At 44.6% G+C, this 57671-nt stretch carries 53 protein-coding genes (1 of these 53 cut by a window edge); 6 read left to right on the top strand and 47 right to left on the bottom strand.

Going from position 1 to position 57671, the window contains the following annotated elements; genetic code table 11:
* Positions 1-131: 131 nt before the first annotated feature.
* The 3 genes from DWW86_RS04320 to DWW86_RS04310 form a co-directional block, all read right to left on the bottom strand.
* Positions 132-1616: an AAA family ATPase gene (locus DWW86_RS04320; protein ID WP_117942390.1), complete on the bottom strand. Its 1485-nt coding sequence runs from the start codon at positions 1614-1616 to the stop codon at positions 132-134.
* A 20-nt stretch (positions 1617-1636) separates the two neighbouring features.
* The gene (gene ade, locus DWW86_RS04315) at positions 1637-3340 is read right to left on the bottom strand and encodes an adenine deaminase (RefSeq protein WP_117942389.1); all 1704 of its coding nucleotides are present in this window, start codon (positions 3338-3340) and stop codon (positions 1637-1639) included.
* Positions 3341-3410: 70 nt separating this feature from the next.
* A complete protein-coding gene (locus tag DWW86_RS04310; protein WP_117942388.1) occupies positions 3411-5600 on the bottom strand; it encodes a DNA topoisomerase III in 2190 nt (729 codons plus the stop codon).
* Between the two features lie 167 nt (positions 5601-5767).
* Between DWW86_RS04310 and DWW86_RS04305 the strand changes: the two genes are divergently transcribed.
* A complete protein-coding gene (locus DWW86_RS04305; protein ID WP_117942387.1) occupies positions 5768-6691 on the top strand; it encodes a diacylglycerol/lipid kinase family protein in 924 nt (307 codons plus the stop codon).
* Positions 6692-6747: 56 nt separating this feature from the next.
* Here DWW86_RS04305 and DWW86_RS04300 read toward each other — a convergent pair whose 3' ends face one another.
* Positions 6748-7761, bottom strand: coding sequence for a glycosyltransferase family 2 protein (locus DWW86_RS04300; RefSeq protein WP_117942386.1), 1014 nt, complete (start codon positions 7759-7761; stop codon positions 6748-6750).
* Positions 7758-8816, bottom strand: coding sequence for an A/G-specific adenine glycosylase (gene mutY, locus DWW86_RS04295; protein WP_072523127.1), 1059 nt, complete (start codon positions 8814-8816; stop codon positions 7758-7760). The genes DWW86_RS04300 and mutY overlap by 4 nt, the downstream gene beginning before the upstream one ends.
* Positions 8817-8999: 183 nt before the next feature.
* Between mutY and DWW86_RS04290 the strand changes: the two genes are divergently transcribed.
* On the top strand, positions 9000-9620 hold the full coding sequence (locus DWW86_RS04290) for an HAD family hydrolase (protein ID WP_072523126.1): 621 nt from the start codon (positions 9000-9002) through the stop codon (positions 9618-9620).
* A gap of 127 nt (positions 9621-9747) precedes the next feature.
* On the opposite strand, the gene DWW86_RS04285 is transcribed toward DWW86_RS04290, so the two are convergent.
* The 10 genes from DWW86_RS04285 to gap form a co-directional block, all read right to left on the bottom strand.
* Positions 9748-10047: a DUF3784 domain-containing protein gene (locus tag DWW86_RS04285; RefSeq protein ID WP_072523125.1), complete on the bottom strand. Its 300-nt coding sequence runs from the start codon at positions 10045-10047 to the stop codon at positions 9748-9750.
* A 21-nt stretch (positions 10048-10068) separates the two neighbouring features.
* A complete protein-coding gene (locus tag DWW86_RS04280) occupies positions 10069-11880 on the bottom strand; it encodes a L,D-transpeptidase family protein (protein ID WP_181985304.1) in 1812 nt (603 codons plus the stop codon).
* A gap of 206 nt (positions 11881-12086) precedes the next feature.
* Positions 12087-12494, bottom strand: coding sequence for a hypothetical protein (locus DWW86_RS04275; RefSeq protein ID WP_117942385.1), 408 nt, complete (start codon positions 12492-12494; stop codon positions 12087-12089).
* A 322-nt stretch (positions 12495-12816) separates the two neighbouring features.
* The gene (locus DWW86_RS04270) at positions 12817-13257 is read right to left on the bottom strand and encodes a hypothetical protein (protein ID WP_117942384.1); all 441 of its coding nucleotides are present in this window, start codon (positions 13255-13257) and stop codon (positions 12817-12819) included.
* 233 nt (positions 13258-13490) lie between these two features.
* Positions 13491-15032 (bottom strand): 2,3-bisphosphoglycerate-independent phosphoglycerate mutase, encoded by a 1542-nt coding sequence (gpmI, locus tag DWW86_RS04265; RefSeq protein WP_072523122.1) that lies wholly within the window; start codon positions 15030-15032, stop codon positions 13491-13493.
* Positions 15033-15118: 86 nt separating this feature from the next.
* Positions 15119-16267 carry a DUF2974 domain-containing protein gene (locus DWW86_RS04260; RefSeq protein ID WP_117942383.1) on the bottom strand — a complete coding sequence of 383 codons (1149 nt, stop codon included), beginning with the start codon at positions 16265-16267 and terminating at the stop codon, positions 15119-15121.
* Between the two features lie 43 nt (positions 16268-16310).
* On the bottom strand, positions 16311-17606 hold the full coding sequence (locus DWW86_RS04255; RefSeq protein ID WP_117942382.1) for a homoserine dehydrogenase: 1296 nt from the start codon (positions 17604-17606) through the stop codon (positions 16311-16313).
* 228 nt (positions 17607-17834) lie between these two features.
* The gene (gene tpiA, locus DWW86_RS04250) at positions 17835-18584 is read right to left on the bottom strand and encodes a triose-phosphate isomerase (RefSeq protein WP_022387864.1); all 750 of its coding nucleotides are present in this window, start codon (positions 18582-18584) and stop codon (positions 17835-17837) included.
* Between the two features lie 252 nt (positions 18585-18836).
* The gene (locus tag DWW86_RS04245; RefSeq protein ID WP_117942381.1) at positions 18837-20030 is read right to left on the bottom strand and encodes a phosphoglycerate kinase; all 1194 of its coding nucleotides are present in this window, start codon (positions 20028-20030) and stop codon (positions 18837-18839) included.
* Between the two features lie 142 nt (positions 20031-20172).
* A complete protein-coding gene (gene gap, locus DWW86_RS04240) occupies positions 20173-21192 on the bottom strand; it encodes a type I glyceraldehyde-3-phosphate dehydrogenase (RefSeq protein WP_015541145.1) in 1020 nt (339 codons plus the stop codon).
* A gap of 211 nt (positions 21193-21403) precedes the next feature.
* Between gap and DWW86_RS04235 the strand changes: the two genes are divergently transcribed.
* Both DWW86_RS04235 and DWW86_RS04230 read left to right on the top strand, forming a co-directional pair.
* Positions 21404-22222, top strand: coding sequence for a histidinol-phosphatase HisJ family protein (locus DWW86_RS04235; protein ID WP_181985303.1), 819 nt, complete (start codon positions 21404-21406; stop codon positions 22220-22222).
* A 46-nt stretch (positions 22223-22268) separates the two neighbouring features.
* Positions 22269-24521 carry an alpha-amylase family glycosyl hydrolase gene (locus tag DWW86_RS04230; protein WP_117942380.1) on the top strand — a complete coding sequence of 751 codons (2253 nt, stop codon included), beginning with the start codon at positions 22269-22271 and terminating at the stop codon, positions 24519-24521.
* Positions 24522-24626: 105 nt separating this feature from the next.
* On the opposite strand, the gene DWW86_RS04225 is transcribed toward DWW86_RS04230, so the two are convergent.
* From DWW86_RS04225 to DWW86_RS04210, 4 genes are all read right to left on the bottom strand, one after another.
* Positions 24627-27071: a cation-translocating P-type ATPase gene (locus DWW86_RS04225; RefSeq protein ID WP_117942379.1), complete on the bottom strand. Its 2445-nt coding sequence runs from the start codon at positions 27069-27071 to the stop codon at positions 24627-24629.
* Between the two features lie 28 nt (positions 27072-27099).
* Positions 27100-27540 (bottom strand): Fe-S cluster assembly scaffold protein NifU, encoded by a 441-nt coding sequence (gene nifU / locus DWW86_RS04220; protein ID WP_015541142.1) that lies wholly within the window; start codon positions 27538-27540, stop codon positions 27100-27102.
* A 62-nt stretch (positions 27541-27602) separates the two neighbouring features.
* Positions 27603-28787, bottom strand: a complete 1185-nt coding sequence (gene nifS, locus DWW86_RS04215) for a cysteine desulfurase NifS (RefSeq protein ID WP_117942378.1) — start codon at positions 28785-28787, stop codon at positions 27603-27605.
* A 29-nt stretch (positions 28788-28816) separates the two neighbouring features.
* Positions 28817-29251: an RrF2 family transcriptional regulator gene (locus tag DWW86_RS04210; protein ID WP_072523116.1), complete on the bottom strand. Its 435-nt coding sequence runs from the start codon at positions 29249-29251 to the stop codon at positions 28817-28819.
* A gap of 126 nt (positions 29252-29377) precedes the next feature.
* On the opposite strand from DWW86_RS04210, the gene DWW86_RS04205 reads away from it, so the two are divergent.
* Together DWW86_RS04205 and DWW86_RS04200 are read left to right on the top strand one after the other, a co-directional pair.
* Complete coding sequence (locus DWW86_RS04205; RefSeq protein WP_117942377.1) at positions 29378-30691, top strand: polysaccharide biosynthesis protein; 1314 nt, start codon at positions 29378-29380, stop codon at positions 30689-30691.
* Between the two features lie 107 nt (positions 30692-30798).
* A complete protein-coding gene (locus DWW86_RS04200; RefSeq protein ID WP_117942376.1) occupies positions 30799-31830 on the top strand; it encodes a 3-deoxy-7-phosphoheptulonate synthase in 1032 nt (343 codons plus the stop codon).
* 46 nt (positions 31831-31876) lie between these two features.
* Here DWW86_RS04200 and xerD read toward each other — a convergent pair whose 3' ends face one another.
* From xerD to DWW86_RS04055, 28 genes are all read right to left on the bottom strand, one after another.
* The gene (gene xerD, locus DWW86_RS04195) at positions 31877-32761 is read right to left on the bottom strand and encodes a site-specific tyrosine recombinase XerD (protein WP_072523113.1); all 885 of its coding nucleotides are present in this window, start codon (positions 32759-32761) and stop codon (positions 31877-31879) included.
* Between the two features lie 184 nt (positions 32762-32945).
* Positions 32946-33539, bottom strand: coding sequence for a stage II sporulation protein M (locus DWW86_RS04190; protein ID WP_117942375.1), 594 nt, complete (start codon positions 33537-33539; stop codon positions 32946-32948).
* A 185-nt stretch (positions 33540-33724) separates the two neighbouring features.
* Positions 33725-35284 carry a ribonuclease Y gene (gene rny, locus DWW86_RS04185; RefSeq protein WP_330392882.1) on the bottom strand — a complete coding sequence of 520 codons (1560 nt, stop codon included), beginning with the start codon at positions 35282-35284 and terminating at the stop codon, positions 33725-33727.
* Between the two features lie 72 nt (positions 35285-35356).
* Complete coding sequence (locus DWW86_RS04180) at positions 35357-35839, bottom strand: regulatory protein RecX (protein ID WP_072523111.1); 483 nt, start codon at positions 35837-35839, stop codon at positions 35357-35359.
* Positions 35840-35843: 4 nt separating this feature from the next.
* Positions 35844-36887, bottom strand: coding sequence for a recombinase RecA (gene recA / locus DWW86_RS04175; RefSeq protein WP_072523110.1), 1044 nt, complete (start codon positions 36885-36887; stop codon positions 35844-35846).
* Positions 36888-37073: 186 nt separating this feature from the next.
* Entirely contained in the window at positions 37074-38522 is a 1449-nt protein-coding gene (gene glgA / locus DWW86_RS04170) for a glycogen synthase GlgA (RefSeq protein WP_072523109.1), read from the bottom strand.
* 95 nt (positions 38523-38617) lie between these two features.
* Entirely contained in the window at positions 38618-39424 is an 807-nt protein-coding gene (spo0A, locus tag DWW86_RS04165; protein ID WP_072523108.1) for a sporulation transcription factor Spo0A, read from the bottom strand.
* Between the two features lie 210 nt (positions 39425-39634).
* Complete coding sequence (gene spoIVB / locus DWW86_RS04155; protein ID WP_286187635.1) at positions 39635-40846, bottom strand: SpoIVB peptidase; 1212 nt, start codon at positions 40844-40846, stop codon at positions 39635-39637.
* Between the two features lie 221 nt (positions 40847-41067).
* Entirely contained in the window at positions 41068-42759 is a 1692-nt protein-coding gene (gene recN, locus DWW86_RS04150; RefSeq protein ID WP_117942372.1) for a DNA repair protein RecN, read from the bottom strand.
* On the bottom strand, positions 42753-43208 hold the full coding sequence (gene argR / locus DWW86_RS04145) for an arginine repressor (protein ID WP_117942371.1): 456 nt from the start codon (positions 43206-43208) through the stop codon (positions 42753-42755). The genes recN and argR overlap by 7 nt, the downstream gene beginning before the upstream one ends.
* Positions 43209-43226: 18 nt before the next feature.
* A complete protein-coding gene (locus DWW86_RS04140) occupies positions 43227-44090 on the bottom strand; it encodes an NAD(+)/NADH kinase (protein ID WP_117942370.1) in 864 nt (287 codons plus the stop codon).
* A 14-nt stretch (positions 44091-44104) separates the two neighbouring features.
* Entirely contained in the window at positions 44105-44914 is an 810-nt protein-coding gene (locus tag DWW86_RS04135; RefSeq protein WP_072523102.1) for a TlyA family RNA methyltransferase, read from the bottom strand.
* Positions 44911-46773, bottom strand: a complete 1863-nt coding sequence (gene dxs, locus DWW86_RS04130; protein ID WP_117942369.1) for a 1-deoxy-D-xylulose-5-phosphate synthase — start codon at positions 46771-46773, stop codon at positions 44911-44913. Before dxs ends, DWW86_RS04135 begins: the two co-directional genes overlap by 4 nt.
* Positions 46774-46789: 16 nt before the next feature.
* Entirely contained in the window at positions 46790-47677 is an 888-nt protein-coding gene (locus tag DWW86_RS04125; protein ID WP_117942368.1) for a polyprenyl synthetase family protein, read from the bottom strand.
* Complete coding sequence (xseB, locus tag DWW86_RS04120; protein WP_015541126.1) at positions 47667-47888, bottom strand: exodeoxyribonuclease VII small subunit; 222 nt, start codon at positions 47886-47888, stop codon at positions 47667-47669. Before xseB ends, DWW86_RS04125 begins: the two co-directional genes overlap by 11 nt.
* On the bottom strand, positions 47866-49095 hold the full coding sequence (xseA, locus tag DWW86_RS04115) for an exodeoxyribonuclease VII large subunit (protein WP_117942367.1): 1230 nt from the start codon (positions 49093-49095) through the stop codon (positions 47866-47868). Before xseA ends, xseB begins: the two co-directional genes overlap by 23 nt.
* A gap of 1 nt (position 49096) precedes the next feature.
* Positions 49097-49612, bottom strand: coding sequence for a transcription antitermination factor NusB (nusB, locus tag DWW86_RS04110; RefSeq protein WP_072523098.1), 516 nt, complete (start codon positions 49610-49612; stop codon positions 49097-49099).
* Between the two features lie 90 nt (positions 49613-49702).
* Positions 49703-50089, bottom strand: coding sequence for an Asp23/Gls24 family envelope stress response protein (locus DWW86_RS04105; protein ID WP_072523097.1), 387 nt, complete (start codon positions 50087-50089; stop codon positions 49703-49705).
* A gap of 76 nt (positions 50090-50165) precedes the next feature.
* Entirely contained in the window at positions 50166-51755 is a 1590-nt protein-coding gene (locus DWW86_RS04100) for a peptide chain release factor 3 (protein ID WP_117942366.1), read from the bottom strand.
* Positions 51756-51849: 94 nt separating this feature from the next.
* A complete protein-coding gene (locus DWW86_RS04095; protein ID WP_330392907.1) occupies positions 51850-52602 on the bottom strand; it encodes a SpoIIIAH-like family protein in 753 nt (250 codons plus the stop codon).
* Between the two features lie 19 nt (positions 52603-52621).
* Positions 52622-53002, bottom strand: a complete 381-nt coding sequence (locus tag DWW86_RS04090) for a SpoIIIAG-related protein (RefSeq protein ID WP_227196503.1) — start codon at positions 53000-53002, stop codon at positions 52622-52624.
* Complete coding sequence (locus DWW86_RS04085; RefSeq protein ID WP_072523093.1) at positions 52917-53492, bottom strand: stage III sporulation protein AF; 576 nt, start codon at positions 53490-53492, stop codon at positions 52917-52919. Before DWW86_RS04085 ends, DWW86_RS04090 begins: the two co-directional genes overlap by 86 nt.
* Positions 53493-53495: 3 nt before the next feature.
* A complete protein-coding gene (locus tag DWW86_RS04080) occupies positions 53496-54710 on the bottom strand; it encodes a stage III sporulation protein AE (RefSeq protein WP_117942365.1) in 1215 nt (404 codons plus the stop codon).
* Entirely contained in the window at positions 54707-55093 is a 387-nt protein-coding gene (locus DWW86_RS04075) for a SpoIIIAC/SpoIIIAD family protein (protein ID WP_117942364.1), read from the bottom strand. Before DWW86_RS04075 ends, DWW86_RS04080 begins: the two co-directional genes overlap by 4 nt.
* Before the next feature lie 13 nt (positions 55094-55106).
* Entirely contained in the window at positions 55107-55301 is a 195-nt protein-coding gene (gene spoIIIAC / locus DWW86_RS04070; protein WP_072523090.1) for a stage III sporulation protein AC, read from the bottom strand.
* A 28-nt stretch (positions 55302-55329) separates the two neighbouring features.
* Positions 55330-55848, bottom strand: a complete 519-nt coding sequence (locus tag DWW86_RS04065; RefSeq protein WP_117942363.1) for a stage III sporulation protein AB — start codon at positions 55846-55848, stop codon at positions 55330-55332.
* Positions 55842-56846, bottom strand: a complete 1005-nt coding sequence (gene spoIIIAA / locus DWW86_RS04060) for a stage III sporulation protein AA (RefSeq protein ID WP_353652669.1) — start codon at positions 56844-56846, stop codon at positions 55842-55844. The genes DWW86_RS04065 and spoIIIAA overlap by 7 nt, the downstream gene beginning before the upstream one ends.
* Positions 56847-56897: 51 nt before the next feature.
* Positions 56898-57671, bottom strand: the 3' portion of a protein-coding gene (locus DWW86_RS04055) for an Ig-like domain-containing protein (protein WP_181985301.1). The gene runs 8163 nt beyond the window's last position; only the last 774 of its 8937 coding nucleotides appear in the window; the start codon falls outside the window, past its right edge — the gene reads right to left on this strand; it ends in the stop codon at positions 56898-56900.

The raw sequence follows: 57671 nt of genomic DNA, 5'->3' as shown, positions 1-57671 counted from the left end.
TCTATGAAACTTTCTGTAGTATAACAAAAGAATTCCCGAAATGCAAGTCTATTTTGTAAAACAATCCTACATTCCGGGCATTTAGTTACTGTTCACAGATAGTATCCTGTGAACAGTAACAGCGTTTATTCTTATTCAAACAGTTTCTTTACCATCTCTGCATCAAATGTTACAGAAGATACATGATTGACTTCAATCTGATACAGTGCATTTGCTGCAATGTGCTCAGCCGCCTGTTCAAGATCACGGATACCGGTCGTATCGGCAAACTGCTCAATGACTGCATCCAGACCGTCCGGTGCCACCACACACTCTTCCGCTTCCAGGCTCATTCGTTTCAGGACTTTCGGAAGAGCAAATTTCGAAAAGATCACTTTCTTTTCTTCTGCTGTGTAATCCGGAAGTTCAATAACCGCAAAACGGGACATTAACGGCGCACTGATCTGTGCCTTGTCATTTGCTGTGGCGATCGGATATACACCGACGGTCGGAACCATACATTCCATATAGTTGTCTGTAAATCCGAGATTGTCAAGAAGCGTCAGAAGGACATCGGCCGGGTTGCCGTTTCCTTTGCCATTCGTCGCCTTGTCAAGCTCATTGATGATAAATACCAGATTTGATTCACCCGCCATAGAAAAAGCTTCCATGATGATACCCGGCTTTGCATTTGCATAAACACGGGAACTTCCTGTCAGCTGCTCTGGATCGTTGATAGAACTCATGTCAAGTGTTGTCCATGGAAGTTTCAGAATACGTGCCACAGCATAGGCGATCTGGGACTTACCGGTACCTGCCGGTCCTACGAGAAGCAGACCATATGCCGGAAGGGTGTGTGTACGGTTGATCTGGATGATCGTCTCAATGATTCTCTGTTTTACTTTTTCCATTCCATAGAGTTCTTCGTCGAGAATGCGGCGTGCCTCTACCGGATCAATGGATTCGAAATAATTGTTTTTCCACTGAATGTTCATCATAATGGACAGAGCTCTCTGTGCATGTCTCCGCTCTTCCTGCGAAACTTCATGAGAGCGTGCCACTGCAAGGTTTCTTCTTGCCCAGAGGCGGATGTTGTCCGGCATGGTTCTTCCGGCACAGGTCATAAAGTCCGTAATACTCTGTATACTGGTGAGTTTCATATCGTCACCATCTTCATCTTCCTCATCGTTTTCCGGAAGTTCCGTCGGTGCATTACTTGCAAGAAGTCGTTCGATCATAAACTGCAGGAATCCATCCTCTGCTGAAAGCTTCGTTCCGCCTCCAAATGCTGTCTCACGAATCTTATAAACCGCATAACCCCCTTCATTATTCTGTCCCGATAATCGTACACTGATATGATTTTCGCCAAGCCATTTTACGAGGCTCACAAAACGTGCATCAATCTTTAAGATATCTGCCGGAAACACGCCATCATCCTCTTTAAACTCGAAGGATGATTTCTGGTTTGGATTGGAAAATACACCACAGGAATGATGTTTCCACTGACGGTTTCTGTTCTCAATAACCAAAATCGGTTTTTCTGCTGAAGGTACTTTTTCATTGGACTGGAACGTCGTATAAGTACATTCCGGATCTTTCTTCTCCGTTTTTGTATTGCTGAAATCAAATACTGGCATAATAAACTGTTACTCCTCTTTTAGTATTTATAAAATTCACCTGCACATACATCATAGATGCCTCGCGGTGTAATACGAATCTCCGGAATGACCGGAAGCGCCATAAATGACAGTGTGATAAATGGTGCGATTCCATCCGGTACACCCATTTCATGGGCTTTTTCAATCATTCTTTTCAGTTTGATGTGACTATACCGGAAACCGGCATCACTCATCAATCCCATCACCGGTAATTCCAGTGTATCAAAAATCTCATGATCTGCCACCAGTGTATAACCGCCCTGTGTACGGATCAGTTCCTGTACCGCAAGTGCCATATCCTGATCATTGTCACCGATCACGATAATGTTGTGAGAATCATGTGAAACACTGGACGCAATTGCTCCGCCTCGGATTCCGAATCCACTTACAATACCCACTCCCGTTTTGCCGGTTGCTTTGTGACGCTCGATCACCGCAATTTTCTGATAATCCTCATCTGCCCGGAACACACCCGGTCCGTCAAATAGCTGTGCCTTTTTACGGACAGTTGTAATCTCACCTTCCTGAATTCCGATTACATGGAAACTTCCGTCTGGTGATTCCAGTGTCAGATCATCTACTGCAAAGTTCCCGACATGAACTGTATTTTTTAATTCGACCGGACATTCTCTTACCGTAATCTCGCTGTCCTGATCAATTCTCTGTCCATTATAATAGACATCATGAATTGTCATATTTTCAAGATCATCCAGCACCAGAAGATCCGCCTGATATCCTGTTGCAACTGCGCCAAGTCTTCTGAGACCATAACATTTCGCGGAATTGATCGTCGCCATGCAAATCGCATCAATCGGGTTCATCCCAAGCTTTATTGCCTTGCGTACATTATGATCGATATGTCCTTCTTTTTCAATATCTTCGATATGTTTATCATCGGTACAGAAGCAGAAGCCTTCTCCGTTCATCTGATGCCTGACAATTCCGGATACGATTGCTTTGAGATTTCTTGCCGCACTGCCCTCACGGATATGTACTGTCATTCCGCAGCGCCGCTCCCGCATTGCATAGTCAAAATCCGAACACTCATGATCTGTCGTGATTCCTGCCATCACATAAGCCTGCAGATCTGCTTCTGCCAGAAACGGTGCATGTCCGTCTCTCACTCTTTCTCTGAACAGATCCAGTTTGCTGTGCATGGCTTCATCAGCAGTTACCACCGATATATAGTCCATTACTTCGCCCAGTCCAAGTATCCTTCTGTTGTTAAGATACGGTACCATATCCTGTGCAGTAATGGTACATCCATTGTCGTCAATTGCAGTTGCCGGTACACACGACGGCATCATCACAAATACATTTGCCTCTACATCTTCTGTCTGATTCAGGATATAATCAATGCCCTTTAAACCGGACACATTTGCAGATTCATGCGGATCCACAATAAACGTCGTTGTCCCATGGCGGGCAGCCACTGTTACAAGCTCTGCCGGTGTCACAAGAGTTGATTCCAGATGCAGATGACTGTCGATCAGTCCCGGACAGACGTACCTGCCTTCCAGATCAATTTCTCTTTTTCCTTCGTAACTTCCGATTCCTGAAATCAGACCATCTTCTATCGCAATATCCCCTTTCAGGATCTCTCTGGTAAAAACATTCACAATACGGGCATTTTTCAGTACAAGTTCTGCTTTTTCCAGTCCACGGGTAACTTCTGAACATTTTTGATACTTCTGTAACTTCATAAGCCCACTCTCCTTTTATTCTGCTTTACCTTGTTTTTAAATTCTGCCAGTGCTTTATGCACCTGATTTCTCAATCCAGCTTAATGCCTGCCAGCGCCTGTGCAAATGCATTATTTACTGGCTCTGCCGCCTCTTTTTGCTGCTTTTTCAAATATTTCTGCACGTCTCTTTTATTTACGCCTGCGCCTTCTTTTGCACGTCTTGCCTGGAAGGAAGAAAGCTTTTCTTTATAGCCACATGCACATACGAAAGTTTCTTCTTTTCCTTTGACCAGCATCTCCATACGTTTGTGGCACTTCGGACAGCGCGCATTGGTCGTACGGGAAATAGTCTCTCTGTATCCACATTCTCTGTCCTGGCATACCAGCATCTTACTGTTTTTACCATTTACTGCAAGAAGACGTTTTCCACAGTTCGGACAGATTTTATTTGTCAGATTGTCGTGACGGAATGTACCTGTTCCTGTCTTTATCTCACCAACAATTTCTTCCGTATATTCCCGGATTCCGTCAAGAAATACTTTTTGCTTCAGCTTTCCCTTTGAAATATCGGAAAGTTTCTTTTCCCAGTCTGCTGTCAGCTCCGGTTTCTTCAAGTCTTCCGGTACCAGTTCCAGAAGCTGTTTTGCCTTCGATGTCAGATAAATCTCATTTCCACGTTTTTCCATAAGGAATGTGTGAAATAGTTTCTCAATGATATCGGCTCTTGTAGCAACAGTGCCAAGTCCGCCGGTCTCTCCCAGCGTCTTTGCCGCCTGTGAGTCTTTCGTCGACATATATTTTACCGGATTTTCCATCGCAGCAAGAAGTGTTGCCTCGGTAAAATGTGCCGGTGGTTTTGTCTTGCCGTTAGTGAGCCTTACACTGTCTATATGGATTTTTTCTCCTTGACGGAACACAGGAAGTTTCTGATCTTTCAGTGCATTGTCCTCCATATCTTCTTCCTGCATGCCCTCCTCATAGACAGCTTTCCATCCGGCTCTTATAACTGTTTTTCCGTTTGCTGCAAAAGTCTGTCCTGCTGCCTTTGCTTCAAGAGAAGTCTGCTCATATTCAAATGCAGGATAAAGCACACTCAAGAACCGACGCACGACCATATCATATATTTTGCGTTCTTCATTCGTCATATGATCGAGCTGTACAAACTGTTCCGTCGGAATGATTGCATGATGGTCACTGACCTTTTTATCATCCACAAAGCTTCCGTTTGTCTGAATCGGTTTGCTGATCAGTACTCCGGCAAGCTTTCTGTACGGGCCTGTTCCACAGGCTTTCAGACGTTCTTTAATCGTCGGTACAACATCCTTTCCGATATAACGTGAATCCGTTCGCGGATATGTAAGTACCTTATGATTTTCATAAAGCCGCTGCATAATATTCAGAGTTTCTTTTGCGGAAAATCCGTATTTCTGATTTGCCTCTCTCTGAAGCGTCGTCAGATCATACAGACCTGATGCATATGTTTTCTTCGGTTTCTTTGCTACAGAGGTGATTTCCAGTACACCGTCTGAAATATTTTTGCGTATGTCTTCTGCACGGTCTTTCTGGAATGTACGGTAACTGCCACTTCTGGTGTCTTTCCATGTCCACTGTATGCCACCCGCCTGCAGAGTAACACCATAATATTCTTCCGGCTGGAATTTACGGATCTCCTCTTCTCTTCTTGCAATGATCGCCAGTGTCGGTGTCTGCACTCTTCCGCAGGAAAGCTGGGCATTGTGCCTGCATGTCAGCGCTCTCGTGCCATTGATACCAACCAGCCAGTCAGCTTCTGCTCTGGCTACCGCTGCGCGATAAAGATTATCATATTCTCTGCCGTCTTTCAGATTATGGAACCCATCACGGATTGCCTTATCTGTCACAGAGGAGATCCAGAGACGACGGATCGGTTTGCGGCATCCGGATTTATCCAGAATCCAGCGCGCCACAAGCTCACCTTCTCTGCCAGCATCTGTAGCAATAATGATATCCCCGATATCCTTTCGAAACAGTTGAGCTTTAACTGCCTGATATTGTTTGGAGGTCTGACGGATGACCACAAGTTTCATCTTCTCCGGCATCATCGGCAGAGTCTCCATATCCCATTTCACATATTTCTTATCATATTCCTCAGGATCTGCAAGCGTCACAAGATGTCCAAGTGCCCATGTCACCACGTATTCTTTTCCCTCCAGGATTCCGTTTCCCTTCTGGTTACAGTGGAGAACTCTCGCAATATCCCGTGCTACAGATGGTTTCTCCGCAATTACCAATGACTTCATAGATGTTCCTCTTTCTCAAGTTGATATTTTCTGAATTTTCTTTGATGTGAGTATAACATATCCCAACAAAAAAAGGAAGATAAGCACTCAATGATAATAAATGCCTGAAATATTTGTAAATTTCTGTCGGTCATGCTATGATAAACAGGAACATAAGGGAGGAAATTATGTATTATTTTATCGTAAATCCTAATTCCCGCTCCGGAAAAGGTGCCCTGATCTGGAAAGGACTCGAAGGCATCTTAAATGAGCGAAATGTTGAATATAAAACATTTTTTACAGAATACAGAGGACATGCCGTTCTTCTGTCTGAGTCCATTACTTCCGATGCTGCCCCGGAAAACCCGGTAACCCTCATTGCAGTCGGAGGAGACGGCACGATTCAGGAAGTATTAAGCGGCGTACACGATCTGTCATATATTACTTTCGGCTATATCCCTACCGGATCCGGAAATGATTTCTGCCGCGGAATGAAACTTCCAACAGAACCCACCGAGGCACTTAATCTGATTCTTTCCGACTGCCGGCCTCATCCGATGGATGTTCCGATACTCACCTGCAGTACGGGAAGCAGCCACTTTGCGATAAGCTGCGGAATCGGCTTCGATGCCGGAGTATGCCATGAAGTCAGCGTCACACCGCTGAAAAAAATTCTTAACCGTATCGGGCTCGGAAAGCTGGTCTACCTTTTTGTCGCACTGAAACAGCTTCTTTTTCTAACTCCTTCTCCTATGACACTCGTCATGGATGATAACAATGTACAGCAGTTTTCCAAAGTATATTTCACCGCAGTCATGAATCAGAAGTACGAAGGCGGCGGTTTTAAGTTCTGCCCGAATGCCAGTCCGTCTGACGGATATCTCGATGTCATCGTAGTCGATGGCTTAAGCAAGCCCAAAGTCCTGTGTTGTCTTCCGACAGCATTTTTCGGAAAACACACGATTTTTCATGGTATCCACATTTTCCGCTGTAAAAAAATAGATATCCACAGTGACCTCGCACTGCCAGTGCACAAAGACGGAGAATCCGCCGGAATCCTGAAAGATTTTTCCGTATCCATCGGCTCCAGGCAGGTGCGCATGATCTCATAATTTCCTATTACATAAAAAACTTCTGCCGGTCACTCAGCAGAAGTTTTATTTTGATTTTAGTTAAATCCGTAGAATTTCTGACATATTTTATACGCAGCCACAAACATCTTACGTCCGCCTCTTCCCGGCAGATTTGCCGCACGTCCGAGGATGCTGTAACGCAATTTGTGATAAAGCCACAGATCCTGCTCACGGATATAATCCAGCAATCCTCTTTTCTTATCAAGGGCTTCCTGTGTACCTGCACGAACCAGCATAATAGAAGAAACTGTCGTGATGATGTCCAGATAACTCAACATATATTTCTTCACATATTTATTGTCAAACTGACAATTATGGAAGATATCTGTCATCAGTTTGTTTACTCTGATCTGTTGGTCGATTCTTTTTATCATTACCTTTTCGTTTACAGACTGGTCATCTCTTCCGATAAAGTAACGATAAAAATTCACATCCAGATAATACATTTTCTTCACAAACGGAAGCGGCTCAAATGCAAAGATATTATCCACATAGAATGTATGCTTCGGAAGCTCCATTCCACATTCATGCAGGAGTTTGGTACGGTAAATAATCGAATGCATCAAAAGGTATTTTCCCTTCGACATATGCACGCTGTCCCATCCGAAAATCTCATTTACCGGCAGGCAATGACGGTACTGCATAACTTTCTTGCGGGCTGCACCCTGCTTCTCATAAACAAAATTGCTGATCAGCATATCTACTGTCTCCGGTCCACGCACGAGTTCTCCCAGTGTATGCAGAATCTTTGCATAAGCTTCTTCATTTACCCAGTCATCGCTGTCTACAACCTTGAAATAAAGGCCTGTGGCATTACGGATGCCGGCATTGACAGCTTCTCCATGTCCGCCGTTTTCCTGATGGACAGCCTTAATAATCGTCGGATATTTCTCTGCATATGTATCTGCGATCTCTGCAGTACGGTCGGAAGATCCGTCATTTACTACAAGAATCTCCACATCTTCTCCACCCTTTAAAAGAGACTCGATACATTTTTCCATATATGCTTCTGAATTATAACAGGGAATTGCAATACTCAGTAATTTCATTTTCCTGGTTTCTCCTTCATGTATTTTATATATGCCCGGAAAGCAGACGGTATCGCATACTGCTTTTCAGACTGTTTCTTTTCTATAAAAATAAATGGTGCTTCCTTTCGTTCCTCCAGTGAAGATACATGGATACGATAACCAATCATTCTCCATTCAATGTGAGAAAAAATATGCTTCGCCTCAGGCAGTACTTCGATATGAAGCGGCTCCAGATTCATCTCTTTTACCTTCTGAAGTGCTTCATCCATACTCAGATGACCTTCGACATTCGGCAGTTCATAAAGCCCTGCAAGAAGCCCCTCCTGTGGTCGTTTGCGAATTGCAGTGCACTCTCCGTCCTGAATCACAAGAACCGTTTTGTTTTCGATGGTTCGCTTTTTCTTTGGTGCTTTTACCGGAAGTTCATCAACCGTGCCATGATGATACGCCTTACACAATGCTGCAACCGGACATTCCATACACCGCGCCGGTCCGTTGGGTACACACACCACTGCTCCAAGTTCCATCAGTGCCTGATTAAAATCTCCGGGAGCATCTTTCGGCATAATCCCCAGCAGTTTCTCTTCGACCTGACTGCGAACAGATTGTTTCATGATATCCTGACGGTCTTCGGTGATCCTCGAAAAAACACGAAGGACATTTCCATCGACTGCCGGAACCGGAATATCATAAGCAATCGATGCGATCGCGCCTGCGGTGTAACTGCCGATTCCCTTTAAGGCGAGCAGCTCATCATAAGATGCCGGCAAAACGCCTCCGTATTCTGCGACAACGACCTGCGCTGCGCTCTGCATATTCCTTACTCGATTATAATATCCAAGTCCCTCCCACAGCTTCATAAGCTTCTCTTCGGGACACTCTGCAAGAGCCTTCACATCCGGGAGTTCTCCGATAAAACGGAGAAAATACGGCTTTACAGCTTCTACTCTGGTCTGCTGAAGCATAATCTCCGACACCCAAGTATAATAAGCATTCTTCTGATCTCTCCACGGAAGGATCCGTTTATTTTGTCTGTACCAGCTTATAAGCGGCTGTACAATCTCATTTAGCATAAAATCCTCCGGATCTGATGGAATATTGTTACTGTAAACAATGCCAGATTATTTTTCAATACTGCTTAAGTATAACATAAATCCTGCCAAAAGACAGTTGATTTTTTTTATTATAACAGATAGAATATCAGACATGGTAACATAAATAACACTTCAGATGAATTTATCGAAAGGATTTGTACTATGGACAGTATCATTTTTGACGTAGACGGTACTTTGTGGGACTCTACAGATGTCGTTGCAAAAGCCTGGACTGATTATCTCCGGCAAAAAGAACAGATAGACCTTACCATCACAGCCGGTCAGCTCAAAACACTTTTCGGAAAGCCCCTGGCAGAAATTGCAGCTCTGGTCTTTCCCCAATATCCGGAGAATGAACAGCTTCGCCTGATCGATGGCTGCTGCGAGGCAGAACATGCACTTCTTCATATTACCGGTGCACCTCTCTATGAGGATCTGGAAAAAGCCCTGCAGATTCTGTCCGCACAATATCCTCTTTATATCGTCAGCAACAGTCAGTGTGGTTATATCGAACTTTTCCTTGCAAAAACCGGATTCGCCAAATATTTCCATGGACATCTCTGTAATGGAGATACCGGTCTTGATAAAGGTTCCAACATCCGCCAGATTACTGATCAGAATGGTTTGAAGGATCCGGTCTATGTCGGTGATACAATGGGAGACTTCGAGGCATGCCGCAAAGCCGGAGTTCCGTTTGTCCTTGCGGAATATGGTTTCGGTGAGGTTCCGGAGCCGGATATGCGGATCAGTAAACCAATGGATCTCATTACACTGTTTTGTTAATGAAAAGACGTCATAAACTATTTACTCTTATACTTAAGGCGAAAAGAGCATGGAAGATTCGATTTTGATTTCTTCCATGCTCTTCTTTTGTGTAAGTATAAATTTATTTTCAGATTTTCTGTAATTATTATTTCTTAACACATTTGGTTTTCAGATAGAATACCAGCCATGCAAGAATTGCAAGCAGTACAACGATATAAGCAACCTCCGCTGCAAGACTTGTCGTATAGCTGTCTATAAGGGTTGCAACGCCGATCAGAAGCAGTGCAACGCCTGATCCCCATGTCATTTTTTTCTCATCATATTTTTCTTTGCGAAGCTTTGCATTGCCGCCTTTCAACAGGATGTCTCCATGTCCTGTCAGAAGCATGACTCCGGCAATTAATGCTATCACGGCCAAAATAAGGCCAAAAGATTTATCCATCATAATTATTCTTTCTCCTGTGTTTTAGTAGAAGCATACGATCGGCACATCATACTGTATCAGATCATACAGAACACCCGCATTTTCCGGTGGCATGTTGATACAGCCGTGTGAACCGTCTGTCAGGTAAATATCGCCGCCGAACTCATCTCTCCATGAAGCATCATGGAATCCGATTCCGCCATCAAACGGCATCCAGTATTCAACCTTTGATTCGTACTCGTAAGTACCATCCGCTTTCATTGTTCCTCTGAGTACATCCGGGCTCTTCTTATAATAGAGCGTAAAGATACCGGCATGTGTCTGGCGATCTGCGTAACTCATATTACCGGAAACGAAATCAGATTCAAAAATATCTGCACCGTTCTGATAATAGTACATATGCTGTTCACTTAAATCAACTTCGATATAAGTGTTACCGAGATCATTTACTCCGTAGGCATTTGCTGTCTGTGAGAAGACCGGCTCTCTCGTCGTCTGCGTACCGGACTGAATCTCCTTACTCAGCTGCGCTGTCTCCGCGCTCTGGTCAATCTTCCATCCGTATACGGAACTGGATACATAAACAGTTCTGCCGCTTGTCGTCTGAAATTCTCTCTCCGTACCGACTGTATCATAAGTTGCTGCAAGCTGTGCCACGTAATCAGCCACATGCTGCTGGAAAGAATTGTCATCCCATACAAGCTGACCCTTCTCGTCAAACTGCAGCCAGTCTTTGATGGTATTGCCATCGAGCGTTTCTGTACGGTCGCCAAAAGTATAGGTGATACTTGCTCTCGTGTAGTTATTGCATGCTTCCAGAGCAGACTGCAGTGCCTGATCATTCTGTGTAACATCCGCACTTACGTATGCTTCCGGTGTATCTGCAAAATTAACGCTTGTCTGACCGGCCGCAACAGCTGCATCCAATACCTGATATGCCTGTTTGATATTAAGCTTGCTACCTTCCGTCTCCGGAACGATCACAAACTGTCCATCCTTAAATGCCACATATGCATTCTCCGGTGCGGTCTGATTCTCTGCCTGTGCACAGTTCAGTGATTTGAGCTGTTCCTGAAGCCTGGTCTTGTTGTATCCTGTATTCTCGGAAACAGTATAGCTCTTCTGCTCATACATGCCTTTGATCCATTCATACGGCTTCTGCTGTTTCAGAAGATTCAGCACTTCTCCGGTAGAAAGATACTGATAATCAATCTGATCTCCTGCAATTGTCTGCGGATCCAGTCCTCTCGAAGAAACCTCAATGGAATAATTCTGGAATTTCTGTTTGAACAGATTCTCTACTTCATATGCCGTCATACGTGAACAGTTCACACCATTGATCCATGTTCCCTCAAAAAACCGATCCGAGAAGTAGTAGCTTGCTCCTGCATAGGCACAGCCACCAACCACAAGCACCATCAGAAGCAGAAGCCCAAAGATACGCCCACCTTTGTGTTTCTTTTTGCTTCCTTTCTTTTTCTGTACCGGCTGTTCATCCATATCATCTACTGGAACATACACGACCGGACCGGGACGTGCCGATTTATGTCTTGCAGGATGAGGTCTCTCCTCATACACTTCTTCAGCCTCATCATACGGTTCTGTATCTTCTATGGATTCTTCGTCATCCTCAGTAAATTCTTCACCATTATCAGGATTCTCCTCATCCGGCTCTGTATCTTCATATTCTTCTCTTGAATCATCATACTCGCCCAGATCATCCAACCCTTCATCGTCGTCCGGTGGGTCTGTCAGTCTGTCCATAACCGCATCAATATGTTCTTCCATATCTGTGCGCTCACCCGGTGCCCCTTCACCGTCAGATAATCTATCCTTAATTTCTTTGTTACTCATTTATTATACTCTCCTGAATATCAATACCTGCGTCCAACCATCCAAATCCTAACATTTTAAGATGATTTTCCTGTAACGTTTCCATTATAACATACTTCTGTATTTTTGCATCTTAAATTATCTCTTTTTTTATGAAATGTCAAATTTCTGTCACCGACATTCAAAGCGCGGGATACATTTCTGCAGCCCGCGCTTCAAATACTCAATTATTTTGTAACTTTTATGACAGTTCTGTATACCGCCCTTCCTGCTTTTACTGTAATCACAGCACTTCCTGTTCTTATTCCTTTTACTCTGCCCCTTGCATCTACGGTTACAAGTACTTTTACTTTTACTGCTCTTCTGTTTGTGCTTCTCTGAGCTGTAAGTCTGATGTCTCCGTTTTCCTGTCCCTGTGCAAATACGGTTGCTTTTTTAGTTACAATATATTTACTCCATTTATGTTTACCTGTTGCTGGAATATCTGAAGGAGCTTTCCGCTCCTGGCAGGCAGTACAAATCTGATGACGTTTTTCTGCTTTTCCACAGTTTCCTTTGACATCAATAACAGTTTCCCAGAGATGACTACATTTTTCGTCTTTGTTATATGATGTAGGGAAATAGCAGCTTTCCATACTGTTTCATCGTATTCCATATGAAGTCTGATGCTCTCATCCGGATTAAGTTCCAGAGTAAATTTATCTTCATTTACATCAATTTTATAACTATAATGCTGTACTTCGCCGGAAATATCAATATAAGCAAGTTCTACTACTGCTGTTCCTAATCTATTTGCCCGAATATTCCAGCCATCTTCCATCGGCTCAACTACCAGGACCGGTGTTTCGTCCTCTTCTTCCCATGAATTTTCAATGGATACGTCTGTTACTTCAAAAGGAACATTATCACCTTTCCAATGATCCTTATTTTCTACATAACAGATGTAGTCATGTCTACCTATCCAGTGATTTTAAGAACGCTGTTATTCTCAGCAGTTTCTGACCAGATTTTATATTCTTCCGGATTCTGAATATCTTCTCCTGAAGAAAATACACTTATATCATCTTGCATTTCCAGAATCAGATTTTCGGAATCATCCGCAGCTTCTTCTATCTGAAGTTCCTCTTCCAATTCAGAATCGGAATCCTCTGTATCCTCAATCTGGATTTCATCCTGCACTTCCTCATCAAAAGAAATCTCTTCACTTTCTTCCGTATCTACTGCCTCATCCTGTACGGTTCCTGCCTCTTCTGCTGCAAAAATTTCTTCTTCATTTTCTGATGTTTCCTGCTGTACCTGCACATCCATCTCATCCGCAAGTACCGTAAAGGAATTGCCACTTAGGGTTACTGTTGCCGTCAGCAGCCATGCCATCATTTGTCGTCCTTTTGGTTTCATTCGCCTTCCTCCTTCTTTTTCTGACTACTTTTATTTTTCTCAGAATATATAGTACAAGTATAAAGAAGGCACGAAAAAACAGCGATTCTTTTCCATATCGTAGAATATTTTTTGTGACTTTTCACCAGTTTTCCGCTTTAAAATTAAGTAAAAAAATCCCCGGACAATTCTGGCAATCACCATAACCATCCGGGGATTTCATTATTTACTTATATTCAGATTAGTTTCAGTCTTTATTTTTCAATCAGAAGACTTTCTCCTGTCATGTCTGCCGGCTGTTCCATTCCCATAAGCTGGATCAGTGTAGGAATGATGTCTGCAAGGCATCCGTTCTCTCTTAAGGTGTATTTCGGATCTGCATTCACGAGAATGAACGGAACCGGGTTTGTTGTATGAGCGGTCCACGGTTCACCTGTCTCATAATCGATCAGCTGCTCTGCGTTACCATGGTCAGCACAGATGAACATCTGTCCGTCAACTTCTTTGAGGGCTTCTACTGCTTTGCCCACGCAGCCGTCAACAGTCTCGATTGCTTTTACTGCTGCAGCCTGTACACCGGTATGACCAACCATATCCGGGTTTGCAAAGTTGATAATGATCACATCGTATTTGTCAGATTTGATCGCATCTACAAGTTTATCACAAACTTCCGGCGCACTCATTTCCGGCTGAAGGTCATAAGTAGCAACCTTCGGAGATTTTACAAGGATTCTGTCCTCGCCTTTGTTTGGCTCTTCTACTCCACCGTTGAAGAAGAAAGTAACGTGAGCATATTTCTCTGTCTCAGCGATACGAACCTGTGTCATATCATGAGCTGCAAGGTATTCACCAAATGTATTCTTAAGAAGTACTTTGTGGAAGGCAACCAGTTTGTTCTGGATCGTCTCATCATAGTCTGTGAAGCAAACATATGTGAGGTCAAGTTTCTTTGCTCTCTCGAAGCCTTTGAACTCATCATCGCAGAATGCTCTGGTGATCTCACGTGCACGGTCAGGACGGAAGTTGAAGAAAACAACGGAATCTTTGTCCTGAATAGTTGCAACCGGTTTGCCATCTTTTTCGATTACAGTCGGAAGTACGAATTCATCTGTCTTGTCAGCATCATAGGAAGCCTGAACTGCTGCTGCAGCGTCTGTGCCTTTGACACCTTCCCCTTCTGTCAGTGCTTTGTATGCAAGCTCTACACGATCCCAGCGGTTATCTCTGTCCATTGCATAGTAACGTCCGGAAACAACACCGATCTCACCAACGCCGATTTCTTTCATCTTTGCTTCAAGCTGTTCGATGAATTCTTTACCGGATGCCGGAGGTGTGTCACGTCCGTCGAGGAAACAGTGTACATAAACTTTCTTAAGACCTTCTCTCTTAGCCATCTCAAGCAGTGCATAGAGATGTGTGTTGTGGCTGTGTACACCACCATCGGAAAGAAGTCCCATGAAGTGGACAGCAGAATCATTGTCTTTTGCATTCTTCATTGCTGCAAGAAGCGCTTCATTCTTGAAGAAATCACCATCGTTGATCTCTTTTGTGATTCTGGTAAGTTCCTGATATACGATACGGCCTGCGCCCATATTCATATGACCTACCTCAGAGTTACCCATCTGTCCGTCTGGAAGACCAACTGCAAGTCCGCTGGCATTTCCTTTTACGAATGGATATTCTGCCATTAATTTATCCATAACAGGAGTCTTTGCTTCGTAGATTGCATTTCCCTCATGTTTGTCATTCAGGCCATAACCATCCAGGATCATTAAAACGGTTGGTTTTTTACTCATAATATTCTCCTTCTATTGTATAGTTTTTCTGCATATTCATGCAGTGTCAGCTTGTATGTTTTTTCCTATTATATAGTACCAAAAATTTAGAATTTTTCAAGGATTTTATCGGAAAAGCTCTGTGGAATCGCAGATAGTTTATCCTTTGTATTCTCCTGAAGCTGTTCCAGCCAGCCGCCACAGATCGCGGTCAGAAGTTCCTGCATCATTCCCCTTGATTCCGGTGCAAATTTATCCAGTCGTTTCACCATGGCCGCAAGGCTCTTGATTCCGCCCGACTGTACTTCACTTAAGTTTTCGCAGCCGGATGCCTGCAGTGTTGCAAAAAGGTCTTCAATTAACAGTCGCTTCTGCTCCGTGTCCATTCCGTCGATCCATTTGTGAAGGATCTCGATAAAACGTAGCGCTGTTTTATTCAGGCTGTCTCGTCTGACAAGACCCGGTCCCTGCACTTCCCATGAAAAACCATCGTGCTGAAGAAGTCCTCTGCTGGTACTTGCCACGATAATCGGCTGTTTCTCATGTTCGAGAAGTGTTCCTATGATGGAATATTCCGGGATGATCCGGATAATCTTCGGCATCATCTCTGCTGTCTCGGGAGATTCCTGAAATTCCTTTGAAAATCCCGGCCCATCGTTTGAATATATTTCCAGAATCTTATCGTGCGCACTTTTACACATGACTGAGCCATAAATCGCAAGATTTCCACCTTTTGAGTGTCCGCCTACCCGCAGCATCCCGGAAGCTTTGTCAGAAATCCGCTCCATATACTCAACTGCTCGTTCCTGCGCAGGAACGACACCTGTACTTAAATTGAAGTCTTCTTTCCAGCCTATAATGGTATCATCCGTGCCACGGAAAGAAACGTAAGAAGTTCCGTCTTCCAGAACGATCTCCACCGCTGAAAATTGCTGTTCCGCTTCTGTAACAATCTCATTGGCATAGTTTCGGATCACACATTTTCCAAACCGTACAGATTCTGCCATTTCAAACATCATAAACGGAGCCAGGCGGATAAATGATTTATCCGCCTCCAGTTCTTTTATCGTGTGTAATTTTTTAAATTCTTTGACCAGTTTTTTCAGTTCTATCCCCTTTTTCCCGGACACTGCCGGAATCCCGTCGAGATTCACATACGAAAAACAGGCAAGAATCAGGTTATCCACCTCATTAAATGGGGACTGCGCAAAAGAAAGGTCACCTCTCCAACTGATATAATCCATAATATTTCCCATAAGCTTCTCCTTCTCGAAAATAACTTAAGGTATGATTTTTATTTTATTCTCCGTACACACGAAGCATGCTGCTGATCTTACGTACGGAACTTCTTCCGCTCAGTTCTTCCATTGCAGTACGGAAATCTCCCTCTCGAACTTTTGCCGTAATCACAACTACTTCTGCACTTCCTTCATCTCTTGCTGCTTTCTGAATGATCTGAGCCACACTGACACCATATTTTGCAAATACTGCGGTCATCTCGGCCAGAACACCACAGCGGTCTTCTACGATCAGTCTCATAAAGTAACGGTTGCAGGTATCTGCCATTTTTTTGACCGGAAGTTCTTTGTAGCAGGTACATCCGATACGTGCACAGCAATTTGCCTGAATATTTCTTACGATTTCAAAAAGATCCCCGACTACCGCACTTGCTGTCGGTAGTTCTCCTGCGCCACGGCCATAGAACATTGCATTCTCTACTGCATCACCGTTTACAAATACTGCATTGTAGGAATCATTGACAGATGCAAGCGGATGGCTGCTCGGAATCAACATCGGGCATACATAAGCTTCCACTCCGTCTTCTGTATTCTTTGCAACTCCGAGGAGCTTTATGTCACATCCCATTTCTTTAGCATATTTGATATCTTTGGCTGTGATCTTTGTGATTCCCTCGATATAAACATCATCAAATACAACTCTGGAATTAAACGCTACGGATGCAAGGATTGCTACCTTACGTCCGGCATCCAGACCTTCGATATCTGCAGTCGGGTCTGCCTCGGCATAACCCAGCTCTGTAGCAAGGGCAAGGGCATCTTTGAATTCCATACCATCCTGTGTCATCTTTGTGAGGATAAAGTTGGTCGTTCCGTTGACGATTCCCATTACTTCTGCCATATGATTGCCTGCCAGACATTCTTTCAGCGGACGGATAATCGGAATTCCACCGGCTACTGCTGCCTCAAACAGGAAATCCACATGATTTGCTTCTGCTGCATCGAGAAGTTCTTTTCCATGAGCTGCAATCAGGTCTTTGTTGGCTGTTACTACATGTTTGCCGGCATTTAATGCGTCAAGTATGTAGGTTCTTGCCGGTTCGATTCCGCCAATCAGCTCAATTACAATATCTATTTCAGGATCTTTTACGATCTCGTCCCAGTTGTTTGTCAGGATCTCAGGATTTTTTACTTTTGCTGCTGCTTTTTCCAGATTACGTACCAGAATCTTGCTGATTTCCAGCTGACTTCCAAGCTTCGGAATCATCTCCTCTTTCTGCTTCTCCAGTACTTTATATACGCCGGTTCCTACTGTACCAAATCCCAGAAGGGCTGCACGAATCACTTTTTTCTCCATTTTGGAATGGCTCCTTTCTCCTCGTCCCTTAAAGTTCAGGGATTATTTCTACCATGTGTCTAATAGTATGGTATAAAATGGATTTTGTCAAGCGCGGACATTTGTACGTGTATGAAAAATTTTTTTGATGTAATAGGAACATTACGGAGCAATTTCATAATACATCAAAAAGCCAGATACCTCTGACCGATGCGGTTTGAAGTATCTGGCTTAATGTTTTTGTATGAATTATTTGTAGTTAACGATTTTTCCGAAGTCTGGTTTGAGGGAAGCTCCACCAACAAGACCACCGTCGATATCGCCCATTGCAAACAGCTCTGCTGCATTTCCTGCATTTACAGATCCGCCGTACTGGATACGGATAGCTGCTGCTGTGTCTGTATCATAGATTTCTGCTACACAATCACGGATACCTTTGCAGATTTCCTGAGCCTGTTCACTTGTAGCTGTTTTGCCTGTTCCGATAGCCCAGATTGGCTCGTATGCGATAACCATAGTCTTAGCCTGGTCTGCTGTTACGTTCTGAAGACCAACTTTAACCTGCTGACGAATCCAGTCCATTGTGATGCCCTGTTCTCTCTGCTCAAGAGATTCTCCACAGCACATGATTGGTGTGATACCGTGTTCGAAAGCTTTAAGGACTTTCTTGTTAACGTCTTCGTTTGTTTCTCCGAAGTAATCTCTTCTTTCGGAATGTCCGAGGATAACATATTTAACGCCTGCATCCACGAGCATAGCCGGAGCGATCTCACCTGTGTATGCACCTTTTTCTTCAAAGTACATGTTTTCTGCTGCTACAGCGATGTTTGTGCCTTTGCAGGCTTCAACTACAGGAACGATGTCGATAGCCGGTACACCGAATACTACGTCAACTTCATCGTTCTGTACAAGTGGTTTCAGAGTTTCAACTAATTTAACTGCTTCGCTTGGAGTCATGTTCATTTTCCAGTTTCCAGCGATAATTTTTTTTCTTGCCATTTTCTTATCTCCCTTAATTTATAAGTATTATAAGGTAGTTCGATTCACTGAAGTTGTACTCAAATTCATCGAACTTCTGTAACTGTTCAGTACCCTCACAGTTACGAATCAAAATGCATTCCCAAATGTATATTCTTATCCACAAGAAACTGCGGATATGATTTCAGACACAAGGCAGATGCGGCGAAGTCGTACAAAAGCTGGTACGTCGAGCCGCATCTAACACAGTGTCTGGATTATATACGCTGTTTCTTACTTGTCGTTAGCTGCTGCTACGCCTGGTAACTCTTTTCCTTCGAGGAATTCCAGAGAAGCACCGCCACCTGTGGAGATGTGAGTCATCTTGTCGCCATAGCCAAGGATGTTGACTGCAGCAGCGGAATCACCACCACCGATGATTGTTGTAGCTTCTGTCTCAGCAAGAGCTTTGGCAACTGCTTCTGTACCATGAGCAAAATTCGGCATTTCGAAACAGCCCATTGGTCCGTTCCAAACAACTGTCTTAGCATCTTTTACAGCATCACAGAAGATTTTCTCTGTCTCTGTTCCGATGTCCATTCCTTCCCAGCCATCCGGAATACATCCACGTTTTACGATCTGGATGTTGCAGTCATTGGAGAAATCATCTCCGATTCTGTTGTCAACCGGAAGAAGAAGCTTAACACCTTTTTCTTCTGCTTTCTTAAGCATGTCTAATGCATACTGAAGGTAATCGTCCTCGCAGAGGGATTTACCGATATGTCCGCCAAGTGCTTTAGAGAATGTGTAAGACATACCACCACCAATGATCAGAGTATCAACTTTATCAAGAAGGTTGTTGATAACAGAGATCTTGCTGGAAACTTTAGCTCCGCCAAGGATAGCTACGAATGGTCTTTCCGGATTGTTTACAGCGTTTCCGAGGAAATCGATCTCTTTCTGCATCAGATATCCAACTACTGCTGTATCTACATATTTGGTAACACCAACGTTAGAGCAGTGAGCTCTGTGAGCTGTACCAAATGCGTCGTTTACAAATACGTCACAAAGAGAAGCAAGTTCTTTGCTGAATTCATCACCATTCTTTGTCTCTTCTGCACGATAACGAGTATTCTCAAGAAGAATGATCTCGCCGTCTTTCATATCAGCTACTGCTGCTTTTACTGTGTCATCTACAACAACCGGGCTCGGAACAAATTTAACTTCCTGACCGAGAAGCTCTGTGAGACGTTTTGCAACAGGTGCAAGAGAAAGTTCCGGTCTCGGCTCTCCCTTCGGTTTTCCAAGGTGGGAGCAAAGGATAATCTTTCCACCATCTGCAACAAGCTTCTTGATTGTAGGAAGAGCTGCTACCAGACGGTTCTCATCTGTAATTTTACCGTCCTGCAGAGGTACATTGAAGTCGCATCTTACGAGGACTTTCTGGCCTTTTACGTTGATGTCATCAACAGATTTCTTATTCAGCATCTTGTTATGCCTCCTTATAAATATTTAACTTTATACAGACAAAAAGGCCCGGTCCTATTCAAGACCGGACCCTTCTCTGAGTCTTATTCATATGTGTCAGACAATTCATATCTGTCACATCTGAGTGCTACTCGGCTTCTAATTAAGCGTTCAGAAGTTTGCCAAAGTGTTTGATTGTACGAACCATCTGGCTTGTGTAGGAGTTTTCATTGTCATACCATGAAACAACCTGTACTTCTGTTGTGCCATTCTCAAGTGGAAGAACCATTGTCTGAGTAGCATCGAACAGAGAACCAAATCTCATACCAACGATATCGCTGGATACGATTTCGTCTTCATTGTATCCGAAGGATTCATTAGAAGCTGCTTTCATAGCTGCGTTGATCTGTTCTTTTGTAACGTTTCCTTCAACAACTGCTGTAAGAATTGTTGTAGAACCTGTTGGGGTTGGTACACGCTGAGCAGATCCGATAAGTTTGCCGTTCAGTTCCGGGATAACCAGACCGATAGCTTTTGCAGCACCTGTGCTGTTCGGAACGATGTTAACTGCAGCTGCACGGGATCTTCTCAGATCGCCTTTTCTCTGCGGTCCGTCAAGTGTCATCTGATCACCTGTGTAAGCGTGGATTGTGCACATGATACCGGATTTGATCGGTGCAAGATCGTTAAGAGCCTTAGCCATTGGTGCAAGGCAGTTTGTAGTACAGGATGCAGCGGAGATGATTTTATCTTCGTTTGTAAGACCTTCATGGTTTACATTGTAAACGATTGTCTTAAGGTCGTTTCCAGCCGGAGCGGAAATAACAACGTGTTTAGCACCTGCATCGATATGAGCCTGAGCTTTGTCTTTGGATGTATAGAAACCTGTGCACTCAAGAACTACGTCTACACCGATTTCTCCCCAAGGAAGTTCTGCAGCGTTAGCTTTTGCATAGATTTTGATTTCTTTTCCGTCAACTGTGATGGAATCTTCGCCTGCTTCTACTTTGTCAGCCAGAGCGTATCTTCCCTGAGTTGAGTCATATTTTAATAAGTGAGCCAGCATTTTCGGGGATGTAAGGTCGTTGATAGCAACGATTTCAAATCCTTCTGCTCCAAACATCTGACGGAAAGCCAGACGACCGATACGGCCAAATCCGTTAATTGCAACTTTTACTGCCATGATAAATTCCTCCTATGAATTAAATGGTTGATTTACGGCGTTTGTTAAAGAAACGTCAACCTATTGCATATTGTATCGAATCTTGTACAAAAATTCAAGACCATTTTATAAAAAAACATGATAAAAATGTTTTAATATAGAAATGAAACCATAGCAGGAACTATTTTTACATGCTATAATAATGTCAGTCCATGCAAAGGAGGATACAAAAATGTCAAATCAGATCTTATGGGACTGCCATATGCATTCTTCTTTTTCTGCTGACTCAGACACATCTATGGAAGATATGATCCATGAGGCGATCCGACAAAATCTCTCCGGCATCTGTTTTACAGAGCATCTGGATCCTGATTACCCACTCACACCGGATAATGAAACATTTGAGCTTGATCTGGACGGATACAGAGAGACGCTTTTCTCACTTCAGGAGAAATACCGTTCAAAACTGAATATACATTTCGGCATTGAGCTGGGACTGCAGCCACATCTCGCCGATTCTTTGAACGAACTTCTTAAGACAATACCTTTTGATTTCGTGATTGGTTCTTCTCATGTGGTTCATGGTTATGATCCATATTATGGAGTATTTTTTGAAAATCGTGAGGAATCCGCGTGTTACCGTGAATATTTTGAATCTATTCTTGAGAATCTTAACGCTTTTTCCGGAATGGATGTTTACGGACATATTGACTATATAGTCCGCTATGGTCCGAATCAGAACAGAGAATATTCCTATGAACGTTATCAGGATATTCTGGATGAGATCCTGCGCACAGTCATTGACAAAAATCTCGGAATCGAGCTGAATACAGGTGGTTTTCATTATGGTCTCGGGGAGCCGAATCCATGCCGTGCCGTCATCCGCCGTTATCGTGAACTTGGCGGCGAGATCATCACGGTCGGAGCCGATGCACATGCCCCGGACAAAATCGCCTATGATTTTGATCAAGCTGCTGCCATACTTGCAGAAAGTGGCTTTAAATACTATACTGTATTCCAAAACCGCAAGCCGGAATTTATTAAATTATAGCTATTAATTAATTTTCAGATAAAGATACAAAAGGAGGCTATTTATTATGGCAAAAAAACGTCTTCAGAAAAAGCGTGAAGCTGCCAGAGCTTCTGCGGCACAGACTGCCGCACCAAAAGCAGAACCCATCAAAAAAGTAACCAAAACCGTCGAACCTTTAAAGGTGGAAACGAAAAAGACCGAACCGGTTAAGGTAGAAACCAAGAAGACTGATGCTGTCAAAGTCGAGACAAAAAAGACCGAACCGATTAAAGTTGAGACTAAGAAGGCTGATGCTGTCAAAGTCGAAACAAAAAAGACCGAACCGATTAAAGTTGAGACTAAGAAAGCTGATGCTGTCAAAGTCGAAACAAAAAAGACCGAACCGATTAAAGTTGAGACTAAGAAAGCTGATGCTGTCAAAGTCGAGACTGCAAAATCCGATCCGGTCAGACTTGAAAATAAACGCGATGACAACAGAATTTACTGTGAACGTCTTGCCCGCCATCTCGACGAACTGAAATGGCTCTACTGTGAACTGTATCAGGACAATCCATATGTCACAATGCACCTGAACGATCTTCTGAAAGTACTCAAGAAGTTCTACGACATGCGTGGCGATGCCCTGAAAGAATCTGATCTGAAACGCGAAAAAGATCCGACATGGTACAAGCGCAATGATCTTACCGGTATGATGATGTATGTCAATGCATTTGCCGGTACTCTTTCCAATCTGGAATCCAAACTGGATTATGTTCAGGAATGCAATGTTAATTATCTGCATCTGATGCCGCTTCTTGACTCCCCGAAAAGACGCAGCGACGGCGGTTATGCGGTTGCTGATTTCCGTAAAGTCCAGGAAGAACTCGGAACCATGGATGATTTTGCAGATCTGACTGCTGCCTGCCACAAACGTGGCATTAACGTCTGCCTGGATTTCGTCATGAACCATACATCCGAAGATCACGAATGGGCAAAACGTGCCCGAAATGGAGAAAAAGAATATCAAGACCGTTACTTCTTCTTTGACAACTATGATATTCCTTCTTTATATGAGCAGACCTGCCCGGAAGTTTTCCCTACTACTGCACCTGGCAACTTTACCTGGCTGGAAGATCTTCATAAGCATGTTATGACTACCTTCTATCCTTATCAGTGGGATCTGAATTACCGCAATCCGATTGTTCTCAATGAAATGATCTTTAATATGCTGTATCTTGCCAACCAGGGTGTGGATATCGTTCGTCTGGATGCTGTACCATATATCTGGAAACAGCTTGGAACCAACTGCCGCAATCTTCCACAAGTTCACACCATTGTACGTATCATGCGTATGGTCTGCGAGATTGTATGCCCGGGCATACTTCTTCTCGGAGAAGTTGTTATGGCTCCTGAAAAGGTTGTTCCATACTTCGGAACTGTCGAGAAACCAGAATGCCATCTGCTGTACAATGTAACAACTATGGCAAGCACCTGGCACACAGTTGCAACCAAAGATGTTTCTCTGCTGCGCCGCCAGCTGGATATCATCTCAAACCTTCCAAGAAACTACGTATTCCAAAATTATCTCCGCTGCCATGACGATATCGGATGGGGACTGGATTATGAATATCTGGAAAACTTCGGTATTCAGGAAGTACCTCATAAGAAATACCTGAATGATTTCCTTACAGGAAAATATCCGAATTCATTTGCACGAGGAGAACTTTATAACGATGATCCACGTCTTGGTGATGCAAGACTCTGTGGAACTACTGCTTCTCTCTGCGGTATTGAACGTTTTGGATTTGAAGGAAATCAGGAGGGTGTAGACAAAGCTGTCCGTTATGACATTACCCTGCATGCATTTATGCTTTCCCAGTCCGGTATCCCGGTAATTTACAGTGGTGACGAGATCGGTCAGGTAAATGATTATACTTACAAAGATGATCCTGAAAAAGCTGCCGATTCCCGTTATCTCCACAGAGGAAACTTTGACTGGAAACTGGCTGAAAACCGTCATGATCCGGCTACTGTACAGGGCAAACTCTTCCCTGCACTTGATAAGCTGGAACATATACGTACCAGTCACAGCGTATTTAGCAGCAATGTACCGTTTCATACCATCGACACATGGGATAATTCAATTCTTGCTTTTGTACGTGAAAATGATGAAGAGAAATTTATCGGAATCTACAACTTCAGCGAAAACGATAAAGTAGCCTGGATCAATGAGGAAGACGGCATGTACACAGACCTCATTTCCGGCCGTGAACTGGAAGCCAAAGGCGTGCAGATTCCGGCATTCGGATGCTACTGGCTGTGCAGAAGTAAGAAATAAACGTTTTTCCATAAAACTATGCCAAAAGGCTCTGGTCGTGATGATAATGACCAGAGCCTTTCTTAATGTCTTATTGTTAATATCCTATTCTGGATATCATATATTCTATTTACGAAGTTTGTCGATGAATCCGGTAAAGCGTCCCGGTTTTTCCTGATCCAGCGAACGGGCATAAATGCCTTTCAGCCAAACCGTGATCACATCGATCAGTACCGGTGCAAATGTCATCAGTATAAATACAAGGATGATCATGCCGAAGTCCAGCGAACCAAGCGAAAGCAGTTTCTGGAAAATAACAGCCGCTGCAAAGAAAATAAACTGCATACCGTAGATAATCACCTTGCGATACGTATTAAGCGGTGCATAGACTGTTTTTAATGCTGCCATGTAATTCCATCCTGTCACAAGGACGCATGCGGTATTCAGCATTGCCATAGAATGATATACATTCTGGCAGACAAGCATTACTGCAAATACACAGAATGTGATCGTAATCGCTGCCGGAAAAGCATTGATAAATACATGTCGTAAAAACGTATGGTCAATCTTTTCGTAGTTATTCTCCTGTGCAAGAAGAAATGTCGGAATACCAACCGCACATGCACTGATCAGTGACATCTGAATCGGCTCAAACGGATATGCATTTCCGAAAAAGATCGTCAGCAGAGACAACATAACAGAAAACATCGTCTTGATCAGGAACATCGATGCTGCTGTACGAATGTTGTTTACAACTCTTCGCCCCTGATTTACGATATGTGGCATGGAAGCAAAGTTTGAATCCAGAAGTACCACATTCGCAATATTCTTTGCCGCATCACTGCCCTGCGCCATTGCAATACTGCAGTCCGCTTCTTTCAGGGCAAGCACGTCATTGACACCATCACCGGTCATCGCAACTGTATGTCCCTGAGACTGCAATGCCTGGACCATTGCTTTCTTCTGCTGTGGTGTCACACGTCCAAACACGCTGTACTGTGCCACTGCATCCTGTAATTCTTCCTCAGTTGTCAGTGTTGTCGCATCTACATAGCTGTCCGCATTCTTAAGTCCGGCACGTCTCGCAATCGCAGCAACTGTCACCGGGTCATCACCGGAAATTACTTTCAGGTCGACTTCCTGGCTGTCAAAGAAAGCCAACGTATCCGGTGCTTCTTCACGAATTACATCGGTAAGAAGCATCAGAGCCAGCGGTTCCAGTCCTTCCGGAAGTTCTGTCCCTTCCGCATTCTGAGGGCTGTGTGCAAGTACAAGCACACGGAGTCCTTCTTCTGCATAACTCTGACATTTCTCAGTCAGTTCTTCATCACCTTCCGGGAACAAAAACTGCGCTGCTCCCATCAGATAAGTGCCTTTTTCTTCAAAAACGGCACCACTGTATTTACGGTCAGAAGAAAATGGAATCACATGTTCCAGCGTCATGTCCTGCTTTGCCGGAAAACGCTTACGAAGTGCATCTATCGTCGCATTCTGATCTTTGAGTACATACATCATGTTTCCCATGATGACGTCAATTTCTTCCATGAATGCAGAATCTGTCTGTACCTGCACTTCTGCCTCCGTGCTTTCTGCGGACTCAGACTCTGTCACAGCTGTCTCAACTCGTCCTGTACCTACATATGGTTCCACACGCTCTACGCACATGGTTCCTTCTGTGATCGTTCCGGTCTTGTCCAGACAGAGCGTATCGACTCTTGCAAGTGTCTCGATACAGTAGAGTTCCTGTACAAGTGTCTTTTTGTTTGCAAGTACAAGAGCACCGAGGGTCAGTGCAACACTGGTCAGAAGGACAAGTCCCTCAGGAATCATTCCCAGGACTCCGGCTACCATGCTCACTACGGAGTCTCTGAATGTATCGCCTACGATATAATACTGCTTATAAAACAGCAGTGCACCGAGCGGCACAATAATAATACTGATCACTTTCAGGATCGCATTCAGGGAATTTTTCAATTCGGAATTGTGTCGTTTAAATTCCTTTGCTTCGCTGGTGATCTGTGCTGCGTAATTATCCTTTCCTACATGAATAATCTGACAGCACGCTTCTCCTGATGTTACAAAGCTTCCGGAAAAAAGTTCGTCTCCTTCATTCTTCGGAAGATTATCCGATTCTCCTGTAAGTAATGATTCGTTTACTTCCAGGCTGCCTTCCAGTATACGGGCATCTGCCGGCACCTGATCACCGGTCTTAAGACAGACCACATCATCAAGTACCAGTTCTTCCGTCGGAACGGTCCATTTCTGTCCTTCACGGATAACAACGGATTTTCTGGCTGTAAGAATTGCCAGCTTATCGATTGTTTTTTTGGCACGGATTTCCTGAGCAATACCAATCAGCGTATTAATGATAATGATACATACAAAGAACGCATTCTTGTAAGAGCCCACCAGGAGAACCAGTACCAGAAGTACAAGGTTCAGAAAGTTGAAAAATGTCAGTGTGTTTTCTCTGACGATCTGCTTATAGGTTCGGGTATTCGGATTTTCATCTGCATTGACCTTCCCCTCTGCAATTCGTGCATTTACCTGTTCGTCTGTAAGTCCTGTCAACTTTTCACCTCACAATCAGCCGCAGTTATTAATACTCTTCTTCCTCTTCTCCTTCGCTGATATCAGACTTTGGTTTGTCCAGACCTTCGATTACAATGCCGTGTTTCTGTGCATAATCCCACAGTGCAGCGTGGATTGCTTCCTCTGCAAGAAGTGAGCAGTGTACTTTTACCGGCGGAAGTCCGTCCAGAGCTTCCATAACAGCCTTGTTTGTAATCTGCATTGCTTCTTCGATAGTCTTACCTTTTACCATTTCTGTAGCCATACTGCTTGTTGCAACAGCCGCGCCACAGCCGAATGTTTTGAATTTACATTCTTTGATGATATGTGTTTCATCGTCAATATCAAGAAACATTCTCATGATATCTCCGCATTTTGCGTTACCAACTGTTCCTACACCGCTGGCGTCTTCGATTTCTCCTACATTTCTCGGATGCTGGAAATGATCCATTACTTTTTCACTGTACATAATATTTAATTCCTCCTGTTATTGTCTTTTGTCTATCGTAAACATTATTTAGATTCTGTTATTTACTTCTGGTTTTTCATGAAGTCTTCATACAGTGGAGACATACTTCTCAGATACTGTACGATCTCTTTCAGTTTATCTACTGTAAAGTCCAGCTCTTCTTTGGTTGTCTCTTCACTTAAGGTAAGTCTCAGAGAACCATGTGCGATCTCATGAGGCAGTCCGATTGCCAGAAGTACATGAGACGGGTCAAGAGAACCGGATGTGCATGCAGATCCGCTTGAGCCGCAGATACCGTTCTGATCAAGCATCAGAAGCATGGATTCACCTTCGATGAACTGGAAGCTTACGTTAACGTTGTTTGGAAGTCTCTTCACTCTGTCACCGTTCAGTCTGGAGTATGGGATCTCAGTAGTAAGGCGATTGATCAGGTAATCTCTCAGTTCAATTTCTTTTTCGGTACGTTCTTTCATGTTTTTCATTGCACGTTCTGCTGCTGCGCCGTATCCTACGATTCCCGGAACGTTTTCTGTACCGGCACGACGTTTACGCTCCTGTGCACCGCCGTGTACGAAGGATTTGATTTTTACGCCTTTACGGATATAAAGGAAACCGATTCCTTTTGGTCCGTTGATCTTGTGTCCGCTGGAGCTCAGCATATCAATATTGCATTCGTCTACATCGATCGGAACCTGGCAGAATGCCTGTACTGCATCTGTATGGAACAGAATGCCGTGTTCTCTGGCAATACGTCCGATCTCTTTGATCGGCTGGATAGATCCGATCTCATTGTTTGCAAACATTACGGAAATCAGAATAGTCTCCGGTGTGATTGCTTTTTCCAGTTCGTCCAGACGTACGATACCATTCTCATCTACGTCAAGATATGTGATCTTTGCACCTCTTTCTTTTTCGAGGTATTCACATGTATGAAGAATAGCATGATGCTCAATCTTTGTTGTAATAATGTGATTTCCTTTTGATTTGTATGCTTCAAAAGTAGCCTTCAGTGCCCAGTTATCCGCTTCACTTCCACCTGCTGTAAAATAAATTTCTTCTTTTTTTGCATTCAGAACATCCGCGATCTGCTGTCTTCCCTTTGTCACTGCTTCTTTGCTCTTCTGGGCAAAATCATAAATACTGGACGGGTTTCCATAAAATTCAGAAAAATACGGAAGCATTGCATCAACAACTTCCGGTGCAGTTTTTGTTGTGGCTGCGTTATCCAGATATATTAATTTACTCATATTTTTTCCTCCTGCTTAAAAAATGAATTTTACATTTTTTCTTTTTGTTTTTTCCGGCTTTCTTCTATCAACTGATCCAGCATCATGGTATCTACCGCCTGTGTGATACTGTCGTTGATTCGTTTCCATACATATTTCGTCACACATATATCGTGATTCTCACAGCTGCTCTCGTCTTCCATGCCGGAACACTGTGCCGCTTCAAGACTTCCCTCAAGGACTCTCAGGATATCGCCGACAGAGATTTCTGCCGCCGGACGTCCCAGACGATATCCGCCTCCGGCACCTCTGGTGCTTTCCACCAAGCCTGCCTTCTTAAGTTTCGCCATAAGCTGTTCGAGATAGCTGTCCGAAATATTCTGCCGACTCGCGATACTCTGGATGGAAACGGCTTCTGTTTCACAATGCAGCCCAAGATCGATCAGTGCTTTCAGACCATATCTTGCTCTTGTTGACAGTTTCATCCACTCACCTCTTTAATTCCCAGTATTTTCGTCGGATTTATTTCAAGTCATACTTTAGCAGAAAGAAATCGGTCTGTCAAGGAGGTTTTACGCATATACTGACAAAAAAGCAATCAGGTCTTTTTTATGTCAAAAAAGCATTTTTTTGCAGGAACTTTTCTACTGTCCACGGTCGGTGTCATCAGCCGGATCATGGGCTTTTTCTATAGGATATTCCTCTCTCAGACGATTGGTTCCAGAGGAATCGGTCTGTACCAGCTTGTCGTTCCACTTCAGCATATAGTACTTGCAGTGACAACCTCAGGAATCCAGACTGCGCTCTCACGCACAGTTGCCTCCCAGACTGCTTTAAAGCAGAAAAAAGAAGCAGTCGATTCTTTTTGTGTCGGCACACTTTTTGCGCTCGGGCTTTCTCTTGCAGCTATGTGGATCTTTTACACTTTCGCCGGATGGTTTGCCGGAGAGATTCTGAAAGAGCCGGAAACTGAAGCACTGATCCGGATTATATCATTCTGTTTTCCGCTTGCTTCCCTGCATTCCTGTATCAGCAGCTATTATTTCGGGCGAAAAAGCGCCGGTTATCCGGCATCTACCCAGCTCATCGAGCAGACTGTGCGCGTCCTCTCTTCCTATATACTTGTAAAAATCTTTCTGTCCCGTGGTATTGCTGTTACCGCCCGGATTGCCGCTCTGGGAGCTCTTGCAGCAGAATTTGCTGCTGTTTTATCCTCGTTGCTTTTTTTAAGTCTGCATCTTCATGCAGAAAATTATTCTTTTTTCCATATAAAAGCACCACTTCACAAACTCTCCGCAATCACTGCCACAGCTTTTCCGCTGACGCTGAACCGTCTGCTTCTCTCGATTCTCGCCGCAATCGAAGTCGTACTGATTCCGCAAAGGCTGCGTATGTATGGCTTTTCCCGGAGTAATGCGCTGAGTCTGTACGGAATTTTTACAGGTATGGCACTTCCCTGCATTCTGTTTCCATCCACGGTTACAAACTCCGCTGCCGTCATGCTCACACCCTCTGTCGCAGAATTGCAGGCTCTCGGAGCGCACCGGCGTATCCGCTATATAGCCAGCCGCGCCTGTACTGCCTGTTTTCTGACGGGTGCCGCCTGCACGGGGCTTTTTTATTTTTTCGGTCCGTTTGCAGGTGAACTTCTGTTTCATGAAGCTACAGCCGGAACCTGTATCCGTACGCTTTCCTTTGTCTGTCCTTTTTTGTATACAAACATCATGCTTACAAGCATCCTTAACGGTCTGGGGAAAACCGGAGCAACATTGCTTCACAATGCAGCAGGAAGCCTTATCCGCATCCTGTTTGTATTATTTGCAATTCCACTGATTGGTATACATGGGTATCTTTATGGATTGCTTCTCAGTGAAATACTCTTAAGTATTATGCATATTTATTCACTTTATCATATAAAATCCTGAGGATTTCGACGAAATACGCACCTTTCCCTATCGACAATTACTTAACAATCATATATAATAAGCCTGATATATCCAATTGAAAACGCATTGGACACGAGGAGGAAAATATGGGATTCACTTTTTTAAAGAAACTGCCTACACCTGCCGAAATACGTAATCAGTATCCCATTGATACTGCCATTCAGGAATTAAAGGCAAAAAGAGATCAGGAAATCCGTGATGTTTTTACCGGGAAATCCGATAAATTTCTTGCCATCATCGGACCTTGTTCTGCGGACAACGAAGATGCTGTATGTGACTATCTTCTCCGTCTCCGCAAAGTTCAGGAAAAAATTGAGGATAAAGTTCTGATCATTCCGAGAGTTTATACAAATAAGCCACGTACAACAGGCGAAGGTTACAAGGGTATGGTTCACCAGCCGGATCCGGAAAAAGCTCCGGATATGCTTGCCGGTCTGATTGCCATCCGTAAGATGCACATCCACGCCATCCAGGAAAGTGGTTTCACCTGTGCAGATGAAATGCTGTATCCTGAAAACTACCGTTATCTTTCCGACATTCTCTCTTATGTCGCTGTAGGTGCACGTTCCGTAGAAGATCAGCAGCATCGACTTACCGTCAGCGGTATGGATGTACCTGCTGGAATGAAAAACCCGACCAGTGGTGACTACAGTGTTATGCTCAACTCCGTTGTTGCAGCTCAGGGATCTCACCGCTTTATCTACAGAAGCTGGGAAGTTGAAACAGCCGGAAATCCTCTGGCACACACCATTCTCCGCGGTGCCGTAAACAAACACGGAGAGACGATTCCGAACTACCATTACGAAGATCTCCGTCTTCTGTGGGAAAAATATCAGGAAAAAAATCTGCAGAATCCTGCTGTCATCGTTGATACCAACCACTCCAATTCCAACAAACAGTATGAACAGCAGGTTCGTATTGCAAAAGAAGTTCTCCACAGCCGTATGGTCGATCCGGAACTTCACAAACTGGTCAAGGGCTTCATGATTGAAAGTTACATTGAGCCAGGCAACCAGAAGATCGGTGGTACACATATTTACGGAAAATCCATCACAGACCCTTGTCTTGGATGGGAAGAATCCGAAAAACTGCTTTACACAATCGCGGAAATGTGCTGATAAATCAGCAAAAGGACCTGCTATTCGGCAGGTCCTTAATTATGATTCAATGTCTCGGGTGTGCTTTCATATACACATCTCTCATCTTCGAAACGTTCAGTCCCAGATAAATCTGTGTCGATGAAACATCTGCATGTCCCAGCATTTCCTGTACACTCTTTACATCCGCCCCGTTCTGCAGCATATGTGCCGCAAAAGAATGGCGAAGTGTATGCGGTGTGATATCTCTGTGGATTCCGGCATCTGCCGCATATCCTTTCAGTACTTTCCAAAATCCCTGTCTGCTCATGGATTTCCCCGAGCAGTTCGTAAACAGTGCACTCTCTTTTGTATCTTTTGTAAAAAAGCCTCTGGAATGCTCCATATATTGCAAAATTGCATTCCTGCTGACATTTCCGATCGGGATGATACGTTCCTTATCGCTGTCATGGCATACCACATAGCCCATCTGAAGATTGATGTCAGTAGTCTTGAGATGAATCAGTTCACTGACACGCATGCCCGTCGCATACAGAAGTTCCATCATTGCATTGTCGCGGATGCCTTTCGGGGTCCGGATATCCGGCTGTTTCAGCAGACGGTCTACTTCCTCAACAGAAAGAATCTCCGGCAGTTTCTTCTCAATCTTCGGTGTATGTAATGCCTCTGTCGGGTCTTCCGATACAATTCCTGTCTTTATCAGATAATGATACAGAGCCCGGATCGACGCAATATTTCTGGAAATCGTCGATGCCGCCAGATTTTCACTTTTTATTTTATTTAAGTACCCCTGCAGATCTGTGCATGTCACTTCTGAAAAACCTATAAGATTCTGCTCCTGTAAATACCGAATCAATTTTTTCAGATCACGTTCATACGACACTTCTGTATTTTTAGAGGTATTTTTCGTCTCATGTAAATATAAAATGAAATCCTCAACTACTCTTTCCATTCTGCTTCATCCCAACTCTGTTTCTACATATTTTTCCTGAAAATGTACCTGTATTATACTGATTATTTTACATAAAATCAAACACTATTTTTGCATGAAAAGCCTGCAAAACAGGCATTTTCGACATCTTCCACCAAATATCGAGATTTTATGGTAAACCACCACCACATCTGGTAAAATCCGCTCAAAAAATTTTTAAATTTTTTATCAAAATTTCTGTAATTTTCGGGTTACAATATACTTCCAGAAAAATCCCTGCCAGCCAGAGTGCCGCGCATAACAGCATTCTCAGAAGATATCCGGTAATCTGTCCTGCCGAGAAAGATCGATTTTTCCACAGTCTTTTTGAACAGCTGTAAATCTGTTCCAGTCCGATAAACATGCATGGAAGATACAGAAGATACTGCGGAAAAAGAAGTCCCGCCCCAACCAAACCTCCATTCAGACCAAATTGGAGAACCGATACAGTGAGCAGCATTCCGATCAGTACACCGCCTACAAGCATCCCCATGATGGCCAGCGGCATTCCGAATATCGTCACACCGCTGCAGGCTGCAAGCAGAAAGATTCCCCCTCTCATCTTAAGTACCTTCCAGAAATACTCTGCACTGTTATCTCCTGAAAAAATCCCCATAAGATACATAGACGCTACAGTACTCTGGTGCCACTGTGTGCGGTAGATAAAATTTGGCAAAATCACTCCGATCAGAAAGCCCATTCCAAATAAAAACTGACCCGGATATTTTTTTCTTTCATAAACTCCAATTTCACGATTCATTGCCTCACCCCGTATCAGTTTACGAACACGTAAGTATGAATAGAACCAAAAGCCAAAGTCTCTTCTACATACATACAATGTAACAGGAACATTACGGAGTAATTTCCTATTACATAAAAAAGAGTATGACATCCTGTATGGACATCATACTCTTTTGAACTTTCACGTTTATTTTTCAGAAAGAATTATTTCGCGTAATCTACTGCGCGGCTCTCGCGGATGACATTAACCTTGATCTGTCCCGGATATTCCAGTTCAGCTTCGATCTGTTTGGAAATATCACGTGCCAGCAGAACCATATCTGCATCGTTTACCTGTTCCGGTATTACCATTACACGAATTTCTCTGCCTGCCTGAATAGCAAATGACTTGTCAACACCCTTGAATTCATTTGTAATATCTTCAAGCTGTTTCAATCGGTTAGTATAGGTTTCCAGTGTCTCACGTCTTGCACCAGGTCTTGCTGCGGAAATCGCATCAGCTGCCTGTACAATGCATGCAACCAGAGACTCAGGTTCCACATCTCCGTGATGTGATGCAACAGTATTGATAACAACTGCTGACTCTTTGTATTTCTTACAAAGATCCACACCAATCTGAATATGTGATCCTTCTACTTCATGGTCAATAGATTTACCGATATCATGAAGCAGTCCGGCACGTTTTGCCATGCGGACATCTGCTCCGACTTCTCCTGCAAGAAGTCCGGAAAGCTGTGCTACTTCGATAGAATGTTTCAATGCATTCTGTCCATAGCTGGTACGGAATTTCATACGTCCAAGAAGTTTCAGAAGCTCCGGATGAATGCCATGAACTCCAACGTCCATTGCTGCATTCTCACCGTCTTCACGGATCTGTGCTTCTACTTCTTTCTGTGCTTTCTCTACCATTTCTTCGATTCTTGCCGGATGGATACGTCCGTCAACGATTAATTTCTCCAGAGCAACTCTGGCAATCTCACGTCGGATCGGGTCAAATGCTGATAAAACTACTGCTTCTGGAGTATCGTCGATGATGAGGTCAACACCTGTCAGTGTTTCGAGGGTACGAATGTTACGTCCTTCACGGCCGATGATTCTTCCCTTCATCTCATCACTTGGAAGCTGTACAACGGAAATTGTAGTTTCAGAAACATGATCTACTGCACATTTCTGGATTGCATTTACTACGTATTCCTTTGCCTTCTTACCGGCTTCTTCTTTCGCGCGGCTCTCAAGCTCTTTGTAGAGTCTTGCCACGTCTACTTTGACATCGTCTTCTACACTTCTGAGTAACTCGTCTTTTGCCTGATCGGAGGTCAGACCGGAAATTCTTTCCAGTTCCTGTACTCCTTTTTGTTCAAGTTCGTCTACTTTCTTTTCTCTTTTTTGTAACTCAGCAACTTTTGCTGTACACTCTGCTTCACGCTTCTCTACTGCATCCGCTTTCTTGTCAACAGATTCTTCTTTTGACAGGACACGTCTTTCGTATTTCTGCAGTTCTGATCTTCGTTCCTTAGTTTCCTTCTCAAGTTCATTTTTCGTTCTGAGGGATTCTTCCTTTACTTCCAATAAAGCTTCTCTTTTTTTCGTTTCAGCAGCTTTTAAAGCTTCATCTATGATGCTTCTTGCTCTGTCTTCTGCCGTGCCAACAACTTCTGCATCTTTCTGTGCTTTGTTGTTAACAGCAACCTTGCAAGTAATAGGAACCGCAATAAGCAGTGCGACCGCTACAGCGACAATTGCTACAATGATTGTAATTGCCACAGGAGCACCTCCTTATTAAGTTTTCATTGTACAAATACAACAATACAAGTTTAGCTGTTTTTGAGAATTATGTCAAGTTTTTATTTGTGTTATGTCCATTTCTTCGAGCACCGAAAAAATGTCTCCGGAACGGAATCCACGCCGTGCCAGATATCCGTAAAGACGGCGCATCTCACGCTCATCAAGCTCTGCTCCGGGCTCGTACTTTTTCCCGACCATCTGGCGGAGAAGTGCCCTTTCATCCGGTGTCTCAAGCTCCTCTGCTTCCTCCCATGCATCCTGTATCGTCTGACGGTCGATTCCCTTCCCGGAAAGCTCCTGAAATATCTTCTGACGGCTCTTATCGTGAATCCTGTACATGATATAATTCAGTGCGTATCTCCGGTCATTGATATAACCATAATCCTTTACATAAGAGACGGCATCCTCTGCAAGTTCTTCTGAAAAACCGGCACGGAGAAGGCGATCCGTCAATCCCTTCTCCGTACGATCCATATGTTCCAGAAGACGCAGTGCCTTCTTACGGGCCTTTCTCTGCTGTTCCATATCTGTCATTTAATTATTCCTGCTCTTCTCCGTTCTGTTCTGCGTTCTCCGGTTCTTCGCCCGGAAGCAGATGGTACTGGATTCTTACTTTCTTCTCGATTTCTTCGCAGATCTCCGGATGATCTTTCAGAAAGATCTTGACGTTCTCACGTCCCTGACCGATACGCTCTCCATTGTAAGAGTACCATGCACCGCTCTTATTCACTACATTGCATTCTGCTGCAAGATCAAGGATCTCACCCTCTCTGGAGATACCGGTACCGAACATGATATCGAACTCTGCCTGCTTAAACGGCGGAGCAACTTTATTCTTAACAACTTTAACCTTTACATGGTTACCGACCATCTCGCCGCCTTGCTTCAGGGTCTCTGTCCTTCTGACATCAAGACGTACGGAAGCATAGAACTTCAAAGCACGTCCACCAGTCGTTGTCTCCGGGTTGCCAAACATAACACCAACCTTTTCACGGAGCTGATTGATAAAGATTACCACACAGTTCGAACGGCTTATTGCTGCAGTAAGTTTACGAAGTGCCTGAGACATCAGACGTGCATGAAGACCTACATGACTGTCTCCCATATCCCCCTCGATCTCTGCCTTCGGAACCAGTGCTGCAACAGAGTCTACAATTACGATGTCAACTGCACCGGAACGTACCATCGTCTCGGTGATTTCAAGTGCCTGCTCACCGTTATCCGGCTGTGAAATATAGAGGTTATCGATGTCAACACCGATATTCTTCGCATAGACCGGATCAAGTGCATGCTCTGCATCAATAAATCCAGCGATTCCGCCACGCTTCTGTACCTCTGCAACCATATGTAAGGCAACAGTCGTCTTACCACTGGACTCCGGTCCGTAGATCTCGACGATTCTCCCCTTCGGTACACCGCCCACACCAAGAGCAATGTCAAGTCCGAGAGATCCGGTCGGAACTGCCTCTACCACCATATTAGAGCTGGAATCTCCAAGCTTCATAACGGATCCTTTACCGTACTGCTTCTCAATATGTCCAAGGGCTGCTTCCAGCGCCTTCTGTTTCTCTTCGTTCATCATTTCAGGATTCTCCTTAATTTTATTTTGATTTTTATTTATGTGTAATACCAAACCTATGTTCGTGTTTTCTTCTTATATGCTATTATAAATCTCCTGTAAAGTCAAGCAAAACTTTTTGACATTTTTCTCCCTGAAATGGCAAAAGAGGTACCGGGTTTCCCCGATACCTCCTGATATCTGTATTATTTATTTGTCCCCGATCAGCCAGTTGTACATTTCTTCATACTGCTGTGCGGAATGACTCCATGAGAAGTCTGCTGCCATTGCACGGTCAACCATTTTATTCCATTCGCGTTTGTTGTCATAAAATACCTTTTCGGCATTGCGGACAGTTGCAAGCATCTCATGTGCATTGTAGTTTGTAAAGCTGAATCCTGTACCGGTTCCCTCGTACTGGTTGTATGGCTCTACCGTATCCTTCAGGCCGCCTGTCTCACGCACGATTGGTAAGGTACCGTAACGGAGACTCATCAGCTGACTTAAACCGCATGGTTCAAACAATGATGGCATCAGGAATGCATCTGACGCTGCATAAATTCTGTGGGACATCGGCTCATCATAATAGATCTGAGCAGATACCTTTCCATGATATTTCCAGTCAAAGTGGCGGAACATATTTTCGTAGCGTTCTTCGCCGGTACCGAGTACGACGATCTGAACAGCATCCTGACACAGTTCATCCATGATATATGCGATCAGGTCAAAGCCTTTCTGGTCTGTCAGACGGGAAACGATACCGATCAGCATTGCGTTCGGATCTTCGTTCAGCCCGAGGTCACGCTGAAGCTGAAGCTTGTTTTTGACTTTTTCCTTGCGGAAGGTCTTTGCATTATAATTCTGTGTAATGTATTTATCTGTCTCCGGATTGAATACATCATAATCGATTCCGTTGACGATACCGCGAAGGTCATGGGCACGCGCACAGAGAAGTCCGTCCAGTCTCTCTCCGTAGAACGGTGTCTTGATCTCTTCGGCATAAGTATTACTTACTGTTGTTACTGCATCTGCAAATACAATTCCACCTTTGAGGAAGTTTGCATCTTTGTATGCTTCCAGCTTATCCGGGGCAAAATAGTAATCAGAAAGACCTGTGATACCCTGTACGGTCTTGACATCCCATACGCCCTGGAATTTCAGATTGTGGATCGTCATAACCGTCTTGATTCCCCAGAAAAATTCATTCTGCTGGAAAGAATCATGCAGATATACCGGAACAAGACCTGTCTGCCAGTCGTGGCAGTGGATCACATCCGGGCGGAATCCGATCACCGGGAGCACGGAGAGAACTGCTTTTGAGAAGAAAGCAAACTTCTCAAGATCCCATGGTGCACTGTCATACGGTTTCGGACCGCTGAAATAATATTCGTTATCAATAAAGTAAAACTGGATTCCGTCATATTCCATATGAAGAATTCCAACATAACAATTCTTATATCCCAGATCCATATAGAAGTGGGTGATATATTCCATTTTGTCTTTCCATTCCTGCTTCATACAGGCATATTTCGGCAAAATCACGCGTACATCGAAATAACGTTTATCGAAACATTTCGGAAGTGCACCTGCTACGTCTGCAAGACCTCCTGTCTTGATAAATGGTACTGCTTCTGATGTTGCAAATAAGATTCTTTTCATCTGTAAATACCCCTCCTTGATTCCCGCTGTCAGAAAATTATCTGACTTTCTCGGTCTATGCCGGATTTTTATGTTTATTATACCCTAAAACACTTCTAATTGAAAGAGTGATTTTTGTATTCCAGACGTATTTTATCTGCGATCAGAGCAATAAATTCCGAGTTGGTTGGCTTACCTTTTCCGGTGCTTACCGTATAGCCGAAAAGTGCATCGATCGTGTCCATTTTGCCCCTGCTCCATGCAACTTCGATTGCATGACGTATGGCACGTTCTACCCTGCTCGGGGTCGTCTGATGTTTTTTTGCGATCGTCGGATACAGGACTTTCGTGATAGAATTCAACATCTCCATATCATTGACTGCAAGGATGATCGCATCCCTCAGATACTGGTATCCCTTGATATGCGCCGGAACTCCGATCTCGTGGATAATATTGGTGACATCAGCCTCCAGATTACGTTTGCCATACGGTGCAGGCTCTTCCCGTACTGTCTGGCGTACAGGCTCACGAAATCTCTTTACACTACTTTTGCGGATATGTTTGATGCGGTTCAGTAATACCTGATTATCAAAAGGTTTCAGCATGTAGTAGGAAGCCCCCAGATTAAATGCATCTTCTGTGATTCTCTCCTGTCCCACTGCTGAGATCACAATAAATGCCGGCTGCTTTTTGACTGTCTGATCATGACTGCACTGCTCCATAACGGTCAGTCCGTCCATTTTCGGCATGATCATATCCAGAACCACCACATCCGGTTCTTTTTCTCTTATGATATTACAGATTTCTTCTCCGTTATGTGCTTTGCCGACCAGCGCCAGTTCTTTATCTTCTTCGATCATCTGACCAAGTATGTCTGTCATTCTCTCATTATCATCTGCAATCGCCACATTTAATTTTTCCATGAGGCCTTTCCCTCCTAACCTACAGCATTCTACTTCCTTACAACAAGGACATTATAGTGGAAAGGCCTTCGCGAAATCAAGCCGAAACTGGCTGAAATACAGCATTTTCGTTCGTCCGAAAACGACATTTTCCTAGCTTCTTTTTTCATATTTTTCTGCTTTTTTCTTTTTCTTCGCATCTTCGACATGACTTTTTCTGCCATTATTTTTTTATTCTTTTTCCACATTTTCTATCATCGTTTCTGCAAAAATCCCATAACCGCCGGCTGCATCCTGCACGAACACATGTGTAATCGCACCTGCAAACTTTCCATTCTGGATCACAGGACTGCCACTCATGCCCTGCACGATACCTCCTGTCATATCCAGAAGTTCCTGATCGGTCACCTGGATCACAAAACTTTTATTCGAATCCTCATGATTCATATCAATTCTTGTGATCTCTGCGTCAAATTCTTTCACTTCACCATCTATACCGCACAAAACAGTCGCCGGTCCTGTTTCCAGTTCCTGCTTGTATGCAACTTCCATCTTCTTCAGTGAAAGTGGCTTTGGAACGATGTTTAATGTTCCGAAAATTCCCTGATCACAATTCTTATCAATAGAACCGATCACCTGCTGCGCATCGTAATGGATCATCCCTGAAATCTCGCCGGGACTTCCGCTGCTGCCTTTCTGTATCCCGATGATTTTTGCCTGATACAGTGCGCCTTCATTTATATGCAAAAGTTCTCCTGTGTCCACATCGCTGATTCCATGTCCGAGTGCGCCGAAATTCCCCTTTTCATCCACAAAAGTCAGCGTACCAATTCCCTGTGTATTGTCCCGCACCCAGACTCCCAGCTTGTACTCTCCCCGGACATCTTTTACCGGAGTAATCGAAAGAGGGATTTTTTCCCCGTTTCTGATGACCTCAAGTGTCACCTGTGAATCATCCAGCTTCGAAAGATCCTCGATCAGCTCTTTTTTACTGTGCACCGTCTGGTCATTAAATGCCACAATATAATCACCCGGCTTCACAATATTTTTTGCCGGTTCCTGTGTAAATCCCTCCTGCGAAACAATTTCTCCGGTATCAATCACCAGTACACCGTCTGTCTCCATATAGATTCCGACCGTGTCACCGGATACCATGACAGATTCACTGTCCGCCGGGGTAATCTTCACATCTTTAAATGGAATTACACCGAGGATCCGGGCTTTCAGAAGATAGCTTCCGTCACCCGATACAGTAATTGCATCATCAAAACTTAAAAATGGAAAATCCAGCACATTCTTTACCTGTTCTTCTTTTCCTTCTGAAACAAACAGTTCATCCGGGATCTTGCGCTCCAGATAACGATATCCAAACCACACCACTGCAAGCAGATCCAGACACAGGAACCACAGAAGCAGGCGTCGGTATTTCTTCTTTCTGTCCACTCTGCCACATCCTTTCTTTTGTAAACTTCTCTCCATAGAACAAAGCGGACAAGTCCGCTTCAAACTCCCTGAATCCATCAATCTTTGAAGGACTTGTTACGCTTTGCGCGCCAGATGCAGTCTGCTTTAGCAGACATATTCCACACGAAGTAATTTCCTATTACACAAAAAAAGAGAAGAGATCCTTTTGGATCATCCTCTCTTATTATCTGTAGATCTTTTTATTTCAGTCTTGTATTTTTATGTACCTGTGCCAATTCTTTCATTTCTTTTGCATTATCAAAGACAGCCTGCGTGATCTCGGCTCCGCCAAGCAGGCGCGCCAGTTCACGGACAGAATCATCTCCTTCAAGCGGATGGATTTCTGTAATCGTTTCGTTGTCTTTCTGATGTTTTTCGATTTCGAAATGTGTATCTGCCATTGCTGCGATCTGTGGCAGATGCGTAATGCACAATACCTGATGACACCGGCCGATCACTGCCATTTTTTCTGAAACTTTCTGAGCAGTCCTGCCGCTGATTCCTGTATCAATTTCATCAAAGATCAGCGTTTCAATCTGATCACGGTCCGCAAGGATTGCCTTGATTGCCAGCATGATTCGTGAAAGCTCACCACCGGATACAATCTTGTCCAATGGTTTCAGGCTTTCGCCCGGGTTCGTTGAAATCTCATATTCAATATCGTCAAATCCACCTGCCGTATATTCCTTCCGGCGGCGAAATGTGATCTGAAACTGTACATCCAGAAAATTCAGATCTTTCAAACCTTCTGTGATCTTGTCCGTCAGCATCTGACTGTATTTTTGACGGATCACGGATAATTTATGCGAAACAGTTTCCAGTTCTTCTCTGCTCTTTTTAAGATTTTCTTCTGCTTCGTGGAAGCGTTCCTCATATTTATCCAGATTTTCCAGTTTTTGTTTTTGTTTAAGACAATACTCCTGAATGTCTTCAATCGTACGTCCGTATTTTGCCTTGAGACCATTGATCGTATCCAGACGTTTCTCGGTCTCATAAAAAGCTTCATCATCAAAATTCAGATCATCAACGTACGAAGCCAGCTCACGGTTAAAATCATTCAGAAGGCCGTCAATCTCCTGAAGTGCGGATGCCATGGAATCAAGCTGTGTATCATATTCTGTCACACGGCTGATCTCACGTACAGCATTTCCGACCGACTCACCAGCTCCCTGCCCGGATTCATATCCTGTCAGATCACGTACACCCTGTAGTGTCTCAAGGATCTTCCTGCCATTGTTCAGCTTACGGTAGCGCTTCTCCAGCTCCTCATCTTCACCTGATACAAGCTGTGCGCTCTCGATCTCATTGATCTCAAACTCAAGAAACGCACGTTCTCTGTTGCGCTGTTCTTCATCAATGTCAAGTTCATCCAACTGTCTCTTACAGTCACGGTACTCTTTATATGACTTCTGTACTTGATCTTTTGCAGGAAAAATTTCTTCTTTTCCATAAATATCAAGAATTTCAAGCTGCTTATCCTGATACAGAAGTGACTGGTGCTCATGCTGTCCATGAATATCCAGAAGACAGGATGCCGCCGCTTTCATCTGTGCCACAGTACAGGTCTCACCATTGATTTTGTTGATGCTTCTGCCATCCATAAGCTTACGTGTCAAAAGCACCTGGCCTTCCGATGTCTCGACTCCAAGCTCCCGGAGAGATGCCTCCGCACGCGGATTTTCCACCTGAAAAAGCAGCTCCACCAGCGCACTTGACGCACCGGTACGAATCATATCTTTCGCACTTCTGCCGCCAAGGATCAACTGCATGGAGCCTAAGAGAATGGATTTACCGGCTCCGGTCTCACCTGTCAGGATATTAAGACCGGGACCAAACTCCACTTCAATATCTTCGATCAGTGCAAGATTTCTCACATGAAGATGAACTAACATAATTTCAAAATTCCTTTCAAACGCTCAGCTACGTTCTGTGCCTGTTCGTTGTCCCGTGCCACACACATAACGGTATCGTCCCCGGCAATGCTTCCGAGGATTTCTTTCCAGTTCAGTGCATCCAGTGCTGCCGCAACCCCCATAGCCATGCCCGGTACTGTCCGGATCACGATCATATTCTGTCCAACATCAATAGATGTAAGCGCATCATGAAGTACGCGTGTATACTTGTCTCCAAGCTCCACAGCTGCACCGGAAAGTACTGCATAACGGGATTTTCCGTCTTTGCCGGCAACCTTTGTCAGTTTCAGTGCACGGATATCTCTGGACACCGTTGCCTGTGTCACCTTAAATCCGGCACTGTTCAGTCTCGCAGCAAGCTCTTCCTGTGTATCAATGTCATGCTGCTGGATCAGCTCTATAATTTTTTCGTGTCTTGCACTTTTCACGACATTCCCTCCATCACACTAATTGTTGCTCATTTTCTGTCTCAGCACCTCGACAAAACTCAGATGGTTCAGTTTCAGTATTTTGACGCTGACTGAAGCTTTTTTTATTACGATCCTGTCTCCTGTCGACATCGGCACTTCGACATCTCCGTCAAACGACGCAAGACCGTTTTCCTGAATCTGTCGTCTTCCTTCGCCAAGCTCAACCGTGATCACATCATCTTCCGGAAAAATAATACTTCTGGTATTCAGCGTATGCGGTGCGATCGGTGTCATCACCGTCATTGCCGCATTCGGCGATATGATCGGTCCGCCGCATGACAGACTGTATCCGGTGGAACCGGTAGGTGTCGCAATGATGATTCCGTCCGCATTGTAGGAATTCAGATAACCGTCGTTTACATAATTGTTAAATCCAATTACACGAAGAGGCGGTCCCACTCTGCTGATCACGATATCATTCAGTGCCACATCCTGTCCTGTGATTTTATCACCACGCCATACCGTTCCGGTAAGCATCATTCTCTCTTCTATTTCGTAGTCATCCGCAAAAAGTTTGTCCAGTGCTGTATAAATCGACGTTTTATCGATCTCCGCAAGAAAACCAAGTGTACCGAGATTGATTCCCAGCATCGGGATTTCTCTGTGAACCACATCACGGGCTGCCTGAAGAAGCGTTCCGTCTCCTCCGAGCACCAGAATACACTGTGTATCCTCCGGTATCAGAGCCGGATCTGTGTAATGGTATTCCCCCTCCACTCTGCGCTCCGCCTGCTGCACCTGACATTTTTTTCCGTGTTCTTTCAGATACTGTACGATCTCCTCCGTAAATCTCAGATTCTGATCTTTGTCACGATTGGTTATGATATAAAACTTGTCCATCTCTTCTGCCTTCCTTAATCGAGCTGATCATGTGCCTCCCGCACTACCTGCTCCGGTTCTGCTTCAAGAGAAGATTCGATCACTTCTCCTTCCGGTCTTTTCTTAAGATGTAACAGATACTCAATATTTCCCTCCGGTCCCTTGATCGGTGAGAAAGAAAGATGTCTCGGTTCCAGCGCGATCGAGGACGCATAGGCAATTACTTTTTCGATGACCTCAAGATGTACTGCCGGATCTCTTACCACACCTTTTTTGCCGACTTTTTCACGTCCGGCCTCAAACTGCGGTTTGATCAGACAGACGATCTCTCCGTCTTCCGTCAGAAGATTTCTTACCGGAAGAAGTACTTTTGTCAGTGAAATGAAGGAAACATCAATTGATGAAAACTGTGCCGGTTCCTGAATATCTTCCGGAAGGACATAGCGGATATTTGTTTTTTCCATGCAGACCACACGCGGGTCATTACGGAGTTTCCAGTCAAGCTGTCCATATCCGACATCGATAGAATATACTTTTACTGCTCCGTTTTGAAGCATACAGTCTGTAAATCCACCGGTAGATGCCCCTACGTCCATGCAGACTCTGCCATCCAGTTCCACACCGAAATGATTCATCGCCTTTTCCAGTTTCAGACCGCCGCGGCTTACATACGGAAGTGTATTTCCGCGCACTTCGATCTTTACAGTTTCCTGAAACATGGTTCCTGCTTTGTCTTCTTTCTGGCCATCCACATAAACATTTCCTGCCATAATATATGCTTTTGCTTTTTCTCTGGAAGGTGCCAGCGCACGCTCCATCATCAAAAGATCCAGTCTTTTCTTCATGCCTGCTCCTCATATTCCTCTATTGCATTCAGAATCTCCGGTGCTGACAGGCCGATCTTGGCCCGCAGACTGGCGATTTCTCCATGCTGTACAAAGCGGTTCCAGATTGCCAGCGGAAGCACACGTACCTCCGGATGACAGGCTTCCATATAAGCTGCCACATGTTCTCCAAATCCGCCGTTTTTTACATTTTCTTCTACTGTCACAAAGAGTTTGTGATCCTTTGCAAGTTCATCAAGAAGTTCCGTGTCCAGAGGTTTCACAAATCTCGCATTGACAAATGTCGGTTCTTCCCCTCTGTTTTTCATCTCTTTATAAACCTGTTCGCATACTTCCGTCATACTTCCCACAGAAAGAATTGCGGTATCTTTGCCCCTGTAAAGGATCTCACTCTTGCCGTAACGAACCGGGCTTTCGAATTCTTCCAGTCCCTGATACGCCGTTCCTCTCGGATAACGGATTGCACACGGACCTGCCGCGTGTACGGCAAATTCCATCATTTTTTCGAGTTCTCTGCTATTCTTCGGTGCCATGACCGTCATGTTCGGCATCATAGTCAGATATGACAGGTCAAAACAACCCTGATGCGTCTCACCGTCTGCACCAACCAGTCCTGCCCGGTCGATTGCAAAAATAACATGCAGATTCTGCATACAGACATCATGAAGCATCTGATCCACTGCTCTCTGAAGAAATGACGAGTAAATTGCAACGACTGGAATCATTCCGCCCAGCGCAAGTCCTGCTGCAAAGCTGACTGCGTGTTCCTCTGCAATTCCCACATCAAAAAGACGCTCCGGAAATGCTTTCTCAAAAGCCACAAGGCCGGTGCCTGCTTTCATAGCCGCAGTAATACCCACAAGCTTCGGATTGTCTTTTCCCAGACGCACCATTACATCTGAAAAAACATCCGTCCATGAAGGTCCTTTTTTTGCAGCAAGCTGTCTGCCGGTGCGGATATCAAACGGTCCTGTGCCATGAAACTGATCCGGATGCAGACTTGCCGGTTCGTAGCCGCGTCCCTTCTGTGTCAGAACGTGAACGATAACCGGGCCTTCTACTCGCTTTGCCTCGTTAAAAAGTTTCATCATCTGACGCATATCATGACCGTCAACCGGTCCCAGATAGGTCAGTCCCATATTTTCAAAAAGCATGCCCGGTATGATGAGCTGCTTGATACTGCTCTTTGTGCGGCGCATCGTATCTACGACAGCCGTTCCCACCTTCGGGATCTTCTTAAGTGTTTTCGTCACATTGATCTTCATGCCGGTGTAGACTTCTGCTGTACGAAGCGCGCTCAGATAAGACGAAATGCCACCGACATTTTTTGAAATGGACATGTTGTTGTCATTCAGGACAATTATAAAATTTGTCTTGAGTTCCGCTGCATTGTTTAATGCCTCATATGCCATTCCTCCGGTAAGTGCGCCGTCTCCGATCACAGATACCACACGGTATTTCTGTCCCTGCAGATCTCTGGCGCGCACATAGCCCAGACCTGCCGAAATAGAATTGGAACTGTGTCCTGCATCAAATGCGTCACAGTCGCTCTCACAACGCTTCGGAAAGCCGCTCATGCCGCCTTCTTTTCGCAGATTTTTGAACCCTTCTTTTCTTCCGGTCAGAATCTTGTGTGTATATGCCTGATGTCCTACATCCCATACGATCTTATCTTCTGGAAATTCCAGAACATTGTGAAGTGCCATCGTCAGTTCCACAACGCCAAGATTGGATGCCAGGTGGCCTCCTGTGTGACTTACGGATTCTATCAGAAACTGTCGGATCTCCTCTGCAAGCTGTGGAAAATCCGCCAGCGCAATTTTGTGTATATCATTTGGCTTATTGATCTTTTCCAGCATCCTTCGTATCCCTCTTTCATTTCCTGCGCTCTGCCATCTCTCTGACCAGAGCCTTCAGAAATTCGTTTTCATTATTCAGTCTGTCCAGAATCTCGACTGCTTTTTCAGAAAGTTTCTTAACCTGCGCAGACGCTTCTTCGATTCCAAATAAGGTCACATACGTAACTTTGTTGTTTTTTTCATCACTGTGTGCCGGTTTGCCAAGTTCTTCGCTGGTACAGGTCACATCCAGAATATCATCCTGAATCTGAAAGGCAAGACCGATCGCAGACGCAGCCTCACCGATCAGTTTCGTCTGTTCTTCATCGGCACCTGCAAGTACGGCACCGGTCATCATGGATGCTTCAAGAAGCGCAGAAGTCTTGTGTTCATAGATATAATCAAGCGTTGCCTTATCGATCGGTTTGCCGTCATTTTCCACGTCGACGCTCTGACCGCCAAGCATACCGTGAATGCCAGTCCTGTCTGCCATGATCCGAAGAGCACGGATCACATGTGCACTGTCCTCCGTCATAGAAAAAGCACGCAGCATCGTCTCATAGGCATAGTTTAAAAGGCTCACTCCACTCAAAACGCCCATAGCTTCTCCGTAAACCTTATGTGTGGTAAGGCGGCCTCTGCGGTAATCGTCATTGTCGATTGCCGGAAGGTCATCATGGATCAGCGAATGCGTGTGGATCATCTCGATACCTGCCATAAAAGGCTCCACAACTTCTCCCTCTCCTCCGAACAGACGGAATGTTTCCAGAAGAAGAATCGGACGAAGTCTCTTTCCGCCTGCACACATACTGTAATTCATTGCCTGCGCCATCGTCAGGGCAAACCCTTCTTCCTCCGGCAGCCATTTACGTATCACTTCTTCCGCATAAGCGGTTCTCTGCTGTAATTCTTCTTTAAAATTCACGTAATGTTCCATCCTCATCCATCTGGAGCATCTTTTTTTCTACTGTGTCGAGTTTGCCGCTGCAGTATTTCAGAAGCTCCATTCCTTTTTTGTATAAACGAAAAGAGTCTTCCAGTGAAGTGTCACTGCTTTCCAGTTTTTCTGCAATGACGTCAAGCTCCTGAAAGACGTCTTCGATATTTTTTTCGTTATCTGTTGTCTGCTGTGCCATTTTCCCAGTCTTCCCTTCTGATATGCCGTATCTCTGCTTCGAGTACACCGTCTGTCACATTTACTTTTACGATATCTCCCGGCTGTACCTGCTCTACAGAATAAATTCCTCGTCCCTGCTCATCAGCTACAAACGCATATCCCTGATTCAGCTTTTCCAGAGGAGACAGTCCCCTGTAGCGTTCCAGATAGATACCAAGCTGATGTCGATATCCGAGTACCTTATCCTGCATTGCCTTACGTATCCTGTTTTCGTTATCAATAAGACGCTGCCGGCTGTCACGTAACTTACCTTCCGGGTTTAAATACTGCATCCGCATCTGATATTTTGCAAGTTTCATGCGGTACAGTTCAAACTTTCCATTCATTCCACGCTCAAGGCGTTCACGCCCGTTTCGGATTTCCTGCATGATCTGCCTGAAATCATCAACGGCCAGTTCTGCTGCTGCCGATGGTGTCGGTGCACGCAGATCAGATACAAAATCAGCGATCGTAAAATCTGTCTCATGTCCCACCGCGGAGATGATCGGTGTCCTGCATTCAAAGATTGCACGGGCAACCTTCTCTTCGTTAAAAGCCCACAGATCCTCGATTGAGCCACCGCCACGTCCTACGATAATCGTATCCACGCCTGCCTGATCCAGCATATGGATTCCGTGCACGATACTGTCTGCCGCACCCTCGCCCTGAACCAGTGCCGGATACAGAATAATCTGAAGATACGGATTCCTGCGCAATGAAATGTTGCGGATATCCTGAACAGCAGCACCGGTAGGTGCCGTAACCACACCAAGTCTGTGAATATAGTGCGGAATGGGCTGCTTATATTCTTCGGCAAACATCCCCATTTCTTCGAGTTCTGCCTTTAATGCAAGAAAACGCTCGTAAAGTGCGCCTGCACCTTCGAGTGTGATCTCTTTTGCATAAAGCTGATATCTGCCGTCTCTTTCGTAAACATCCACCGCTCCGCCGACAACGACACGGTCGCCGTCTTTCATACGGAACGCAAGTCCCCTCCTGTGTCCTGCAAACATGACGCAGGAAAGCACACCAGTCTCATCCTTCAGCGAAAAATAGATGTGGCCGCTGGTGTGATATTTGCAGTTGGAGACTTCTCCCTTGACATAGATCTTCTGCAGGATAAAGTCCTGCGTAAACATATTTTTAACGTATCGGTTGATCTGTCCGACTGAAAAAATATTTTTCATTTTATTCTGCGCTTTCTTCCGGCGCTTTCTTATGGTCTTTCTTTGAAGACCGGATAATGATCTTTGCAGAATGTGTCTGACGACGCGGATGTTTCGGTTCTTCACCGGAATCTTTCCTGCCGCTGGCGATCTTGCCAAGGACACCGTTTACAAACGAGCCTGAGTCTTCACCGCCAAAAAGTTTGGCAAGCTCAACGGCTTCGTTGATTGCTACTCCGACCGGAACGTCCGCGTCCATTTTCATTTCGTAAACTGCCAGACGCAGAGCGGTCAGATCCACACGGTTCATACGTGTAGTCTTCCATCCACGGCTGTAATCATTCAGGATTCCGTCGATTTCTTCCAGATGTTCCAGAATGTGGTCGTATTTCTGCTGGATAGCTTCCTGATCTTTCTCGCTGACTTCACCTAGTCCTTCGAAATAGATGGAAAGCTGTTCCGGCATCTCGTTTTCTGTATTGAACTGTGTCATAAACAACAGTTTAAAGATATGTTCTCTCTGCTCGCTTCTTCGCATATTTCCTCCTGGGAAATGTCTGCCCACGCAGACATTCATTATCAAAACATAACTGTGCAGTACTCTCACAGTAAAGAAAAAAGGAAAGGTTTACTTTCCTTTTTCGTTCTCCATATCAACGCCTGCGATGCGGATGTTTACATCTGCAACTTCAAGGCCTGTCATATTTTCAATGGATGATTTTACTTTATCCTGAACTTTCTTGCTAACTTCAAGGATATTCTTGCCAAACTCGATGTTCAGTGTCAGGTCTACGGTAACAACACCTTCAAGGACGGTTACCTTAACACCTTTTGAAAGATTCTTGACACCAAGTTTGCTTACCAGTTCGTTTGTGATATTGCCTTCCATGGAAGCAACACCGTCTACGTCTGTCGCTGCAAGTCCGGCGATCACGGTAACTACTTCATCAGCGATCTTTACTTCGCCGATTCCTCCCACGTCCTGTAATTTATAAGTTGTTCTTTTTTCTGCCATTTCAATTCCTCCTGCGGATTTCGAATCGAATAATTTATGGTTTTAGTATATCAAATCTGGCTGCAAATTAAAAGGTTTATTTACTGAATTCTGTAAGCACCAGATCCGGATTTCTGTCTTCAACCATACCCACACTCCATGCATTGACAAACAGAAGCAGCGGATTGCCTTTCAGATCCGTGACCTTCTTCATATCTGAAGTTCCGGAAATCTTCGCCACGTCAACCTGCTCTTTGTTTGCGATCCAGCGGATGTGTTCGTATGGAAGATTCTCCAGACGGATTTCTACATTGTATTCATTTTCCAGACGATATTTCAGGACATCAAACTGAAGTACGCCGACAACACCGACGATGATCTCTTCCATACCGGTATTAAACTCCTGGAAAATCTGAATGGCACCTTCCTGTGCAATCTGGTTGATACCTTTGACGAACTGTTTACGTTTCATAGTATCGATCTGGCGTACACGTGCGAAATGCTCCGGTGCGAAAGTCGGTATTCCTTCAAAAGCAAATTTCTTACCCGGTGCACAGATCGTATCACCGATGGAAAAGATACCCGGATCGAATACACCAATAATGTCACCGGCATATGCCTCGTCTACTACGTGACGGGACTCTGCCATCATCTGCTGCGGCTGAAGAAGTCTCATCTTCTTTTCGCCCTGTACATGGTAAACTTCCTGAGATGCATCAAATTTTCCTGAACAGATACGCATAAATGCGATTCTGTCTCTGTGTGCTTTGTTCATGTTTGCCTGGATCTTAAATACAAACGCTGAAAAATCATCAGACATCGGATCGATCTCGCCCTCATCCGACATTCTCGGAAGCGGAGAAGTCGTCATTTTGAGGAAGTGCTCCAGAAATGTCTCAACACCAAAGTTTGTCAGAGCAGAACCAAAAAATACCGGTGTCATGTTTCCTTTACTTACCTGTTCCTGATCAAAATCAACGCTTGCACCATCCAGAAGCTCAATCTCTTCCATAAGCTGTTCTCTCTGATCCGGATCTACAATGTCATCAAGACGTGCATCGTCGATATCGATTTCCTCAATGACACCTTCCTTTGTTCCCTTCTGTGTATCAGAGAAAGTCAGGACTTTGTGTGTGTTTCTGTCATAAACTCCGCGGAATTTCTTACCGGAACCGATCGGCCAGTTGATTGGACATGTCGCAATTCCGAGTTCTTTTTCTATTTCATCAAGAAGGTCGAACGTATCATTTGCATCACGATCCATTTTATTGATAAATGTAAAAATAGGAATGTGGCGCATAACGCAGACTTTGAATAATTTTCTTGTCTGTGCCTCCACACCTTTGCTTCCGTCGATAACCATGACTGCAGAATCGGCAGCCATCAGTGTACGATAGGTATCCTCGGAGAAATCCTGATGTCCCGGTGTATCCAGAATGTTGATGCAATACCCGTCATAATGAAACTGTAATACGGAAGAGGTTACGGAAATACCTCTCTCTTTCTCTATTTCCATCCAGTCAGATACTGCATGGCGGGCTGTGGCTTTACCCTTAACGCTGCCTGCCAGATTAATGGCACCTCCATACAGCAGGAACTTCTCTGTCAGAGTCGTCTTACCTGCATCCGGGTGGGAGATAATGGCAAAGGTTCTTCTTTTTTCTATTTCTTTCGCATACTTAGACACGTTTTGCCTCCTGTCTATTATCCATTTTCCAATTTCTATACAACTTTTTATTCTAGTATATAGAATACCCTGATGTCAAGAAAATTCCCTGTATTTAATCGTAGATCCCTTCTGTCACGATTTCCTCTCCTGAAGTCTCCTGATCATCGTATGTAGCAGTTTCTTCCGCCTGATCCTCTGCTGCCGTTCCGTCATCCGCCGTATCTTCCGCAACAGATGTATCTTCCGAAACAGTGGTGTCTTCGCTTTCATTTAATGGTGTGATCACTATATTCTCCGGTGCGATGCCGGTCTTACGTTTTACGATATCCTCGATCTGTGCACGTCTGGAATCTTCCAGATCTGCTTCCGGTACTACCACATCCGCGGTCTCACCGGTCAGATTGACAACTGCATTTTCGAACCCTTTTGCTTCAAGAAGCATTTCTGCTGCCGCCTCTTTTTCTGCGATCTCGGTCATCTGCACCATGGTATTGACCGCTTCCTGCTTCTGGTCATCCCCTACTTCTGTGTTGTTCAGAATTGCCTGCAGATCTGCTTTGCTCTGTGAACGCACCTGTTCCCTCGAAAGCTTCGCCTGCGCCGCAAAATCCGATGCACCCGTCAGTACGGCTTCTCCCGGTGTACTGCCGTCTTCCGGCCCCTCCGCAGTTTCTGTGACACTGTTTTCATCTGCTGCTGCCGACTCATCGCTCAGATCATAATCCACCTGATCAAGAATACTGCTGCTCTCCGTACTTGCTTCTTTTTCACCAAATCCCAGATCCACATCTGCAAAGTTCAGATAACCGGCTATCGCGATCAATATCGCCAGTGAGGTGATAATGACCTGATTTTTTCTTATCACTTTTTTCAATTTTTACTCCTCATTTCATTTTTATTATTCTAATTTTATGCGCATCTATCTGAAATAATGCCATCACTGCCTGCTGAATCTTCTGGACAGTTACTGCGTTGTCTGCCCCTTCCGCCACGATCAGGACTCCCGTAACTTCGGTTTCTCCGGCACTATAAACGCCCTGTCCGCCTTCCTCCATAAGCATCACTTTTACCTTACCGACTCCTTCTGCATTTTCAAGAAGATTCTCCAGTTTTTCTTCAAGCTCTGACTTCTGCTCCTGTGTTGTCTGCGAAGCCGTAAGATGCTTTTCGCCTGCTGTGTCACTGTTTGCCTTTGATACCGGAAGTGAGATCACCATCAGAAGAAGTCCCGCCAGCAATACGACTGCCCATCTCTGCCTGTTCATTCCCTGAATCCATGATCTGACAGTTTTTTTCTTCGATTCCGAAGTTCCTGCCGAGCGCATCCTTCAGCCCCCTTTCCTGCTCCACCGTCATTTTTTCTTCTATATAAAGCACTGCCGATACCGTCTCTCCTTCTATATGTACGACTGTATCAGTCAGTTTTATTCCGCTTTTTTTGCAAAGTGCCGCGATTTCTGTTTCGATTTCCCGGCAATAACCTTCACGCAGATAAAAGTCCTGAAGATTCTCTGTTTCTTCCGTTTCGAGCGTCTGCATCTCCTGTGTATATCTGTCGGAAAAAATTTCAGCCAGTTCGCTCCCCCGCCCGAAAACGGCAAAAACAGGTGTACACAGAATATAAATCAGAAGCAGCCCCATAAACGAACGGATGTAACGCTCATATTTTGAGTCCGGGATCAGATGCAGAACGGCAGAAAAAAGAATATAAAAAACTGCCAGCGTTTTTACCCACTGATAAAAAGATTCTTTCATATCTTATGCGCCTCCTCCCACACTGGTCATCAGAATCACAAAATCCAGCATGCAAAGCACCTCCGCAGTAAAAAGCACTTTCAGAAGCATCGCACATCCTTCCCCCATGGTTGCCAGTGACTCGACGATTCTTTTATCTGAAACAGGCTGCGCCACTGCCGCAAGAAAGCGATACACAAGTGACTGCAGTCCGTAATGGATCACCGGTCCGACACCTACCGCCACAAATGCCAGAAGGATCACAACGCCCAGACAGTTGCGCACCAGCACCGCACTTGTCAGCACAAGTTCCGTCACCATATTGACTGCGTTCCCGATTCCCGGAAGCGCACCGGCTGCCTTTCCGACCATACTTCGTTTCAGAGTGTCGATAACAGGTGCCACGAGATTACGCACCACCTGAAGTCCTACAACTGCCCCGAGCATAGTCTTAAGTCCCCAGTTCACGACAGTTTTTAAAAGTTCTGCCATCCGATCCAGCATTTCTTCTTTTGACAGATGGTTAATAAGCGATAACAAAACATACATTCCGACTCCCGGAAGCAATATGCCAAGAAGAAGGCTCTGCACCAGCCAGACAAGCAAAAGCACTCCTTCATAAAAAACTGCCGCACTGGTCGTCCCCGCTGAGACAGAAACTGTCAGAAAATAGGCAGGAGCCAGCACCCGCATAAATTCCGCCATCCAGGAAAGGACATTTTGAAGTGCCCGGCTCATGCCGGAAAAAGAATCCATACAGACCATAAAAAGCAATAAATACACCACATAAAAACAAGTGTCTCCGATCTGTCCGTTATCAAAAACTGCTGCAAAATTCGAAAAAACTGCCGCGAGTAAAATCAGCAGCAGTATCCTGATATAAAGTCCTTTTTGTTTTTCAAGCTGTCCAAAAAAGATGCGGTAAAAAATCCCCTGCAGATCTTTGCCGGAAAAAATCTTCTCGCCTCTTGTCAGACTGACCAGCGTATCCGTAAGTGAAAAACTGTTTTCTCCGAGCATGTCATCCAGCATCTTTTGCACCTGCGTAAGTTCCAGATCATCGAGGAGATGTTGCATGGTATCGGTCTGAGCCATTTCCGATTGCAGGTCTGTTTCCATATTGTCGGATTGCGGATTTGTTTCTGTTTTTGCAATAATCTGCCCTGTCTCTGCACGTACACAAGCCGATGGTAATGTCCATGTAAAAGTCAGCAATAAAAGCAGCCAGATAACTTTCATGCCAGAAACTCCTGAATTGTCTCAAGCAGTGCCAGAAGAATCGGAATGCTCAGGACCATGACCGATAATTTACAAAAAAGCTCGATCTGCGCCGCAGTTGCCTGATGTCCGGCATCTTTGCAGATTCCGGCTGAAAACTGTCCGATATAAGTAATCCCCACCATTTTGATCAGCGTGTAAAAATACTCCTGATTGACAGAAATACTTTTTTGCAGATTTCCCAGTGTCTGAAAAAGGTATTCCAGTTTTCCCACGGCAAGTCCGAGAATCATAATTCCGATTCCCATCGTGATAAATGCTGTATACTCCGCACGCGTTCCTTTCAGGAAAAATCCCATAATCACACCGCACATACCAAGCATCGAAACCCGGATGATATCCATACTGCCTCCCTTCTCAGATCACAAACAGCTTCTGAATACTCTGAAACAGTTCATAAATATAGGGGACTATCCAGAAAAGAGCGATAAGAAGCCCGGCAAGACTGACCATAAATGCCTGCTCGTCCCTTCCGCTGTGTTTCAGCACCTGTGACAGAATGGAAACCAGGATTCCGACCGCCGCTATTTTGAATATTATCGTGACTTCCATTCCACGCCCCCTTTCCCCGGATTTCCTCCTACCAAAACAGAATCGCAATCATTGCACCGCCGAAAATGCCCAGACTGTGATACATTTTTTTCTTTGCCGGAGCAGTCTCCTTCGCATTCTGTATCATCCGTTCAAATTCACTTTCATAAAGTGAAAGCTGCCGAAGCTGCATCTCCCGGTCAAGATACCCAAGCCGTTCTCCAAGCTGAGCTATCCGTTCCTTTTCTTCTGCTGACAACGCATTTTCTCTGAGATATTCCATTGCACATTGGCGTACAATCCTTCCCGGATCTTCTTCCTGTCGGTTTTCCATTTTTTCAGATACTGTTTTAAGAAAAACAGCATATCTCTCCGAACAATGCATCGCAGCTTCGCAAAACGCATCCGGAAGGGAACTTCCTCCATAGCGAATCTCACCTTTCAGACAGATGATCACTTGTAAATAATCCTCCAATGCCTGTATATGTTCGGACAGTTTCCGACTCTCCTGACAGCCCATTCCGGCAGATGCAAGAAATACCAGGAATGCCCCGACAGCCCTCAGCATGGTTTCCCCTTCCCGTCCAGAATCTGTACGATCCTTCCGTTTCGTTTCTGTCTGCCAAGTATGATGTAGCGTTCAAAAACCTGCATACTTTTCAGTTTCTGAAAAAAAGGCTGCTCCATGATGTCTTCGAGTGAATTTCCATGTGCTGTTGCAAGAAGTGTGCAGCCACAGTGAATCACCGACTCCACTGCCCGGAAATCCTCCTCTTTACCAAGCTCGTCCACCGCTACGACTGTCGGTGACATTGAACGGATCAGAAGCTGCATTCCCTCTGCTTTCGGACAGCCGTCCAGCACATCGGTGCGCATGCCCACATCGTTCTGCGGAACTCCCTGATAACATCCTGCCAGTTCACCCCTCTCATCAACCAGTCCGACCGTCATTCCCGGAAGTTTCTCATTCCCGTTGCTGATCTGGCGCACCATATCCCGAAGAAGCGTTGTCTTGCCGCAGCCCGGCGGTGAGATCAGAAGTGTATGACAGATGTTTTCTTTATTTCGGATAAAAGGCATCACCGCATCCGCACACCCGAGTATCTGGTGTGCAAGCCGGACATTGACACAGGAAATATATTTGATGCTGCGGATGTTTCCCTGATCGAGAATGACCTTGCCGGTCACGCCTACACGGTGTCCGCCCTGTACACTGATATAACCCTGCCGCAGTTCATCTTCACACGCATACAGGGAATATCCACTGATGTACTCCAGTGTTTCTTTAAGATCCTGTCTGGTCACCAGATAGGGAGCATCTTTTGTACGGAGAAATTTTTCGCCGCCATCATAACAGAGAAATACCGGTCGTCCCACCCTAAGGCGGATTTCATAGATCCGCTCATAATTCTGCGCTGCTTCCAAAAGAAGCTTCCTGATATTCCCTGCAAAAAGATTCTGTACCTGTTCCGCCCTGATTGTCCTCACCTCTCTTACACATAATATATGTGAAGGATCCGAATTTAGTACGGCAACCAAAAGCTTCTGCCGGAATTTTCCTTTCAACGAAAAAACCTCCCACATTAACCGTGGAAGGTTTCTTCGTGTTATTGCTTATTATCTTGTAACTCTTACTCTGATTCTTGCAATCTTTCTGCCTGATCTCACGGTAATAGTCACTGTACCGGTTCTTCTTGCTGTAACAACGCCTCTCGAATTAACACTTGCAATTCTGCTGTTCGAAGTAGAATACGTTACTCTCTGTGTACTCGTAAGCGGAGTTAAACCTACACCCAGTGCAAGGTTCTTCCGTAATTTCAGATTGACTGTACCCGTTAATCTTCTTCTGGTTGCCTTATTTGTCACAGTGATTGCTGTTGTTGCAACATCTGTTCTCTGCACTCTTACCGTAAACTTCGCAGTTTTTCCGCTTGCAAGTTTTACTGTGATCACTGCATTTCCAGCTATTCTCTGTGCTACAATCCTGCCATTTCCGGATACTGCGGCAACTCTTCTGTTGCTGCTTCTCCAGGACACTACCTTATCGCCTTTTGCAAGACCTGAAACTTTCGCCTGGAAAGTCTGTCTCATCTTCATCGGAAGTGTTCTGTTTACCGGAACATTTAAAGTCAGAGTTGCTTTAAGTTTTGCAATGGATGCCCTTTCTTTTGCACCGCCGCATACTTTACAGGTGCGTTCTTTCACACCTGCTGCAACTGCAGTGGCAGCTTTGGTAACTTTCCATGCACCCATGCTGTGTTTACCGGTTGCTTTAATCACTTGTGTCTGTTTCTCTTCGCAGCCAGTTCTTGTACAATGACGTTCTTTTTCTCCGTTCTTTGCACAGGTTGCTGCTTTGGTAACTTTCCATTCTGTCAGATCATGACCGAG

This window comes from Ruminococcus sp. AF17-22AC, assembly GCF_003460065.1.
Classification (GTDB): domain Bacteria; phylum Bacillota; class Clostridia; order Lachnospirales; family Lachnospiraceae; genus Blautia_A.
Note: the sequence above shows the minus strand (reverse complement) of the source record. Positions and strands in the feature narration are given on the sequence as shown.

Bases quoted from the DNA above. Each gene is read 5' to 3' on its own strand.
- DWW86_RS04190 (WP_117942375.1), bottom strand. From the start codon at position 33,539: ATGAATCGTGAAATTGGAGTTTATGAAAGAAAAAAATATCCGGGTCAG.
- spoIIIAC (WP_072523090.1), bottom strand. From the start codon at position 55,301: ATGGAAGTCACGATAATATTCAAAATAGCGGCGGTCGGAATCCTGGTT.
- DWW86_RS04275 (WP_117942385.1), bottom strand. From the start codon at position 12,494: ATGGAAAGCTGCTATTTCCCTACATCATATAACAAAGACGAAAAATGT.
- DWW86_RS04080 (WP_117942365.1), bottom strand. From the start codon at position 54,710: ATGAAAGTTATCTGGCTGCTTTTATTGCTGACTTTTACATGGACATTA.
- gpmI (WP_072523122.1), bottom strand. From the start codon at position 15,032: ATGAGTAAAAAACCAACCGTTTTAATGATCCTGGATGGTTATGGCCTG.
- nifU (WP_015541142.1), bottom strand. From the start codon at position 27,540: ATGTACAGTGAAAAAGTAATGGATCATTTCCAGCATCCGAGAAATGTA.
- DWW86_RS04270 (WP_117942384.1), bottom strand. From the start codon at position 13,257: ATGAAACCAAAAGGACGACAAATGATGGCATGGCTGCTGACGGCAACA.
- tpiA (WP_022387864.1), bottom strand. From the start codon at position 18,584: ATGGCAAGAAAAAAAATTATCGCTGGAAACTGGAAAATGAACATGACT.
- DWW86_RS04180 (WP_072523111.1), bottom strand. From the start codon at position 35,839: ATGACAGATATGGAACAGCAGAGAAAGGCCCGTAAGAAGGCACTGCGT.
- DWW86_RS04065 (WP_117942363.1), bottom strand. From the start codon at position 55,848: ATGCTGAGGGCTGTCGGGGCATTCCTGGTATTTCTTGCATCTGCCGGA.
- DWW86_RS04105 (WP_072523097.1), bottom strand. From the start codon at position 50,089: ATGGCAGAAAAAAGAACAACTTATAAATTACAGGACGTGGGAGGAATC.
- nifS (WP_117942378.1), bottom strand. From the start codon at position 28,787: ATGAGTAAATTAATATATCTGGATAACGCAGCCACAACAAAAACTGCA.
- spo0A (WP_072523108.1), bottom strand. From the start codon at position 39,424: ATGGAAAAATTAAATGTGGCGATTGCAGATGATAATGAGAGAATGACA.
- DWW86_RS04290 (WP_072523126.1), top strand. From the start codon at position 9,000: ATGGACAGTATCATTTTTGACGTAGACGGTACTTTGTGGGACTCTACA.
- xseB (WP_015541126.1), bottom strand. From the start codon at position 47,888: ATGGCACAGCAGACAACAGATAACGAAAAAAATATCGAAGACGTCTTT.
- glgA (WP_072523109.1), bottom strand. From the start codon at position 38,522: ATGAAAAGAATCTTATTTGCAACATCAGAAGCAGTACCATTTATCAAG.
- xseA (WP_117942367.1), bottom strand. From the start codon at position 49,095: ATGAAAAATATTTTTTCAGTCGGACAGATCAACCGATACGTTAAAAAT.
- DWW86_RS04205 (WP_117942377.1), top strand. From the start codon at position 29,378: ATGTCAAAAAAGCATTTTTTTGCAGGAACTTTTCTACTGTCCACGGTC.
- DWW86_RS04090 (WP_227196503.1), bottom strand. From the start codon at position 53,002: ATGAACAGGCAGAGATGGGCAGTCGTATTGCTGGCGGGACTTCTTCTG.
- recN (WP_117942372.1), bottom strand. From the start codon at position 42,759: ATGTTAGTTCATCTTCATGTGAGAAATCTTGCACTGATCGAAGATATT.
- ade (WP_117942389.1), bottom strand. From the start codon at position 3,340: ATGAAGTTACAGAAGTATCAAAAATGTTCAGAAGTTACCCGTGGACTG.
- DWW86_RS04135 (WP_072523102.1), bottom strand. From the start codon at position 44,914: ATGAAGAAAAGACTGGATCTTTTGATGATGGAGCGTGCGCTGGCACCT.
- DWW86_RS04310 (WP_117942388.1), bottom strand. From the start codon at position 5,600: ATGAAGTCATTGGTAATTGCGGAGAAACCATCTGTAGCACGGGATATT.
- DWW86_RS04305 (WP_117942387.1), top strand. From the start codon at position 5,768: ATGTATTATTTTATCGTAAATCCTAATTCCCGCTCCGGAAAAGGTGCC.
- DWW86_RS04085 (WP_072523093.1), bottom strand. From the start codon at position 53,492: ATGAAAGAATCTTTTTATCAGTGGGTAAAAACGCTGGCAGTTTTTTAT.
- DWW86_RS04300 (WP_117942386.1), bottom strand. From the start codon at position 7,761: ATGAAATTACTGAGTATTGCAATTCCCTGTTATAATTCAGAAGCATAT.
- DWW86_RS04075 (WP_117942364.1), bottom strand. From the start codon at position 55,093: ATGGATATCATCCGGGTTTCGATGCTTGGTATGTGCGGTGTGATTATG.
- nusB (WP_072523098.1), bottom strand. From the start codon at position 49,612: ATGCGAAGAAGCGAGCAGAGAGAACATATCTTTAAACTGTTGTTTATG.
- DWW86_RS04245 (WP_117942381.1), bottom strand. From the start codon at position 20,030: ATGCTGAATAAGAAATCTGTTGATGACATCAACGTAAAAGGCCAGAAA.
- DWW86_RS04255 (WP_117942382.1), bottom strand. From the start codon at position 17,606: ATGGAGAAAAAAGTGATTCGTGCAGCCCTTCTGGGATTTGGTACAGTA.
- DWW86_RS04285 (WP_072523125.1), bottom strand. From the start codon at position 10,047: ATGATGGATAAATCTTTTGGCCTTATTTTGGCCGTGATAGCATTAATT.
- dxs (WP_117942369.1), bottom strand. From the start codon at position 46,773: ATGCTGGAAAAGATCAATAAGCCAAATGATATACACAAAATTGCGCTG.
- mutY (WP_072523127.1), bottom strand. From the start codon at position 8,816: ATGCTAAATGAGATTGTACAGCCGCTTATAAGCTGGTACAGACAAAAT.
- recA (WP_072523110.1), bottom strand. From the start codon at position 36,887: ATGATGAACGAAGAGAAACAGAAGGCGCTGGAAGCAGCCCTTGGACAT.
- DWW86_RS04320 (WP_117942390.1), bottom strand. From the start codon at position 1,616: ATGCCAGTATTTGATTTCAGCAATACAAAAACGGAGAAGAAAGATCCG.
- DWW86_RS04210 (WP_072523116.1), bottom strand. From the start codon at position 29,251: ATGAAACTGTCAACAAGAGCAAGATATGGTCTGAAAGCACTGATCGAT.
- DWW86_RS04140 (WP_117942370.1), bottom strand. From the start codon at position 44,090: ATGGACAAGTTTTATATCATAACCAATCGTGACAAAGATCAGAATCTG.
- gap (WP_015541145.1), bottom strand. From the start codon at position 21,192: ATGGCAGTAAAAGTTGCAATTAACGGATTTGGCCGTATCGGTCGTCTG.
- DWW86_RS04230 (WP_117942380.1), top strand. From the start codon at position 22,269: ATGGCAAAAAAACGTCTTCAGAAAAAGCGTGAAGCTGCCAGAGCTTCT.
- DWW86_RS04260 (WP_117942383.1), bottom strand. From the start codon at position 16,267: ATGGGAAATATTATGGATTATATCAGTTGGAGAGGTGACCTTTCTTTT.
- DWW86_RS04235 (WP_181985303.1), top strand. From the start codon at position 21,404: ATGTCAAATCAGATCTTATGGGACTGCCATATGCATTCTTCTTTTTCT.
- DWW86_RS04200 (WP_117942376.1), top strand. From the start codon at position 30,799: ATGGGATTCACTTTTTTAAAGAAACTGCCTACACCTGCCGAAATACGT.
- xerD (WP_072523113.1), bottom strand. From the start codon at position 32,761: ATGGAAAGAGTAGTTGAGGATTTCATTTTATATTTACATGAGACGAAA.
- DWW86_RS04280 (WP_181985304.1), bottom strand. From the start codon at position 11,880: ATGAGTAACAAAGAAATTAAGGATAGATTATCTGACGGTGAAGGGGCA.